Annotated in this window: 54 protein-coding genes (1 of these 54 cut by a window edge); 20 read left to right on the forward strand and 34 right to left on the reverse strand. The window is 71.7% G+C overall.

All coding sequences use genetic code 11. The features are described from left to right. Positions 1-90: 90 nt before the first annotated feature. Positions 91-855 (reverse strand): DoxX family protein, encoded by a 765-nt coding sequence (locus ABTX18_RS06140; protein ID WP_352121536.1) that lies wholly within the window; start codon positions 853-855, stop codon positions 91-93. A gap of 330 nt (positions 856-1185) precedes the next feature. Here ABTX18_RS06140 and ABTX18_RS06145 point away from each other — a divergent pair, with 330 nt between their 5' ends. Both ABTX18_RS06145 and ABTX18_RS06150 read left to right on the forward strand, forming a co-directional pair. Beyond that, positions 1186-1875: a TetR family transcriptional regulator gene (locus ABTX18_RS06145; RefSeq protein ID WP_352121537.1), complete on the forward strand. Its 690-nt coding sequence runs from the start codon at positions 1186-1188 to the stop codon at positions 1873-1875. 67 nt (positions 1876-1942) lie between these two features. Beyond that, positions 1943-3214: an MFS transporter gene (locus ABTX18_RS06150; RefSeq protein WP_352121538.1), complete on the forward strand. Its 1272-nt coding sequence runs from the start codon at positions 1943-1945 to the stop codon at positions 3212-3214. 22 nt (positions 3215-3236) lie between these two features. Here the strand turns inward: ABTX18_RS06150 and ABTX18_RS06155 are convergent, their stop codons facing one another. From ABTX18_RS06155 to ABTX18_RS06170, 4 genes are all read right to left on the reverse strand, one after another. Next, entirely contained in the window at positions 3237-4034 is a 798-nt protein-coding gene (locus tag ABTX18_RS06155; protein WP_352121539.1) for a VOC family protein, read from the reverse strand. 243 nt (positions 4035-4277) lie between these two features. Beyond that, a complete protein-coding gene (locus ABTX18_RS06160; protein WP_352121540.1) occupies positions 4278-5627 on the reverse strand; it encodes a carboxyl transferase domain-containing protein in 1350 nt (449 codons plus the stop codon). Next, positions 5620-7080, reverse strand: coding sequence for an acyl-CoA synthetase (locus tag ABTX18_RS06165; protein WP_352121858.1), 1461 nt, complete (start codon positions 7078-7080; stop codon positions 5620-5622). Before ABTX18_RS06165 ends, ABTX18_RS06160 begins: the two co-directional genes overlap by 8 nt. A 44-nt stretch (positions 7081-7124) precedes the next feature. Then, a complete protein-coding gene (locus ABTX18_RS06170; protein WP_352121541.1) occupies positions 7125-8339 on the reverse strand; it encodes an MFS transporter in 1215 nt (404 codons plus the stop codon). 143 nt (positions 8340-8482) lie between these two features. On the opposite strand from ABTX18_RS06170, the gene ABTX18_RS06175 reads away from it, so the two are divergent. After that, a complete protein-coding gene (locus tag ABTX18_RS06175) occupies positions 8483-8914 on the forward strand; it encodes an Lrp/AsnC family transcriptional regulator (protein ID WP_352121542.1) in 432 nt (143 codons plus the stop codon). Positions 8915-8926: 12 nt separating this feature from the next. Here the strand turns inward: ABTX18_RS06175 and ABTX18_RS06180 are convergent, their stop codons facing one another. The 4 genes from ABTX18_RS06180 to ABTX18_RS06195 all read right to left on the reverse strand — a co-directional run bounded on the left by ABTX18_RS06180 (position 8927) and on the right by ABTX18_RS06195 (position 12749). After that, entirely contained in the window at positions 8927-10510 is a 1584-nt protein-coding gene (locus tag ABTX18_RS06180; protein WP_352121543.1) for a GAF domain-containing protein, read from the reverse strand. Positions 10511-10528: 18 nt separating this feature from the next. Beyond that, positions 10529-11566: a rod shape-determining protein gene (locus ABTX18_RS06185; protein WP_352121544.1), complete on the reverse strand. Its 1038-nt coding sequence runs from the start codon at positions 11564-11566 to the stop codon at positions 10529-10531. 155 nt (positions 11567-11721) lie between these two features. Next, a complete protein-coding gene (locus tag ABTX18_RS06190; protein ID WP_352121545.1) occupies positions 11722-12300 on the reverse strand; it encodes a hypothetical protein in 579 nt (192 codons plus the stop codon). After that, positions 12297-12749 (reverse strand): MarR family winged helix-turn-helix transcriptional regulator, encoded by a 453-nt coding sequence (locus ABTX18_RS06195; protein WP_352121546.1) that lies wholly within the window; start codon positions 12747-12749, stop codon positions 12297-12299. The genes ABTX18_RS06190 and ABTX18_RS06195 overlap by 4 nt, the downstream gene beginning before the upstream one ends. 143 nt (positions 12750-12892) lie before the next feature. On the opposite strand from ABTX18_RS06195, the gene ABTX18_RS06200 reads away from it, so the two are divergent. The 7 genes from ABTX18_RS06200 to ABTX18_RS06230 all read left to right on the forward strand — a co-directional run bounded on the left by ABTX18_RS06200 (position 12893) and on the right by ABTX18_RS06230 (position 20225). Further along, positions 12893-13912, forward strand: a complete 1020-nt coding sequence (locus ABTX18_RS06200) for an NADP-dependent oxidoreductase (protein ID WP_351399097.1) — start codon at positions 12893-12895, stop codon at positions 13910-13912. A gap of 89 nt (positions 13913-14001) precedes the next feature. Beyond that, complete coding sequence (locus ABTX18_RS06205) at positions 14002-14430, forward strand: organic hydroperoxide resistance protein (RefSeq protein ID WP_352121547.1); 429 nt, start codon at positions 14002-14004, stop codon at positions 14428-14430. Positions 14431-14653: 223 nt separating this feature from the next. After that, positions 14654-16012, forward strand: a complete 1359-nt coding sequence (locus ABTX18_RS06210) for an extracellular solute-binding protein (RefSeq protein ID WP_352121548.1) — start codon at positions 14654-14656, stop codon at positions 16010-16012. Then, the gene (locus ABTX18_RS06215; RefSeq protein WP_352121549.1) at positions 16009-16950 is read left to right on the forward strand and encodes a carbohydrate ABC transporter permease; all 942 of its coding nucleotides are present in this window, start codon (positions 16009-16011) and stop codon (positions 16948-16950) included. Before ABTX18_RS06210 ends, ABTX18_RS06215 begins: the two co-directional genes overlap by 4 nt. Beyond that, positions 16947-17837 (forward strand): carbohydrate ABC transporter permease, encoded by an 891-nt coding sequence (locus tag ABTX18_RS06220; RefSeq protein ID WP_352121550.1) that lies wholly within the window; start codon positions 16947-16949, stop codon positions 17835-17837. The genes ABTX18_RS06215 and ABTX18_RS06220 overlap by 4 nt, the downstream gene beginning before the upstream one ends. A gap of 38 nt (positions 17838-17875) precedes the next feature. Continuing rightward, positions 17876-19393, forward strand: a complete 1518-nt coding sequence (gene arfA / locus ABTX18_RS06225; protein WP_352121551.1) for an arabinosylfuranosidase ArfA — start codon at positions 17876-17878, stop codon at positions 19391-19393. 61 nt (positions 19394-19454) lie between these two features. Continuing rightward, positions 19455-20225 (forward strand): EI24 domain-containing protein, encoded by a 771-nt coding sequence (locus ABTX18_RS06230; protein ID WP_352121552.1) that lies wholly within the window; start codon positions 19455-19457, stop codon positions 20223-20225. Here ABTX18_RS06230 and lgoX read toward each other — a convergent pair whose 3' ends face one another. The 3 genes from lgoX to ABTX18_RS06245 form a co-directional block, all read right to left on the reverse strand. Then, a complete protein-coding gene (lgoX, locus tag ABTX18_RS06235) occupies positions 20226-22154 on the reverse strand; it encodes an L-glutamate oxidase LgoX (RefSeq protein ID WP_352121553.1) in 1929 nt (642 codons plus the stop codon). It abuts the gene before it with no gap. A gap of 175 nt (positions 22155-22329) precedes the next feature. Next, complete coding sequence (locus tag ABTX18_RS06240) at positions 22330-23328, reverse strand: aldose epimerase family protein (RefSeq protein ID WP_352121554.1); 999 nt, start codon at positions 23326-23328, stop codon at positions 22330-22332. 61 nt (positions 23329-23389) lie between these two features. After that, a complete protein-coding gene (locus ABTX18_RS06245) occupies positions 23390-24304 on the reverse strand; it encodes an SGNH/GDSL hydrolase family protein (protein WP_352121555.1) in 915 nt (304 codons plus the stop codon). 354 nt (positions 24305-24658) lie between these two features. Between ABTX18_RS06245 and ABTX18_RS06250 the strand changes: the two genes are divergently transcribed. Continuing rightward, positions 24659-25153, forward strand: coding sequence for a DUF3145 domain-containing protein (locus ABTX18_RS06250; protein ID WP_352121556.1), 495 nt, complete (start codon positions 24659-24661; stop codon positions 25151-25153). A gap of 28 nt (positions 25154-25181) precedes the next feature. Here ABTX18_RS06250 and ABTX18_RS06255 read toward each other — a convergent pair whose 3' ends face one another. Beyond that, entirely contained in the window at positions 25182-25748 is a 567-nt protein-coding gene (locus ABTX18_RS06255; protein WP_352121557.1) for a TetR/AcrR family transcriptional regulator, read from the reverse strand. 116 nt (positions 25749-25864) lie between these two features. Between ABTX18_RS06255 and ABTX18_RS06260 the strand changes: the two genes are divergently transcribed. Next, a complete protein-coding gene (locus ABTX18_RS06260; protein ID WP_352121558.1) occupies positions 25865-27322 on the forward strand; it encodes an MFS transporter in 1458 nt (485 codons plus the stop codon). A 98-nt stretch (positions 27323-27420) separates the two neighbouring features. On the opposite strand, the gene fabF is transcribed toward ABTX18_RS06260, so the two are convergent. From fabF to ABTX18_RS06285, 5 genes are all read right to left on the reverse strand, one after another. Continuing rightward, positions 27421-28683, reverse strand: a complete 1263-nt coding sequence (gene fabF / locus ABTX18_RS06265) for a beta-ketoacyl-ACP synthase II (protein ID WP_352121559.1) — start codon at positions 28681-28683, stop codon at positions 27421-27423. A gap of 75 nt (positions 28684-28758) precedes the next feature. Beyond that, on the reverse strand, positions 28759-29007 hold the full coding sequence (locus ABTX18_RS06270; protein WP_352121560.1) for an acyl carrier protein: 249 nt from the start codon (positions 29005-29007) through the stop codon (positions 28759-28761). A 63-nt stretch (positions 29008-29070) separates the two neighbouring features. Next, complete coding sequence (locus tag ABTX18_RS06275) at positions 29071-30072, reverse strand: ketoacyl-ACP synthase III (protein ID WP_352121561.1); 1002 nt, start codon at positions 30070-30072, stop codon at positions 29071-29073. Positions 30073-30085: 13 nt separating this feature from the next. Beyond that, positions 30086-31000 (reverse strand): ACP S-malonyltransferase, encoded by a 915-nt coding sequence (locus tag ABTX18_RS06280; RefSeq protein ID WP_352121859.1) that lies wholly within the window; start codon positions 30998-31000, stop codon positions 30086-30088. An 89-nt stretch (positions 31001-31089) separates the two neighbouring features. After that, positions 31090-32289 carry a PucR family transcriptional regulator gene (locus tag ABTX18_RS06285; RefSeq protein WP_352121562.1) on the reverse strand — a complete coding sequence of 400 codons (1200 nt, stop codon included), beginning with the start codon at positions 32287-32289 and terminating at the stop codon, positions 31090-31092. 101 nt (positions 32290-32390) lie between these two features. Between ABTX18_RS06285 and ABTX18_RS06290 the strand changes: the two genes are divergently transcribed. Beyond that, on the forward strand, positions 32391-33047 hold the full coding sequence (locus ABTX18_RS06290) for a pirin family protein (protein ID WP_352121563.1): 657 nt from the start codon (positions 32391-32393) through the stop codon (positions 33045-33047). 20 nt (positions 33048-33067) lie between these two features. Here the strand turns inward: ABTX18_RS06290 and ABTX18_RS06295 are convergent, their stop codons facing one another. Further along, entirely contained in the window at positions 33068-34087 is a 1020-nt protein-coding gene (locus tag ABTX18_RS06295) for a DUF389 domain-containing protein (protein WP_352121564.1), read from the reverse strand. A 139-nt stretch (positions 34088-34226) separates the two neighbouring features. Next, positions 34227-34817 (reverse strand): GNAT family N-acetyltransferase, encoded by a 591-nt coding sequence (locus ABTX18_RS06300; protein WP_352121565.1) that lies wholly within the window; start codon positions 34815-34817, stop codon positions 34227-34229. 243 nt (positions 34818-35060) lie between these two features. On the opposite strand from ABTX18_RS06300, the gene ABTX18_RS06305 reads away from it, so the two are divergent. From ABTX18_RS06305 to ABTX18_RS06315, 3 genes are all read left to right on the forward strand, one after another. Then, positions 35061-37169, forward strand: coding sequence for an alkaline phosphatase family protein (locus ABTX18_RS06305; protein ID WP_352121566.1), 2109 nt, complete (start codon positions 35061-35063; stop codon positions 37167-37169). A 234-nt stretch (positions 37170-37403) separates the two neighbouring features. After that, entirely contained in the window at positions 37404-37877 is a 474-nt protein-coding gene (locus ABTX18_RS06310; RefSeq protein WP_352121567.1) for a hypothetical protein, read from the forward strand. Positions 37878-38143: 266 nt separating this feature from the next. Further along, positions 38144-40807, forward strand: a complete 2664-nt coding sequence (locus ABTX18_RS06315; RefSeq protein WP_352121568.1) for an NACHT domain-containing protein — start codon at positions 38144-38146, stop codon at positions 40805-40807. A gap of 119 nt (positions 40808-40926) precedes the next feature. Here the strand turns inward: ABTX18_RS06315 and ABTX18_RS06320 are convergent, their stop codons facing one another. The 4 genes from ABTX18_RS06320 to ABTX18_RS06335 form a co-directional block, all read right to left on the reverse strand. Continuing rightward, entirely contained in the window at positions 40927-41751 is an 825-nt protein-coding gene (locus tag ABTX18_RS06320; protein WP_352121569.1) for a hypothetical protein, read from the reverse strand. Positions 41752-41828: 77 nt separating this feature from the next. Further along, a complete protein-coding gene (locus ABTX18_RS06325) occupies positions 41829-42476 on the reverse strand; it encodes an RNA polymerase sigma factor (protein WP_352121570.1) in 648 nt (215 codons plus the stop codon). A 95-nt stretch (positions 42477-42571) separates the two neighbouring features. Continuing rightward, positions 42572-42847, reverse strand: a complete 276-nt coding sequence (locus tag ABTX18_RS06330; protein ID WP_352121571.1) for a DUF397 domain-containing protein — start codon at positions 42845-42847, stop codon at positions 42572-42574. Beyond that, positions 42807-43655 carry a helix-turn-helix domain-containing protein gene (locus tag ABTX18_RS06335; protein ID WP_352121572.1) on the reverse strand — a complete coding sequence of 283 codons (849 nt, stop codon included), beginning with the start codon at positions 43653-43655 and terminating at the stop codon, positions 42807-42809. The genes ABTX18_RS06330 and ABTX18_RS06335 overlap by 41 nt, the downstream gene beginning before the upstream one ends. An 83-nt stretch (positions 43656-43738) precedes the next feature. Here ABTX18_RS06335 and ABTX18_RS06340 point away from each other — a divergent pair, with 83 nt between their 5' ends. Then, positions 43739-44203, forward strand: a complete 465-nt coding sequence (locus ABTX18_RS06340) for an ATP-binding protein (protein WP_352121573.1) — start codon at positions 43739-43741, stop codon at positions 44201-44203. Here the strand turns inward: ABTX18_RS06340 and ABTX18_RS06345 are convergent. The 3 genes from ABTX18_RS06345 to ABTX18_RS06355 are packed head-to-tail and all read right to left on the reverse strand — an operon-like array spanning position 44169 to position 46799. Further along, a complete protein-coding gene (locus ABTX18_RS06345) occupies positions 44169-44984 on the reverse strand; it encodes a serine hydrolase domain-containing protein (protein ID WP_352121574.1) in 816 nt (271 codons plus the stop codon). The genes ABTX18_RS06340 and ABTX18_RS06345 overlap by 35 nt on opposite strands. 34 nt (positions 44985-45018) lie before the next feature. Beyond that, entirely contained in the window at positions 45019-46236 is a 1218-nt protein-coding gene (locus tag ABTX18_RS06350) for an MFS transporter (RefSeq protein WP_352121860.1), read from the reverse strand. A gap of 20 nt (positions 46237-46256) precedes the next feature. Continuing rightward, a complete protein-coding gene (locus ABTX18_RS06355; RefSeq protein ID WP_352121575.1) occupies positions 46257-46799 on the reverse strand; it encodes an ArsR/SmtB family transcription factor in 543 nt (180 codons plus the stop codon). A gap of 131 nt (positions 46800-46930) precedes the next feature. Here ABTX18_RS06355 and ABTX18_RS06360 point away from each other — a divergent pair, with 131 nt between their 5' ends. Next, positions 46931-47401 carry a MerR family transcriptional regulator gene (locus tag ABTX18_RS06360; RefSeq protein ID WP_503061108.1) on the forward strand — a complete coding sequence of 157 codons (471 nt, stop codon included), beginning with the start codon at positions 46931-46933 and terminating at the stop codon, positions 47399-47401. After that, on the forward strand, positions 47401-48417 hold the full coding sequence (locus tag ABTX18_RS06365; RefSeq protein ID WP_352121577.1) for an aldo/keto reductase: 1017 nt from the start codon (positions 47401-47403) through the stop codon (positions 48415-48417). Before ABTX18_RS06360 ends, ABTX18_RS06365 begins: the two co-directional genes overlap by 1 nt. Before the next feature lie 59 nt (positions 48418-48476). Here ABTX18_RS06365 and ABTX18_RS06370 read toward each other — a convergent pair whose 3' ends face one another. The 7 genes from ABTX18_RS06370 to ABTX18_RS06400 all read right to left on the reverse strand — a co-directional run bounded on the left by ABTX18_RS06370 (position 48477) and on the right by ABTX18_RS06400 (position 56420). Beyond that, positions 48477-49685 (reverse strand): acyltransferase family protein, encoded by a 1209-nt coding sequence (locus tag ABTX18_RS06370; RefSeq protein WP_352121578.1) that lies wholly within the window; start codon positions 49683-49685, stop codon positions 48477-48479. Further along, on the reverse strand, positions 49685-50728 hold the full coding sequence (locus tag ABTX18_RS06375) for an alpha/beta hydrolase (protein WP_352121579.1): 1044 nt from the start codon (positions 50726-50728) through the stop codon (positions 49685-49687). Before ABTX18_RS06375 ends, ABTX18_RS06370 begins: the two co-directional genes overlap by 1 nt. Positions 50729-51037: 309 nt before the next feature. Further along, on the reverse strand, positions 51038-51721 hold the full coding sequence (locus tag ABTX18_RS06380; protein WP_352121580.1) for a response regulator: 684 nt from the start codon (positions 51719-51721) through the stop codon (positions 51038-51040). Further along, positions 51718-53112, reverse strand: coding sequence for a sensor histidine kinase (locus tag ABTX18_RS06385; protein WP_352121581.1), 1395 nt, complete (start codon positions 53110-53112; stop codon positions 51718-51720). Before ABTX18_RS06385 ends, ABTX18_RS06380 begins: the two co-directional genes overlap by 4 nt. A gap of 126 nt (positions 53113-53238) precedes the next feature. Continuing rightward, entirely contained in the window at positions 53239-54195 is a 957-nt protein-coding gene (locus ABTX18_RS06390) for a DUF4429 domain-containing protein (protein ID WP_352121582.1), read from the reverse strand. A 115-nt stretch (positions 54196-54310) separates the two neighbouring features. Continuing rightward, positions 54311-55522 (reverse strand): alpha/beta hydrolase, encoded by a 1212-nt coding sequence (locus ABTX18_RS06395; RefSeq protein WP_352121583.1) that lies wholly within the window; start codon positions 55520-55522, stop codon positions 54311-54313. A 217-nt stretch (positions 55523-55739) separates the two neighbouring features. Further along, on the reverse strand, positions 55740-56420 hold the full coding sequence (locus tag ABTX18_RS06400; protein ID WP_352121584.1) for a TetR family transcriptional regulator: 681 nt from the start codon (positions 56418-56420) through the stop codon (positions 55740-55742). Between the two features lie 117 nt (positions 56421-56537). Here ABTX18_RS06400 and ABTX18_RS06405 point away from each other — a divergent pair, with 117 nt between their 5' ends. After that, positions 56538-56607 carry the start of an MFS transporter gene (locus ABTX18_RS06405; RefSeq protein WP_352121585.1) on the forward strand. Its footprint extends 1541 nt past the window's final position, so 70 of the gene's 1611 nt are visible here — the first part of the coding sequence; its start codon is at positions 56538-56540; its stop codon lies beyond the right edge, outside the window.

The raw sequence follows: 56607 nt of genomic DNA on the forward strand, positions 1-56607 counted from the left end.
GAGTACGGGCCTGCCACCGACGCATAGCGGCCCACTCCACCAGGCGCAGTGGGAACGCAACCCCTGCCGGCCGTGACGGCCCGGGTCCGCCTACGGCGAGACGGCGTCGGCCGGGCCGCCGTGCTTGCGCCGGTACGCGAGCAGGCCGAGGAATCCGGCCAGGAAGCCGCTGACCAGGCCGGAAATGGCATGGTTGCCCGCATTGGCGCCGGCGCTCGCGGGCATGCCGACGGCCCCGTAGTTGACCAGGGCGCTCATTACGGCCCCGAGCGCGCCGCCGATGATCCCGCTGATCAGCGACGCCCGTACCGCCGAGGGCGGAGCCGAGGAGCGGGCCGCCTCCGCGGGCCTCGGGGCCGGCGACGCGGTCGCCGATTCGACGGGGCGCCGTTCGAGCCCGGTGACGTGGTCGAGAGCCAGCGGACCCGGCCCGGCCAGCAGGACGACGACGAACCCGGCGATGAGCATCAGCGGGAACTCCGCTCCGGCGCCCGTCGCCGGGCCCTGCTGCGGCGTCATGAATCCCGTATTTGAGTTCGCCAGCACGATGGCGGCGATCAGATGCAGGGACAGCAGGGCCGACACGAGGCGGGAAAGAAGACCGACGACGAGCAGGGCCCCTCCCACGGTCTCGCCCAGCGCCACGGCCCAGCCCGTCACGGTCGGCGCGGGTACTCCCAGAACACCGAGGTAGGCGGCGAAACCCGTCGGCCCGTCGATGAGCTTGTCCAGCCCGTGGACGGCCAGGACCGCCCCGCCGGCCACGCGTACGACACAGGGTGCCGCCGCCCGGAAGCGGTGCGCCGGAGTGACGCCGAGCACGTGGCGGAGCACCGTTGACATCGAGGCAGGCATGGCTGAGTCCTCTCGGATGTGACAGGGGAACGCCTCGGCCCGGGGGCCGGCGTGTGCGGGCACGCGGGGGCGGAGCCCTCGTGGACACCGTCACGTGCCTTCGCCGGCGCGTCGGGGTGGCGTAGCCGCAACTGTGCTGGTCACCGGGGTGCGGGGGGAATCCCCTGCGCCATCGCATCTTCGGATGCCGTTCATCCGCCGCACGGATGGGCGCCGGCCCTGCCCGGTCGCGCCCCGGCAGAGGCTGGACCGGGCGGGCCCGCGCGGGGCCGGGACGCCGGAGAGGACCGCAGGACGAAGGCGCGCACCGGCCTGCCATAAGGTGACCGGATGGCTGCCTCACCCGCGTCCCGCGCCACGTCGCCCCGCGGCCCGCGCGGGCCCTATGCCGCCGCCGACGAACAGCGCGCCCGGATCATCGAGGCGACCGTGGCCCACTTCGCGCAGCACGGCTTCCACGCCTCGTCGCTCTCGCGGATCGCGAGCGAGGCGGGCATCACCAAGAGCGGTCTCGTGCACCATTTCCGGACGAAGCAGGGCCTGCTCGTGGCGGTCCTGGAACGCATCGACGAGCGGGACAGCGAGAGCGTCTTCCTCTCCCAGGACACCGACCTCACCACGCACTTCCTGCGCCTGGTGGAACTGGCCAGGCTCAATGGCGAACGCCCGTACCGCACCCGCATGTTCAACATGCTGCTCGCCGAGGCGGGCGACCCGGCTCACCCCGCCCACGCCTACTTCCAGCGGCGCTACCGACGCTCGCTGGACGACTACTCGGCCTCCCAGATCCAGCAGGCGCAGGCGCGCGGCGAACTCCACCCCGGCACGGACGCACTCGGGACGGCCCGTGAGATCGCCGCCGTCATGGACGGATTCCAGTACCAATGGGCCCTGGATCCCGACCACTTCGACATGCCCGCACGGCTCCACACCTATCTGGACCGGCTGCTGCGCGCCCTGCGCACCGACCGCCAGGGCCTGCCCCCGTACGAGCCCTCGGCCCGACCCCGCAGCGGCTGACCGGCTCCCCAGGGGGCCGCCCGGCCGACCGGCGACCGTGCCCCGGCCCGGGCCGTTACGATGCTCCGTGACCGAAACGACCGAACCCGATGTATCCCGCACCCGAATACTCGCCGACCTGACCCCGCTGCGGACCTCCCCCGACTACCGGCGGCTCTGGTTCGGGAACACGGTTTCCTGGGTCGGGCAGGGCATGACCTCGCTCGCCGTGTCGCTCCAGGTGTACGACCTCACCGGCTCGGCCTTCTCCGTCGGACTCATCGGATTCTGCTCGCTCGTGCCCCTGGTCGTCTTCGGGCTGTACGGCGGAGCCATCGCCGACACCATCGACCGGCGCAAGCTGGGGCTGGTCAGCGCCTTCGGGTCGTTCCTGCTGTCGGTGGCCCTGGTGGCGGTCACGGTGGCCGGGGTGGAGCAGGTCGGGCTGCTGTACGGGGTCGTGGCGCTCCAGGCCGTCTGCTTCGCGCTGAACTCTCCCGCCCGCAGCTCGATGATCGCCCGGCTGCTGCCGGCCGGGCAACTGCCCGCCGCCAACGCCCTGAACTCCATCACCGCCACCACGGGCATGCTCGTCGGACCGATGCTCGGCGGGCTCATCGTCGGCTGGTGGGGCTACCGCGCCGCGTACGGCGTCGACGCGGTCACCTTCACGGCCTCGCTGTACGCGATGTGGCGGCTGCCCCCGATGCTGCCGGAACGGGGCGAGGAGAAGGCCGGCGGCACGAAACGCGCCTCCGTCATGGACGGGCTGAGGTTCCTCGGGACCCGGCCCCATCTGCGGATGACCTTCCTCACGGACATGTGCGCCATGGTGTTCGCCCACCCCCGCGCGCTGTTCCCCGTAGTCGCCGTGCTCTGGTACGGAGGCGACGCGAAGACCACCGGGCTGCTGGTCGCCGCACCCGCCCTCGGGGCGCTGCTGGGCGGGGTGTTCTCCGGCTGGCTCGGACGGATCAGGCGGCACGGTCTCGCCGTGCTGCTCGCCGTCGCGAGCTGGGGCACCGCCATCGCCGTCTTCGGGCTGACCCGACAGCTCTGGCTCGGGCTGATCTTCCTCGCGCTCGCCGGCGCCGCCGACACCACGAGCATGGTCTTCCGCAACACCATGCTCCAGGCCGCCGTGCCCGACGAGATGCGGGGACGGCTCCAGGGTGTGTTCATCGTGGTCGTGGCGGGCGGCCCGCGGCTCGGGGACTTCCTGGCCGGGTCCGTCGCCGACCTGGCGTCCCCGGGCCTCGCGGTGACCGGCGGCGGGATCGCGTGCGTGGTCGCGGTCGCGCTGCTCGCGCTGAGGTGGCCCGGGTTCGCGCGCTACGACGCGCGCGCACCCGAGGCCTGATCCGGCGGGGCGGGACGACCGCTCAGGAAAGGTCCTTGAGCTTGGGCTTCTCGCCCTCCGTCGTCGTGCCGTCGATCAGCGAGAACGCGGCGCCCTGCGGGTCGGTCAGCGCGGCGAACCGGCCGAACGGCATCGTCATCGGGCCGAACTTCAGCTCCGCGCCCAGCGACTTCGCCTTCTCCACCGCGGCGTCGCAGTCCGCGACGGTGAAGTACACGTTCACGTGCGGCGGCACCTCGGCAGGGAAGTCGTCGGTCATCTTCATCCGGCCGAGGAGGGGGTCGGCGCCCAGGTCGTACAGCGCGAAGTCGACCGCGTCGTCGTCCATGCGCTTCGCGCCGTACCCGAAGACCGCCGGGAAGAAGGCGTCCGCCTTCTCCGGCTCCCGGGTGACGATCTCGGCCCAGGCATAGGCGCCCGGCACCGCCCGCGCCTCGAATCCCTCGTGGGTGCCCGCCTGCCACACCCCGAACGCCGCCCCGCCCGGATCGCTGGCCAGCACCATCGTGCCGAATTCACCGACCTGCATCGGCTCCACCAGGACCTTGCCGCCGTTCTCCCGGACCTTCGCGGCCGTGGCCGCCGCATCCGGCGAGGCGAAGTACAGACACCACGCCGCGGGAACCTCCTGGCCCGGCACGGGCGGCATCAGGGCGGCGACCGCCTTGCCGTCCACGTGGGCCTGCGTGTAGTTGCCGAACTCGGGCAGCGACTCGCCGTACGTCCAGCCCAGCACCTCACCGTAGAAGCGCTTCGCTCCTTCGAGGTCGCCGAACGTCGCGTCTGCCCAGCACGGAGTGCCCTCCGGTTCTGCGGCCATGACCGGTCATCTCCTCAGGTGTGAATGGCCCCTTGGACACGCGAGGGGCTGTCCCGCAATACGTGGCGGGCGCACGACGACAGCTACGGCACCTCGCCGCGTTGTCGGAACGCCCGAATACATCCAGTATGCGGGCATTCCTCCGCCTGGCGATGCACCGCATCTGACGCCGCGCGCCGGTCCACCACGTATTGCGGGACAGCCCCTCGCCACCCCTCGCCCGTCCCGCCCGCCGGACACGGCTCACTGCCCCGCCGGGTCCGCCCGGACGACGGAGCGGGCGACACCGAGGTCCACCAGGTCCTGCGGGCGCAGCCGCAGCTGGCCGGCCGTCGCCCGGACCTGGTCCGGAGCGCGCTTCAGGATCGCCGCGGCGAGCTCCGGGGCGATGACGGAGAAGTAGCTGTCCGCGGTGACGTGGGTGTTGCCCGGCGCCGCCAGGGCCAGTGCCCCGCCCGAGCCGCCCTCGCCGATCACCAGGGTCGTGACGGGGACCCGGGCGGCCGCGATCGCCGCGAAGGCGTCGGCGATGGCGGCGCCCGCGCCCGCCCGTTCCGCCTCCGCGTCGTTGGCCGCGCCCGGGGTGTCGACCAGGGTGAGGACCGGGACCCCGAGCCGGTCGGCCAGCCTGATCACCCGCGCCGCGGTGCGGTACCCGGCCGGCCGCGTCGCGGTGCCGCGCTGCGCCACGTAGGCCACCGGCTGCCCCTCGTGCAGCCCGAAGCCGCACAGCAGCCCCGGGTCCGTGCCGCCGCAGCGGTCCCCGCTCAGGGGGAGCCGCAGGGTGAGGTAGGCGTCCAGATATGCCTCGGCGTGCGGCCGGGACGCGGACCGGGCCCGCAGCACCGCGTCCCACCCGGTCGTGGGCAGCCCGGCCGGCGAGAGCGCGCCAGGCACCGGGGCGCGGACGGCCGGGGTGTCGCGGGGGGCGAGCACCCGGAGCCAGCGGCCCACCGTGGCCGGAAGCTCGCCGGGCGGGACGACCGCGTCGATCTGGCCCGCCGCCAGCTGGCCCTCGGCGGTGTACGCGTCAGGGTCCGCGTCCGCCGGCCGCACCCGGGAACCGGCGAACCCGATCTGCGCCCCCGGCAGCGCCAGGATCACATCGGCGCCCGCTCCCAGGGTGGCCCAGCCGCCGCCGGTCGTCGGGTCGCGCAGGACCGCGAGCTGCGCCGGACCGGCCGCGCGCAGCCGGGCCGAGGCCCGGGCCACCCGGTGCAGCTGGGTGAGCGCGATCATGCCCTCCTGCATCCGGCTGCCGCCCGTCGCGATGAGCGAGACGAGGGGGAGCCGCCGGGCCGTGGCCTCCTCGTACGCCGCCTCCAGCCGGTCGCCCGTGCGCTGTCCGAGTGAGCCGCCGAGGAAGCCGAACTCGAAGGAGAGCAGGACGCAGGGCAGGCCGCCGATCACGGCGGTGCCGTGGACGACGGACTCCTGCTCGCCGGTGCGGGCGGCGGCGCGGGCGCGGGAGTCGGCGTAGCCGGACCAGTCGAGCGGTCCGTCCGCCGCGGTGTCCCCGGCGGGTGCGGCGGACTCGGTGAAGTCGGCGGTGAGGGCGGCGATCGCCTCCCTGGCCGACAGGCGGTCAGCCACGGAGGGACCGCTTCATGATCTTGCCCAGGTCGTTGCGCGGCAGTGCGTCCAGGTAGTGCACGGTGCGCGGGCGCTTGTGCGGGGAGAGCTGGGCGGCGACATGGTCCGCCAGTGCGGCGGCCGGGGGAGGGGACGCGGGATCGGCCGGCACCACCCAGGCGACGACCCGCTCGCCCAGGTCCGGGTCCGGCTCACCGGTGACGGCGGCCTCGCGGACGCCGGGATGGTCCAGGAGCGCGTTCTCGATCTCGCCCGCGCCGATCTTGTAACCGCCGCTCTTGATCAGGTCGGTGGCCTTGCGGCCGACGATGCGTACGTACCCGTCGGGGTCGAGCGTGGCCATGTCGCCGGTACGGAACCAGCCGTCGGCGGTCAGCGCGGCGGCCGTGGCGTCGGGGCGGTTCAGGTACTCGGTGAACAGGTTCGGGCCGCGCACCTGGATCTCGCCGATGGAGGCGGGGTCCGCGAGCGGGGTGCCGTCCTCCTCCACCAGGCGGAGCCCGACGCCGCGCAGGGGCGGGCCGACGGTGCCGGGGCGCGGCTCGCCGTCGGCCCGTACGCCCGTGTTCATCAGGGTCTCCGTCATGCCGTACCGCTCGATGACGCGGCGGCCGGTCGCGGCCGCGATCCGTTCGTGGTCGTGGACGGGGAGCGCGGCCGAACCGGAGACCAGCAGCCGGGCCCCGGCCAGGGCCTTCGCGAGGCCGTCCGGGGCGGACGGGTCCGCCAGCGCGTCCGCCAGCCGGTGGTACATCGTCGGCACGCCGAACAGCATCGTGCCGCCCGAGCCCAGCTCCCGGGCCACGCCCTCGGTGGAGAACCGGCCGAGATGGCGGACCGAGCCGCCGCGGCGCAGCGGGCCGAGAACGCCGAGGATCAGGCCGTGCACGTGGAACAGCGGCAGGGCGTGGACGAGGACGTCGTCCCCGGTCCACTGCCAGGCGTCCTCCAGGGCGTCCAGCGAGGCGGCGATCGCCCGGCGCGGCAGGACGGCGCCCTTGGGTGGGCCGGTGGTGCCGGAGGTGTACACGACCAGGGCGGGGGACTCGGGGGACGGCTCGGGAAAACCGGAGCCGCCGGGCGCCGGGGCCCCGTCCGTGGTCACGTCGAGCCGTTCCAGTGCCGCCAGGGCCGGCGGCAGCACGTCGGACGTCGAGGCGAGCACCGCGGCCGGTGTGCTGTCGGCGACGATGTGCGCCAGTTCCCGTTCGCCCGTCTTCGGGTTCAGCGGTACGGCGGGCACGCCCGCCCGCAGCGCGGCCACCACCGCGACCACGGTCTGCGCGGTGGGCGTGGCCCACACCGCGACCCGGCCGGCCCCGGCGATCCGCGCCGCGAGTGAATCCGCCGCGGCGGCCAACTGCGCGTACGAGAGGGAGACTTCGTCGAACCGGACGGCTTCGCGGGCGGCCGCCGGGGCGGTCGCGTCCTGGAGTGCGGGCAGAAGTGGCATCACTCTGCGAACCCTAAGGCCGAACGGCATGCGGAGGGGGAGCCTCAGGCGTCCCGCTGGATGGTCCGCATCCGCCCGTACGCGTACACGCAGCCCGCCAGCGCCAGGTCGGACAGCAGCATGAAGCCGATCGAGTACGAGTCCTTCGCGCTGTAGATCGCCCCCATCGCCAGCGGGGGCACGAAGCCGCCGAGCCCGCCCATCGCGCCGACGATGCCGGTGACGCTGCCCACCTTCGCCTGCGGAGTCACCTGCGAGACAAGCGCGAAGACGCTGCCGCTCGCGGTGCCGAGTCCGGCCGCCATGCAGAGCAGGGCGATCGTGCCGCCCGGCACCAGTTCCGGGTCGAAGGCCTGCACGATCGCCGTCAGCGCGGCGAAACCGAGGGCGGCGGAGGTGACGAGCGCCGGGTGCACCCGGTCCGAGAGCCAGCCGCCGATCGGCCGGAAGACGACCGTGACCAGGGCGAACCCGGCGGCCTTGGTGCCGGCGTCGGTCGGCGACAGCTCGTACCAGGTCTTCAGGTACGTCGGCAGGTAGACGCCGAACGCGACGATGCCGCCGAAGCCGATCGCGTACAGCGCGGACAGCTCCCAGGTGACCCGGAGCCGGCCCGCCGCCCCCAGCCGCTGGGCCAGCGAATCGGTCGGCACCTGGCGGCCCGGGCGGTCGTTGAGCTGCACCGCCGCGAGCGCCGCGTACACCACGAGTGCGCCCGCGACCACGAGGAACGGCAGGTTGTCGCCGTGCTTGGCGATCCGCGGGGTGAAGTAGCCGGACAGGGCGACGCCCCCCATGCCCATGCCGAACACCCCGAGCGCCAGGCCGCGATCGGCGGGCCGGAACCAGGAGTTGACCAGGGGGACGCCGATCGCGAACGTCGTTCCGCCCAGCCCCAGGAGAAAGCCCACGGCCAGCATCGCGCCGTAGGAGTCCTTCGCCGGGATCAGCAGCAGTACCGGCACGACGGTGAGCGCCGAGGTCAGCGGGAACATGAGGCGGGCACCGTACTTGTCGGTGAGCGCGCCCACCGGGATGCGGCCCAGCGAGCCGACGAGCACGGGCACGGCGACCAGCAGCGACTGCTGGAACGAACTCAGACCGAGCCGGTCCTTGTAGTCCGCGGACATGGGCGCGATCAGGTTCCACGCCCAGAAGGTGAGCGCGAAACCGATGGTGGCCATCACGAGGTTGCGGTAGGCGCCGGATGGCTCCTTCGCATCGGCCCGGGCGGGTGACTGCTTCACTGCTGTGTCCACACCGCCAGTCAAGGGCGGATACGGATCGCGAGCCCGTCGGGATACTCCGAACGAGCCGCCCCGAACCGCCCCCGAACGCGGCCCGCAGCCGGTGTCCGCCGACTCCGCAGTCGCGATCGGCCGGAAGCTGGGACAATCGCGGTATGGACCGTCTGGACAGGGAAATCCTCGGCGTCCTCCAGGAGGACGCGCGGATCTCGTACCGCGACCTGGGCGCACGGGTCGGACTCAGCGCCAACGCGGCGGCCGACCGGGTGCGCCGGCTCCGCCGGGACGGCGTCATCCGCGGCTTCACCGTGATCATCGACCCCGCCGCCGACACCCGGACCGGGCTCGTCGTCTTCATCGACGTGACCCTGCGGTCGGACACCACCCACGAGGTGTTCGAGCGAGCGGTGCTGACCCTGCCCGGCATCACCGAAGTGGTGCATGTGACGGGCGGGCACGACTATCTCGTACGGGCCACGGCGGCCGACACCGCGGCCCTGGACGGGCTGCTGCGCCGGCTCAAGCGGGAGGCGGGCGTCGCCCACTCCAGCACCAGAGTCGCGCTGAGAGCGGCGCCCGCGAGGTGACGGCGGCCGCCGTCACAGAGGCGCCTGCCAGACGACCGTCGGGGCGCGCGAGCCGTCCGGCTCACGTCCGTCGTCGGCGACCGCCAGCCGTACCGACGCACGACCGTCGGGCAGCGGGGCCGTCGCGTCCACCTCCACCTCGATCGCCGACACCCCCTCCCGCCGGTGCGCGGCCGCCAGCGCGCCGCGCAGCGCGGCGAGCAGCTGCTGGTCCACCGGGCCCCGCACGAGCGCGTCCACCGCACCGGTGAAATGCACCGAGGGCTGGAACCCGAGCACCACGGCCGCCCCACTGGTCTCCCGCAGCACCCGGCCGCGGAAGGTGGCGGGCGCGTCGGCGGGCGGCTGCTGAAGGGCGAAGATGGTCGTCCGCACCTCCTGGATGGTGGAGTCCAGCTCGTCGACGGCCCGGCCGAGCAGCTCGTCCGTCTCCCCGGCCCCGGCCCGGCGGCGCGTCGACTCCAGCATCATCTCGGTGGCGAACAGCCGCTGCACGACGAGATCGTGCAGATCGCGGGCGATCCGGTCCCGGTCCTCGTACACCGCGAGCTGCTCCCGGTCGTGCTGGGAGTCCGCCAGGACCAGGGCGAGCGCGGCCTGCGAGGCGAACTGGGAGGCCAGCAGCCGGTCCATATCGGTGTACGGACGCGCGCCGCGCCTCCGGGGGAGGGCCAGGGTGCCGATGAGCCGCCCGCCGCTCTGCAGCGGCAGCATCATGCTGGGGCCGAAGCGGGCCCGTACCGGCGTGGTCATCCGCGGATCGGTCGCCGAGTCGTCGATGAAGACCGCCTCGCCGCCCAGGAGCTGGGCGAGGACGGGGGAGCCGGGCGCGATCGCCGTGCCCACGAGACCGGCCGGGTCCTCCAGCGTCGACGCGACGACGATCTCCATGCCGCCCTCCGCGTCGGGCTGGAGGATCACCCCGGCCGCCGCGTCGCTGAGCATCCTGGCCCGTTCGGCCACGGTCATCAGCGCGTCCGAGGCGTTCTCGCCGGTCAGCAGGGTGTTGGTCACCGCTGCCGCACCCTCGATCCAGCGCTCCCGCTGCCGGGCGCTCTCGTAGAGCCGGGCGTTGCCGATCGCGATGCCGGCCTGGGCGGCGAGGACCCGGAGCAGCTTCATGTCGGTGTCGCTGAAGTGGCCGGTGTGCTTCTCGGCGAGGTAGATGTTCCCGAACACCTTGCGGTGGACCCGGATCGGGGCGCCGAGGAACGAGCGCATCGGGGGGTGGCCGGGCGGCACACCGCAGGAGCGGGGATCGGTGGTCAGGTCGTCGGAGCGCAGCGGCTCCGGCTGTTCGACGAGGGCGCCGAGCAGGCCGGTGTGCCCGTCGGGGAAGTGGCCGATGGCGGCCTTGTCGCTCTCGTTCATCCCGGTGACGAACAGCTCGCTGATGGTGCCGCTCCCGGGGTCCAGGACCCCGAGCGCGCCGTAGCGGGCATCGGTGAGCGCGGTGGCGGTGTCGATGATCTGCTGGAGGGTGGTGCGCAGTTCGAGGTCGGTCCCGACGCGCAGCACCGCCTCCAGCAGCATCGGCAGCCGCGGCGACCGGGGAATGCCGCGGCGGGGCGTCTCCTCGCCCGGTTCGTCGGTCATCCGCCGTGCCCGCGGGACTCAGCCGGCGAGCGGGTCGAGGACCATGGGGCTGATCCTGCCGTCCAGCATGGCGCCCAGCCCGAGGACGGAGCAGACGTCGGGCCGCTCGGCGATCCGCACCGGCATGCCCGTCGCCTCGCGCAGCATCTGGTCGAGCCCGGGGAGCAGCGCGCTGCCGCCGACCATCATGATCCCGCAGTCGGCGAGGTCGGCGACGAGATCGGGCGGGCAGTCCCGCAGGATCCGGCCCAGGCCGTCGAGGACCGCGGTGAGCGGGGTGTGGATCGCCTCCCGCACGGCGGCGGTGTCGACCTGCACGGAGCGGGCCATGCCGGTCGCCACGTCGCGGCCGTGGATCTCGGTCACCGAGGGCCCGGACGGCGTCAGTCCGTTGCCGCTGAGCGCCAGCTGGAGCGGGCGCACGGACTGGCTGGGCAGCACCAGCTGGTGGTGCTGGCGCAGATGCTGGATCACCGCGTGGTCGATGGCGTCGCCGCCGACCGGGATGCGTACCGCGGTCACGATCGAGCCGAGCGAGAGCACGGCGATCTGGGTGGTCGCGGCGCCGCACACCATGATCATGGTGGCGGTCGGCTGCTCGACCGGCAGCCCGCAGCCGACGGCCGCGGCGATCAGGGTGTCGACGAGTTCGACCCGCCGGGCCCCGAGGCCGACCAGGGTCTCCACGGTGGCGCGCCGGGCGAGCGGATCGCTGTCGTGCGGGGTGCAGGCGGCGGCGCGCAGCCAGGGCTTGCGGCGCAGTTGGCGGCGGAGCTTCTCGCCGAGCAGATGGCGCAGCATGCGCTGGGCCATCTCGATGTCGACGACGGTTCCGCCGGAGACCGGGCGGGCCACCCGGATGTAGTCGGGGGTGCGGCCCGTCATCTGTTCGGCGAGCGCCCCGACGGCGATGAGCGAGCCCGTACGGGTGTTCACGGCGGCGACGCTCGGCTCGTCGACGACGAGACCGGGCCCCTTGACGTACACCCGGGTCCGGGCGGCCCCGAGGTCGACGGCGACATGGCAACGGCGCAACTGCTCAAGGCTGACGGTCACGGCAGGTTCTCCCGAGAGCTCTGAGGGGGGACCGACGGGCAGCCGGCTCTCTTCGCATCGTGCGCCGTTCGGGGGCGTCCTGCGCGTTGGGATACGCCGGGGGAGCGCTTCGGACCGGCCGTCACATGGGGGGCGTCCCGCGGGACGGCCCGGGCTCAGCCGCCCGGCGACACCGGGAGCACCCGCTGGAACAGCCCCCAGGTGAACTCGGCGACGTACGGGGTGCCGGTGGCCGCGTCGGTGATCGCGAGCGCCCAGCGGGTCGGCGCACTGCCCTCCATCGGACGGGCCGGCGCGAAGGCCCGGGCGACCTCGTTCACGGTGCACGACCAGGGGCGCAGGTCCGCGGCCGGGCCGAGCGCGGGGGCGGCCGCGCCCGGGGCCCGGACCAGCCACTCGTTCCACACCGCCCCGCCCGGCGCCACCATCACCTCGAACCGCAGGTCCGGCCAGAGCGGCACCGGCCAGAACAGCGCGTCGCACTCCAGGTCGCCGACCGTGCGGCGCAGCGACACCTCGGGCTCGCCGAGCACCGAACGGTAGCGGCGCAGCGCCCCGCGCCCCCGGGGCGCCCGTGTCATCGCCTGCCACCGGCGGTTGGCCTCCCGCATCTCGGCGAGCGTCGCGCTCAGCTCGTGCCGGGCGTCCTCCACGAGGCCGGGCTGGTGGTCGGCCATCCGGCGCAGCAGGACGAGCTGGAACTCACGGGGTCCGAAGGGGGCGGGAGTGGTCATGGGGTCAATGGTTCCACCGACGGCTCCACGCCCAGCATCCGGCGCAGCAGGTCCCGCAGCACCGCGCGGTCCGTGTCCGAGAGGCCGGCCAGGGGTTCGCGGGCGAAGTCCAGGGAGTCGCGGAGCTCCCGGGCCGTCCGGGCACCCTTCTCCGTGGGCGCGGCCAGTTTCACCCGCCGGTCGGCCGGGTCGGGCCGGCGCTCCACGAGGCCACGGGCCTCCAGCCGGTCGACTATGCCCGTCACGTTCGACGGCTCGCACTTCAGCTTCTGGGCGATCCGGCGCATCGGCAGCGGATCGAGGGACAGCAGCCCGAGGACCCTGGCCTGGGCGCCGGTGAGGCTGTGGGCGGCGGCGGCCTGCTCGTACTCCTCGTAGTAGCGCGCCACGACCGCGCCGATCAGCTCGACGACTTCGAGGGTCAGCGGGTCCGTACGAGTGGTGGCCATGACACCCAGGATAGCCGGTTACTTGACAACCTGAAATATCCAGGAGCATGGTTGTTTCACATCATGAAGCATCCTTGCCCCGACGGAGCTTCCTGCCCCGGCAGCTCCCGCACCTCCCTAGACATCGAGGAGACACCGAGCCCATGTCTGCAGCTCTTCCCACGTCCAGCCGTGAATGGCACCTCGTAGCCCGTCCGCACGGCTGGCCGAAGGCCGAGGACTTCGCACTGCGTGAGGCTCCGGTCAGCGCCCCGGCCGAGGGCCGCGTCCTCGTCCGCAACCTGCACTTCTCGGTCGACCCGTACATGCGGGGCCGGATGAACGACGTGAAGTCGTACACCCCGCCGTTCAAGCTCGACCACCCGATGGAGGGGGGCGCGGTCGGCGAGGTCGTCGCGTCCAACGCCGAGGGCTTCGCGGTCGGTGACCACGTCCTGCACGGTCTCGGCTGGCGCGAGTACGCCGACGTCCCCGCCAAGCACGCGGTGAAGGTCGACGCCTCCCTCGCCCCGCTCTCCGCCTACCTCGGCGTGCTGGGCATGACCGGGCTCACCGCCTACGCGGGCCTGTTCGACGTGGCCTCCTTCAAGGAGGGCGACGCGGTCTTCGTCTCCGGTGCCGCGGGTGCGGTCGGCAGCCAGGTCGGCCAGATGGCCAAGCTCAAGGGCGCCTCGCGCGTCATCGGCTCCGCCGGCTCCGACGAGAAGGTCAAGCTGCTCGTCGAGGAGTACGGCTTCGACGCCGCGTTCAACTACAAGAACGGGCCCGTGGCCCAGCAGTTGCGCGAGGCGGCTCCGGACGGGATCGACGTCTACTTCGACAACGTCGGCGGCGAGCACCTGGAAGCCGCGATCTCCTCGTTCAACGTGCACGGCCGCGCGACCATCTGCGGCATGATCGCCCAGTACAACGCGACCGAGCCCACGCCCGCCCCGCGCAACCTCGCGCTCGTCATCGGCAAGCGGCTGCGCCTGCAGGGCATGCTCGTCGGCGATCACGCCGACCTCCAGGGGCAGTTCGTCCAGGAGGTGGCCGGCTGGCTGTCCTCGGGCGAGCTGAAGTACCGCGAGACGGTCGTCGAGGGCATCGAGAACGGCTTCGAGGCCTTCCTCGGCCTGCTCCGCGGCGAGAACACCGGAAAGATGATCGTCTCCCTCGGCTGAACCGACGCTCCGGGCACCCGTTAGGCTCGTCCCAGGCCGTCGCGATCGTGGGCGCGAGTCGCGGCGCATCAGCAGGAGGAATCCTCAGCATGAGCATTCAGGACATAGCCGTCGCGTACACCGCCGTGGCCACCGCGGAGAACGGTCGTGACGGCCGGGTCTCCTCGGACGACGGCAAGCTCGACGTGGTCGTCAACCCGCCGAAGGAAATGGGCGGGAGCGGCGCGGGCACCAACCCGGAGCAGCTCTTCGCGGCCGGATACAGCGCGTGCTTCCAGGGCGCGCTGGGCGTCGTCGCCCGCCAGGAGAAGGCCGACATCTCCGGCTCCACGGTCACGGCCGCGGTCTCCATCGGCAAGACCGAGGCGGGTGGCTTCGGCCTGGAGGTCGCGATCACCGCGACCATCCCGAACGTCGACGCGGCGAGTGCGCAGGCGCTCGTCGAGAAGGCGCACCAGGTGTGCCCGTACTCGAACGCCACGCGCGGCAACATCAAGGTGGCGCTCTCGGTCGTCTGACCGCCCGCACCAAGTCCGTACGAGGCCGAGGGCCGCACCCCGCGAGGGTGCGGCCCTCGGCTTTGACGTCCCGTACGGAGCCCGGCTCCGGCCTCCTCGCATGTTCGATATCCCGGACATTGTTCGGAATTCTCGCGCGACCCATTGACGGGTAAGCGCTTGCCCTCTACGGTCCGTTCGAACTTGCGGGCAGTATTCGATATGTCGAACAGTGAGGGCGGGCATGGGACGACCTGGCCTGAATCGCAGGCAACTGATCACGGGGCTGGGCGGGGCGGCCGTCGCCGGCAGCTTCGGCTTCGCGGCGCTGGGAAGCGGTGCGGACGCCCTCGCGTCGAGCGCCGCCACCCGGGTCCGCTACTGGAACCTCTTCAGCGGCGGCGACGGCTACAACATGATCGCGATGCTGGACGCCTTCCGCCGGGCCAACCCCGGTACAGACGTGAAGGATTCGACCCTCCAGTGGGGCAGCCCCTTCTACACCAAGCTCGCCATGGCGGCGGCGGGCAACCGCGCACCGGACCTCGGTGTCATGCACCTGGGCCGCGTCACCGGGTTCTCGCCCGGCCGACTCCTGGACCCCTGGGACGTCGGCCTGCTCGCCAAGTACGGCGTGAAGGAGGCCGACTTCAGCCCCGCGCTCTGGAAGCGCGCCGTCATCGACGGCAAGCTCTACGCACTCCCGCTCGACATCCACGTCCAGCTCTGCTTCTACCGCAAGGACGTGCTGAAGAAGGCCGGCCTCCTCGGCGACGACGGGCGGATCGTGCCCGTCACCTCCACCGACGAGTGGTTCGACGTACTGAAGAAGGCCAAGAAGGCCACGAAGACGGGCCTGCAGACCATCGGCCTGTGGGCCAACGACCAGAACTTCCAGTGGTGGTTCTTCGTCGCCTTCTACACCCAGCTCGGCGGCACCTGGTTCAACGCCGCCAACACCGACGTCACCTTCGACCCCGACAAGGCCACCGAGGTCCTGGAGTTCATGCGCCGGCACATCACCGACGGGTACTCCAATCCCAGCTACGCGGGTGGCGCCGGTGCCGAACAGTTCATCAACGGCTCCCCGTTCTGCTGGGAGGGCAACTGGTCGGTGCCGGTGTTCTCCGGGGCGAAGATCGAATACGGCGCGACGCCGCTGCCCCCCGTCTTCGGCAAGCAGGCCACCCACGCCGAGTCGCACTCCTTCGTCCTGCCGCACCAGTCCGGCCGGGGCGGCGACACCAACGACGCCGCCCACCGGCTCGCCGCCTACGTCGTCAAGCACGCGCAGCAGTGGGCCGCCGGCGGGCACATCCCCGCCTACACGCCGACGCTGTCGACGGCCGCGTACCAGAATCTCGAACCGCAGAACGAGTACGCCGGGGCGATGGACCACCAGGCCACCGAGCCCAAGGTGTGGTTCGCGGGCTCCACCGGCATCCTCGCCCAGCGCGTCGGGCCGATCGCCGCGTCCTCCATGCTGGGCTCCATCAAGCCGGAGGCGGCCGCCCACCGCATGAAGAGCACGCTCACCGAACTCCTCGCCATGAAGAACCCCATGGACGGCAGGACCGCAGCGCAGGGAGGTGCGGCCGCATGACGACGACCACTCCACAGACCATCCTCGCGCCCGCCCGCGCGAGGACCGCCGCCGACAGCGCCACGGTCCGCCGCAAGCAGGGCTTCCAGCACGGCGGCTGGTTCGTCGCCCCGTTCCTCGCCCTGTTCGCGCTCTTCGTGATCTGGCCGCTCCTGAAGGGCGTCTACCTCAGCTTCACGGACGCCAACATCTCCGGCGACGGCGCCGGCTTCATCGGCCTCGACAACTACCGCGAGGCCCTGCACGACCAGTTGATGTGGGACGCGCTGGGACACAGCGCCTACTTCACGCTGCTCGTCGTGCCGTGCATCACGGTGCTCGCCTTCCTCCTCGCCATGCTCGCCCACCACATCGAGCGCGGGCAGTGGCTGTGGCGGCTGTGCTTCTTCATCCCGTTCCTGCTGCCGTCGACCGTCGCGGGCAACCTGTGGCAGTGGCTGTTCAACCCCGGCACGGGCATGGTCAATTACGTCTTCGGCCTGGAGACGCCGTGGCTGACCGACACCTCGTACGCCATGCTCGCCATCGTCATCACCACCCTGTGGTGGACGGTCGGATTCAGCTTCCTGCTCTACCTCGCAGCGCTCCAGGGCATCCCCGCGCATCTCTACGAGGCCGCCGAACTGGACGGTGCGAACGCCTGGCACCGCATGATCCACATCACCCTGCCCATGCTGCGCAACATCACGGGCCTCGTCGTCGCGCTGCAGATCCTCGCCTCGCTCCAGATCTTCGACCAGGCGGTCGTGATGCAGGACTTCGGACCGGGACCCGAGGGATCGACCCGCACCTTCGTGCAGTACACGCTCGAACAGGGCTTCACCAGCTACCGCGTGGGCTACGCCTCGGCCATCTCCATCATCTTCTTCGTGATCATCGCTGCCGTCGCCCTCGCGCGGATGTGGCTGCTGCGCAACCGTGAGGAGGGCGGCCGATGACCACCGACGCCGCACAGACAGGTATCAAGTCCCCTGCCCGCACGCTCAAGTCCTCGGCCCGCAAGCCCTGGACGCCTAGCCAGATCGTGCTCACCGCCGTCGGCACCGTCGTCGCCGCCATCTTCCTGGCGCCGCTCGCCTGGGCGCTGTTCACATCCCTCAAGTCGGAGACCGAAGCCGTCGAGGTGCCGACGCACTGGCTGCCGAAGGACTGGACGGGCCAGGCGTGGCAGGCACTCTTCGAGTCCGGCAACATCACCAACTGGTTCGTGAACTCGCTCGTCGTCTCGATCTGTGTCACCACGGTAGTGCTGCTGGTGAGCGCACTCGCCGGATACGGCTTCGCCCGCACCGAGTTCAGGGGCAAGGCGTTCCTGATGGGCGTGGTGATGGCGGGCCTGATGGTCTCGCCCGCCGTACTCGGCGTCCCGCTGTTCACCACCGTCCAGTCGATGGGCATGGTCGACACCTACTGGGGCATGATCCTTCCGCAGTGCGCACCCGCCGCGATGGTCTACATCCTCTACAAGTTCTTCCAGGGCATCCCGAGAGAGCTGGAGGAGGCCGCGTACATCGACGGCGCCGGCCGCTGGCGGGTCTTCTTCACGATCATCGTGCCGCTGTCCCGCCCCTCCCTGTCCGCCGTCGGCATCTTCACCTTCATCGCGTCCTGGAACAACTTCCTGTGGCCGTACATGGTGACCAACAACCCCGACCTGATGACCATGCCGAACGGCATCGCGACCGTCATGAACTCCTACGGCATCCAGTGGGCCCAGCTCATGGCCGGTGGACTGATGGCCGGGCTGCCGCTGATCATCGTGTTCGTCTTCTTCCAGCGCCAGATCGTCAGCGGCGTCGCCCACACGGGCCTGGCCGGACAGTGACCCGCGGCGACATCCGTACCCACACCCAGAAGGAAGTCATGACCCGCACCGCCCGCTTCACCCTCGACCCCGCGTTCACGGTCGGCGATGTCGACCCCCGCCTGTTCGGTTCGTTCGTCGAACACCTCGGTCGCTGCGTCTACGACGGCATCTACGAGCCCGGCCACCCCTCCGCCGACGAAGCGGGACTCCGTACGGACGTCCTGGAACTGATCCGCGAGCTCGGCGTCACGGCCATCCGCTACCCCGGCGGCAACTTCGTCTCCGGCTACCGCTGGGAGGACAGCGTCGGCCCCGCCGACGAGCGGCCGCGCCGCCTCGACCTCGCGTGGCGCTCCACCGAGACGAACCGCTTCGGGCTCTCCGAATTCATCGCCTTCTGCAAGAAGATCGGCCCCCGGGCCGAGCCCATGATGGCCGTCAACCTCGGCACCCGGGGCGTCCAGGAGGCCATCGAACTCCAGGAGTACGCCAACCACCCGGCCGGCACCGAACTCTCCGACCGCCGCATCGCGCACGGCGACAAGGACCCCTTCGGCATCAAGCTGTGGTGCCTGGGCAACGAGATGGACGGCCCCTGGCAGACCGGCCACAAGACCGCCGAGGAGTACGGCCGGATCGCCGCCGAGACGGCCCGCGCGATGCGGCAGATCGACCCGTCCGTCGAGCTCGTCGCCTGCGGCTCCTCCGGCCGGTCCATGTCCACGTTCGCCGCCTGGGAGGCGACGGTCCTCGCCGAGACCTACGACCTCGTCGACTACGTCTCGCTGCACGCCTACTACGAGGAACTCGAAGGCGACCGCGACTCGTTCCTGGCCTCCGCCGTGGACATGGAGTCCTTCATCGAGGACGTCGTCGCCACCTGCGACCACGTCGGGGCGCGGCTGAAGTCCACGAAGAAGATCAACCTGTCCTTCGACGAGTGGAACGTCTGGTATCTGTCCCGCAGCCAGCAGGAGGCCGAGGAGAACCCCCTCGACTGGCCCGAGGCGCCGCGCCTGCTGGAGGACAACTACTCCGTCACCGACGCCGTCGTCTTCGGCACCCTGCTCATCGCCCTGCTGCGCCACGCCGACAGGGTGACCGTGGCCTGCCTGGCCCAGCTGGTCAACGTGATCGCCCCGATCATGACCGAGCCCGGCGGGCCGGCCTGGCGGCAGACCACGTTCTACCCGTTCGCCCAGGCCGCCCGGCACGGGCTCGGCCAGGTCCTGGACGTGCGCGTGGACTCGCCCACGTACGGGACGGCCAAGTACGGCGAGACGGACCTGCTGCACGCCACCGCCGTCCGCGACCCGGAGACCGGCGCCGTCACCGTCTTCGCGGTCAACCGCGGCCAGTCCGCCACCCTGCCGCTCGAAGTCGCCCTGCGCGGCTTCGGACTGACGGAGATCGCCGAGCACCAGGTCCTCGCCGACGCGGACCCGGACGCCCGCAACACCCTCACCGAGCCCGAGCGGGTCGCCCCGCACCCGGCCCGGGGCACGGTGCTCGACGGTGGAGTGCTGCGCGCCACGCTGGAGCCGATGTCCTGGAACATGATCCGCCTGGTCTGATTGCGCCGATCTGCACAGATCTCCGCGCGGGAGCCCGCCCCGGTCCCGTTACGCTGACGCCATGCGTGATCTCGGGGCGGGCTTCGGCTATCTGATCAAGGGCCAGCGCTGGGTCACCGGGCACGGCAGATGGTTCGGCCTCGGGCTGCTGCCCGGCCTGATCACCCTTCTCCTGTACGCGGGCGCCCTCGTCGGCCTCGGCTACGGGGCCGACGACCTGGCGCAGTGGGCGACCCCGTTCGCCGACGGCTGGTCCTCGCCCTGGCTCGGGCTGCTCCGCACCACCCTGACCGTGCTGGTCTTCGCCTTCGGCCTCTTCCTCGCCGTCATCACGTTCACCGCCGTGACCCTGCTCGTCGGGCAGCCCTTCTACGAGTCGCTCTCCGAGGAGGTGGACCGGGCCGAGGGCGGCAAGGTCCCCGAGTCCGGGCTGCCGCTCTGGCGGGAGCTGTGGATCTCCGCCCGCGACAGCGTGCGCGTTCTGCTGCGCGTCGCGCTGTACGCGGTCCTGCTCTTCGCCCTCGGATTCGTGCCCGTAGCCGGCCAGACCGTCGTCCCGCTCCTCGGCTTCTGCGTCACGGGGTACTTCCTCGCCGAGGAGCTCACCTCCGTCGCGCTCCAGCGCCGCGGCATTGCCCTGAAGGACCGGCTCGTCCTGCTGCGCGGCCGCCGGCTGCTGGTCCTCGGCTTCGGCGTGCCGCTGGGGCTCGCCTTCCTGGTCCCGCTGGTCGCCGTCTTCCTGATGCCGGGGGCCGTCGCGGGGGCGACGCTGCTGGCGCGCCGCCTGGTGGGCGAGGAGGGCGCGGGGACAGTGCTGCCCCCGCGCGCCTAGTCAACTGGCGTGCACCTCGAGCGCCGTGCGGACCGCCGACTCCAACGCGCCTTCGATCCAGGCGGGCTTGACGGACGTGTGGCAGCCCGCGAAGTGCAACGGGCCCTCGACCGACCGCACGTCGGCGAGCAGTTCGGTGTGCTGGCCGGGCAGCAGGACGGCCGCCTCGCCGTACGCGTACGGGTCGCGCATCCACGACTGGGTGGCGCCGGCCCCCGTGTAGAAGACCTCGATGCGCTGCCCGTAGACGTCCTGGACCCCGCCCAGGGCGTGCGGGTAGCGCTCGTCGTCGTCCAGCGAGTCCCACTTCAGGGCGTCGTCGGCCCAGCTGTACGAGGCGAGCAGGACCCCGCCCTTGCTGCCCTCGACCGGGTGGGAGGGCTGGTACATGAAGCGGTTGGCGTTGTCGGTGACCGATCCGCCGCCGATGACATGGGCCGCCTCGGGCTGGTTGCGCGCGGTCGCGCGGTACGCGGCGTAGTGCACGCGCTGGTTGGGCGGAATGTGCCCGGACGGTACGGAGGGGTGGGCGCCCAGCAGTGAACCGTCGGCCGGTGCCTTGCCGAGCCGGTACGCGTCGTACAGACCGGGCCTGACCTTCTCCAGCTCCGTCTTCCAGTCCTTCTCCTCGAACTCCCACCAGCGGCGGCTGAATTCGAGCAGCACCTTGGTCGCCGAGTCGTAGTGGACCTCGGTGATCGCGCGCCGCTTGCCGTACGAGAGCGCGGGGGCGACCGGCACGTGCCGCAGACCGGAGAACGGCACGGTGACGATCGCGCGGTCACCGGTGAACGTCTCCCGGACGACCTTGCCGTCGCGGCCCTCCGACACCGTCTCGACGCGGACGCCGTCCTTGGTGTGGCTGATCCTGGCGGCCCGGCGGTCCAGCCGCACCAGGCCCTTGACCCGTGCGTACATGGCGTCGGCCAGCGTCGCCGTCCCGTCGGGCAGCTCGTAGAACGCGGTGTCCGGGCTGATCAGGGAGGCCCCGATGAAGCTGTGGACGAAGGCCAGGGGGAGGCGCGAGGTGAGGTTCTCGACTGTGCCGATGAGGTCGATGGTGCGCTCGTCGAGCTTGGCCGCCTCGGTCAGGAAGCGGAACATCGACCAGTGGCCGTACCGCTGGATGACCCGGGCCCAGCCCTCGACGAGTTCCGTGCCGTCCTTGCCCTCGAACTCCGCGCGCACCGGGGCGAAGGCCTCCCGGACGATGACCGAAGCGGGCTTGTCCTCGAACGCGGCGGGGACCCCGAAGGACCGGTTGACCGCCTGCGGCCTCTGCGCGTAGTCGGCCTTGCGGACCCGGATGCCGTTGACGTGGATCCAGGTGTGGTTGACGGGCTTTCCGGTGCTGTCGACGTCGACGAGGTGGAAGCGGCGGCGCTTCAGGCCGAGGCTGTCCATGAGCCCGGTGACGAGGGGGTGGCTGTCGGGGATGCGCATGGCCCCGGCCTCGGCGTACTGCTTCGGGTCGGCGAAGGGCGACTTCGCCTTCTCGTGGCCGCCGTTGCGGAAGGTCTTGATCCGGCCGCCGACCCGGTTGCCGTTGGCCTCGATCACGGTGACCGCGTGCCCGGCCTCGTGCAGGAGATGGGCGGCGGCGAGCCCGGCCGGGCCCGCGCCGATGATCAGGATCTTCTTGGCGGCCTTGCGGCTGCGCGGCAGCCCCTTGGTGAGCAGGACCTCACGGTAGTGCGGCACCAGCGGCTCGTCCTGCTCGTCGCGTACGAGGATGGCGCGGGCGACGGTCAGGCACGCCTCCCAGTCGGAGCCGGGGGCGGCGGTGGGGGCCGCGAGCGAGCCGGTCGCGGCGGCGTCCGCCGGGGTGACGGCCGTGGTGGCGAGGGCGGCGGCGCCTGCGGCGGCACCGGCGATCAGGGTGCGCCGGGAGGGCAGGGCGGAGGTCTGTTCGGCGGGGTTGGTAGTCATGCGGCCCACCCTGGGGGGCGCGGGAAGGGGCGCATTGCGCGAACGCGCGTAGATCATCCGCGAATCACCCGTAGGTGCCGCTTAACGATCTTGTAGTACCGCGTTCCCCCAGGTCAGCGCCCCCGCCGCGCCGCCTTCCGCAGCCCGCTTCCGTGCCCTGCCTCGGTGCCCTGCCTCAGCGCACCGAGAATCCGTACACCGTCGTCGACACGTACTCCTCGCCCGGCCGCAGCACCGTGCTCGGGAACTCCGGCCGGTTCGGCGAGTCGGGGAAGTGCTGCGTCTCCAGGGCGATCCCGGCGCACGGGCCGAACGGCCGGCCTTCGAAGTGGTCCGCCGTGTACAGCTGCATGCCCGGCTCCGTCGTCGTGACGGTCAGGACGCGCCCCGACACCTCGTCGTACAACTCGGCGACCGGGCCCGTCACACCCTCGTCCAGCACGAAGTTGTGGTCGTACTCCTTCGAGACGGGCTGCGGCTCCCGGAAGTCGAACCGGGTCCCGTCCACCGGCAGGAACTCGCCCGTCGGCAGCGACTCCGCGTCGGCGGGAGTGATCCGGCCCGCGGCGATCCGCAGCCGCTGGCCGAGCGCGCTGCCGGAGTCGGCGCCCGCCAGGTTCCAGTACGTGTGGTTGGTCAGGTTCAGCACGGTCGGCGCGTCCGTCGTCGCCCGGTAGGCGATGCGCAGCGCCCCGTCCTCGTCCAGCGTGTAGGCCACCGAGAGCTCCATGCGCCCGGGGAAGCCCTCCTCGCCGTCCGCCGAGACGAGGGAGAGCTCCACCCCGTCCGCGATCTCGCGGGCGTCCCACACGTGCTTGTCGAAGCCGACGGCCCCGCCGTGCACATGGTTGCGGCCCTCGTTGCGCGTGACGTGGTGGGTCGTCCCGTCGAGTACGAAACTGGCCCCGCCGATCCGGTTGGCGTACCGCCCGACCAGCGCGCCGAAGTAGGGCCCGGTGTACCGGACGTACGAGGCGAGGTCGGGCAGTCCGAGCGCCACCTCGCCGCGTGTGCCGTCGCGGTCCGGCACCTCGACCGACTGCACGGTGGCCCCGTACGTCAGCACCCGCACCCGCGTGCCCTCGCGTTCCAGCGTCCACCGGTCCACGGCAGAGCCGTTCCCGAGGGTGCCGAAGTGTTCCGTACGTATCACCGTGTTCGAACCCGCGTCCATGATCGGCAACCTTAGCCCGCCCGGCGCATGGGGGGCGGGCGGGCTCAGCCCGCTGCCCGGGTTATGCGGGCGGCCGCGCCGCCGTGACATTGCGGTAGGCGATCTCGGCCAGCCGGGCCTGCCCGTTGAGCCCCGGGTGGAACCAGTCCCACTGGCTGAGCTGTTTGCCGGTGAAGCGGTAGTCGAACACGGCCCCGCCGTCGTAACGGCAGCGCTGATCCTTCGCGCACACCTCGCGCAGCACCTCGTTGTACGCGACGACGCGGTCCTGCACCGCCGCACGCCGGGCCACCGCCGAGGCGCCCATGTTGTCCGCGTCACCGAGCATCGACTTGCAGATGCCCAGCTTCCAGATCTGCTTGCCCAGCTGGTTGGCCCGGCCCGTCGACCAGAGGCGCTTGAGGTCCGGCACGCTCGACACGTACACCTGTGCCTTCGGAGCCGTACTGCGCAGCCGGCGCATCGACGCCTCGAACGACGCCCGGAAGTCCGCCACCGGTGTCATGACCCGCACCGAGTCCCGGCAGGCGTCGTTGGCGCCGATCATCACCGTCACCAGCGCCGGGTCCTCCTGCGCGGCCAGTGCCATCTGCTCCGGCAACTGGGCGATCCGGGCGCCCGTCTCGGCGTGGTTCCAGCTGCGGGCGGCCGCGCCCGAGGGGCCGAGGAGGCGTACCGCCAGGCTGCGCACCGTGCTGTTCGTACCGGTCGACCAGGAGGCCTCGGGGCAGTCGGCCAGCACCGAACAGGCGTCGAAGCCGCGGGTGATGGAGTCCCCGACGGCGGCGACCGACTCGGGACTGCGGTCCCACAGCGGCGCGGCCGCGGGCCGCCGGTCCGTGTCGGCCGTCGCGCCCTTGGTCGTCCCGTCGGAGCCCGCGTCACAGCCCGTCAGGACGGCCGTGCCGAGGCACGTCACGGCGGCCAGCGCGGCCAGCGCGGTGCGCGAGCGGTGCCGTACGGAACCATCCGGCATGTCCTCGTCCCCTCCTGTCCCTTGCCTCCGGCACACCCTCGTGGCACCGGTCGGCGGGGCCGAGCGCCCTGCCGGGTGAATGCGGAGCGAATCATGGGCCCAGGACCGACGGTACGTCACACCTCGGACGCCGCCGCACGGTAGCTTTTCCACGTCGAACCAGTGGCCCTTCCGGCCGCCCGGCTCCACTCGGGTGGCTCTCGAACTTCACATCACGTCACATACCCTCCCTTCTCCGGACATTAACTCCCGATGCTGTTTACTGATGACAGCCTCGGGAACCCGGCCGGTAAGAGCTGGTACGGGCGAGAGGCCGCTGGGGAAGGCGCACCTCGTCCCACACTGGAGGTCCCGGTGACGACACGTGGAGTCCTGTACGTCCACTCAGCCCCGCGCGCGCTCTGCCCCCACGTCGAATGGGCGGTGGGGGGCGTACTCGGCGTGCGGGTCCAGCTCGACTGGATCAGGCAGCCGGCCGCGCCCGGCACCTGGCGTTCCGAATTCTCCTGGCAGGCCCGCCCGGGCACGGCGTCGAAGCTGGCCTCCGCGCTGCGCGGCTGGGACCTGCTCCGCTTCGAGGTGACGGCGGAACCGACGCCGGCCGCGGAGGGCGAGCGCTACAGCTCCACGCCCGGACTCGGCATCTTCCACGCCGTCACCGGCATGCACGGCGACATCCTGGTCCCCGAGGACCGGCTGCGGGCCGCGCTGGCGCGTTCGCTGAGCGGGGAGACGGACCTGGAGGCGGAGATCGCCAAGCTCCTGGGCAAGCCGTGGGACGACGAACTGGAACCCTTCCGCCACGCGGGCGAGGGCGCGCCGGTGCGGTGGCTGCACCAGGTGGTGTAGCCGGCCGGCGGCGGGGCAAGGTCCTGGTTCAGAGCAAACGGTCGACCAGCCCGTCGACGTAGTCCGGGGTGAGCGGCACCATGCCGAACAGGACGCGGATGTACATCGGGGCCAGGATGTGGTCCAGCACGTCGAGCGCGTCGGGTGCGGGCTCACCGCGGTCGCGGGCGCGGTCGAGCATGGACTGCAACTGCCGGGTGCGTTCGTCCCGGAGGGCGGCACCCGCCCGCTGGCCCTGCCGGCCGCTGCTCGACAGGGCGAAGGCCAGGTGCAGTACCGCCGGACCATCGGGTCCGGTGATCTCGCGCGCCACTTGGGCCGCGTACGTACGCAGGTCACCGGCCAGGCTGCCGGTGTCGGGCATCGGCGACTGCGCGTTGAGCCGGGTGAGCACCACGTCGGTGAGCAGGGACTCCAGGCTGCCCCACCGGCGGTAGATGCTGCTGTCCGCCACGCCCGCGCGGGCCGCCACCTCGCCGACCGTGAAGTTGCCGTAGCCGCGCTCGCCGATCAGGTCGGTGACGGCCTGGTGCACCTGCGCGCCGACGCGGGCGCTGCGCCCGCCCGGCCGCCGGGCTGTCTGTCGCTCGTTCATACCTCCACCCTAACGTCTTAACGCAGTGACCACTTGCGTTTGTGGGGCGACCTCCCTTACCGTCGCTTAACGCAGTCACTGACTGCTTTAGAGTGCTCCGACGGAGAGGAATCCACATGGATGCGTCGCCTGCGGCTCCAGGCAGTCGATCGAACCGGGCCGTGCTGCTCACGGTGACCTGCCTGGGCCAGTTCATGGTCCTGCTCGACAACACGATCGTCGGAGCGGCGCTGCCCGACATGCAGCACCGACTGCACACCGGGCTGACCGGGCTGCAATGGATCGTCGACGCGTATGTGCTGCTGGTAGCCATGCTGCTGCTGTCCGGCGGCATCTTCGCCGACCGGTTCGGCCGCAAGCGGGTGTACCTGAGCGGCGTGGTGGTGTTCACCGCCGCCTCGCTGGTGTGCAGCCTCGCGCCCTCGCTCGGCTGGCTGGTCGCCGGACGGGTCCTGCAGGGCATCGGGGCCGCGGCGCTGAGCCCCGCCTCGCTGGCCCTGCTCGCCGCCGCCTATCCCGTACCGCAGGAACGCATGAAGGCGATCGGGCTGTGGGCCGGACTGAGCGGAATCGGCCTGGCAGCCGGCCCCGTGGCCGGCGGCGTGCTGACAGAAGCGTTCGGCTGGCCCGCCATCTTCCTGGCCAATCTGCCGATCGGCGTGGTCCTTCTGCTGGTCGGTCTGCGCACCCTCGAGGAGACCCGCAATCCGGGCGCCCCCGCGACCGACATCCCGGGGACGGCGCTGTCCGTTCTGGGGGTGGGGGCGCTGACCTACGGCCTGATCGAGGGCGGCGCCCGCGGCTGGACCGCGCCGGTGATCCTGGGCAGCTTCGCCGCCGCGGTGATCCTCCTCGCCGCGTTCGTCGCGGTCGAAGCACGTCGTTCCGCTCCGATGCTGCCGCTGGGGCTGTTCCGGCAGCGCCTGTTCACCGTGTCCAACACCGCCATGGTCGTGGTGGGCTTCGCGCTCATGGGCTCGTCGTTCTTCTTCTCCCAGTTCTTCGTGTACGTCCAGGGCAGCTCGATCCTGCGCGCCGGCCTCCAGACCCTGCCGCTCACCCTCGCCATGGTGGTCGTCAGCCCGTACGCGGGCCGGCTCGCCGCCCGGTACGGCTTCCGCGTCGTGGTCACCGCCGGCCTGGTCCTGGCCGGACTGGGACTGCTGGCGCTCGGCATGGTGCACGCCGACACCGGCTACGGGAACGTCTGGTGGCGGCTGGCAGTCGCCGGCATCGGCTTCGCCCTGACCATGTCCCCGCTGACGGGAGCCGCCATCCAGGCGGTCAGCCCGCAGGAGGGCGGCCTCGCCTCCGGCATCAGCAGCACCACCCGGCAGATCGGCGCGGTGCTCGGCGTGGCGCTGCTCGGAGCCATCGTCCGCACCCGGCAATCCGGCGGAGCCTCGTTCGAGGCCGGCCTCAACAGCGCCTTCATCACGGCCGGCGCCCTCACCTTGGCCACCGCGGCGTTCACCGGCCTGTGGCTGGCGACGTCCAGGCCCGCGGCACCGCGACGTGCGACCGGCCCGGACGCGGTCACCACCTCGAACAAGGCAGCCTCGAGCAGCCGTTGACACCATTCACGCGGCGCCCCGAGGCGGCGCGCGAAACGCCTGAAGCCCGCCTCCCCTCATCGGGGGAAGCGGGCTTCAGGCGTACAGCCGTCGAACGATCACACGCTGCGGAACGCCAGCACCACGTTGTGGCCGCCGAAGCCGAACGAGTTGTTGATGGCCGCGATCGGGCCCTCCGGCAGCGGGCGCGGCGTGTCACGCACGATGTCCGCCTCGACCGACTCGTCGAGGTGCTCGACGTTGATGGTCGGCGGCGCCATCCGGTGGTGCAGGGCCAGCACCGTCGCCACGGTCTCGATACCGCCCGCGCCACCGAGGAGGTGGCCCGTCATCGACTTCGTCGCGGAGATCGCGACATGGTCCAGGTCGTCGCCCAGGACCTTGCGCAGGGCCTTCAGCTCCGCGATGTCGCCCTGCGGCGTGGACGTCGCGTGGGCGTTGAGGTGCACGACCTCGGACGGCTTGAGGTCCGTCTGGTCCAGCAGGTTCTGCATCGCGGCGGCGATACCGCGCCCGGTCGGCTCGGGCTGGGCGATGTGGTGGGCGTCCGCGGACAGGCCCTGGCCCAGCACCTCGCAGTAGACCCGGGCGCCACGCGCGGCGGCGTGCTCCGCGGACTCCAGGACGACGACACCGGCGCCCTCGCCGAGGACGAAGCCGTCGCGGCCCGTGTCGTACGGACGCGAGGCCTTCTCGGGCTCGTCGTTGCTCTTGGACATCGCCATCATGTTGGCGAACGCGGCGATCGGCAGCGGGTGGATCGCCGCCTCGGTGCCACCGGCGAGGACCACGTCGGCGCGGCCGGTGCGGATCATCTCGACGGCGTAGCCGATGGCCTCGGCGCCCGAGGCGCAGGCGGAGACCGGGGTGTGGACGCCCGCCTGGGCGTTCACCTCGATCCCGACGTTGGCGGCCGGGCCGTTGGGCATGAGCATGGGCACGGTATGCGGGGAGACGCGGCGTACGCCCTTCTCCTTCAGCACGTCGTACTGGTCGAGCAGGGTGATCACGCCGCCGATGCCGGAGGCGATGACCGAACCGAGCCGCTCGGGGCGGATCTTCTCGTCCTCGCCGGCGGGGCCGGTGAAGCCCGCGTCCGCCCACGCCTCACGGGACGCGATCAGCGCGAACTGCGCCGAGCGGTCCAGCTTGCGGGCGAGCGGGCGGGGCAGGACATCGCCCGGGTCGACGGCCGCGAGGGCCGCGATCCGGACAGGCAGTTCGGCGAAACGTTCGCCCTCAAGAGGCTTGACGCCGGAACGGCCGGCCATCAGACCTTCCCAGGTCGATGCGGAATCGCCACCCAGCGGAGTGGTTGCGCCGATACCGGTGACGACCACGGTGCGATTGGTCGAGTTCACTGGAAAATCTTCTCCACGTGTAGAGGGTCGTGAATCAGCGGCGCCACCGCCGGGTGGCGACACAGCGGGCTGGGATCAGCCCTGGTGCTTGAGGATGTAGTCCGCGGCGTCGCCGACCGTCTTGAGGTTCTTGACGTCCTCGTCGGGGATCTTGACGTCGAAGCGCTCCTCGGCGGCGACGACGACCTCGACCATGGACAGCGAGTCGACGTCCAGGTCGTCGGTGAAGGACTTGTCCACCTCGACGTCCTCGACCGGGATACCGGCGATCTCGTTGACGATCTCGGCGAGACCCTTGACGATCTCTTCCTGCGTGGCGGCCATGTCGGCGCTCCTTCGGTGTATATCTGCTGGGTTCGGGCGTCCGGGCGAAAACGCCCGGTGTGCCTAGGGGAGGGTAACGACCGTCGCGGCGTAGACGAGACCCGCCCCGAAGCCGATGACGAGCGCGGTGTCGCCGCTCTTCGCCTGACCGGTCGCCAGGAGCCGCTCCATTGCGAGCGGAATCGAGGCGGCGGAGGTGTTGCCGGTGGTCTCCACGTCACGGGCGACCGTGACGTGCTCCGGCAGCTTCAGGGTCTTCACCATCGAGTCGATGATCCGCATGTTGGCCTGGTGCGGGATGAAGACGTCCAGGTCTTCCGGAGCGATCCCGGCCGCGTCCAGCGCCTGCTGGGCGACCTTCGCCATCTCGAAGACGGCCCAGCGGAAGACCGCCTGGCCCTCCTGCGTGATGGCGGGGAACTTCTCCGGACGGTCGGCGTGGAAGGTGTCCCACGCCACGGTCTGCTTGATCGTCTCGGACTTGTCGCCCTCGGAGCCCCAGACCGTCGGGCCTATGGCGGGCACATTCGACGGGCCGACGACGACCGCTCCGGCGCCGTCGCCGAACAGGAACGCCGTCGCGCGGTCGCTGAGGTCGGTGAGGTCGCTCAGCCGCTCCACGCCGATGACGAGCACGTACTCGGCCGAGCCCTCGACGATCATGCCCTTGGCGAGCGTCAGGCCGTAGCCGAAGCCCGCACAGCCGGCCGAGATGTCGAAGGCGGCGGGCTTGCCCGCACCGACCTTGTGGGCGATCTCGGTCGCGATGGCCGGGGTCTGCTTGAAGTGCGAGACGGTCGAGACGATGACCGCGCCGATCTGCTCCGGCGTGATCCCGGCGTCGGCGATGGCCTTGCCGGACGCCTCGACGGACATCGCGGCCACGGTCTCCTCGTCGGAGGCCCAGTGGCGGGTGGCGATGCCGGACCGGGAGCGGATCCACTCGTCGGACGAGTCGATCGTCTCGAGGATCACCTCGTTGGGCACGACACGGGTCGGGCGGTAGCCGCCGACACCCATGATCCGTGCGTACGGGGCGCCCTGGCTGGGCTTGATCTTCGACATGCTCTCGGGCTCCTTAGGCGCCTGCGTGCTCAGCGATGAGCGCGCGGGCCGCGTCGAGGTCGTCGGGGGTCTTGAGCGCGAGGGTCTTGACGCCGGGCAGCGCGCGCTTGGCCAGACCGGTCAGCGTGCCGCCGGGGCAGGCCTCGATGAGCGCGGTGACGCCCAGCGCCTGGAACGTCTCCATGCACAGGTCCCAGCGGACCGGGTTGGCGACCTGGCCGACCAGCCGGGAGATGACCTCCGCGCCGGTGGCGACGGTCTTCCCGTCGGCGTTCGAGACATACGTCACGGCCGGGTCGGAGACCTCCAGGGCCGTGGCGGCCTCACGGAGGCGTTCGACGGCGGGAGCCATGTGATGCGTGTGGAACGCGCCGGCGACCTTGAGCGGGACCACCCGGCGCACGCCCTCGGGCTTGTCCTCGGTGAGCGCGGCGATCTGCGCGGCGGTGCCGGCGGCGACGATCTGGCCGCCTCCGTTGACGTTCGCCGGCGTCAGGCCGAGCTTCTCCAGGTGCGCCGTGGTGACGTCGGGGTCACCACCGAGCAGCGCGGCCATGCCGGTCTCGGTGACCGCCGCGGCCTCGGCCATGCCGAGCCCCCGGGTCCGTACGAAACGCAGCGCCGCCTCGTCGCCGATGACTCCGGCGAGAGCGGCTGCGGTGATTTCACCCACGCTGTGACCTGCGACGACAGCCGGTGAGGCGTCGAGCGCGGCAGCGGAGAGCAGACCGGCGGCGACCAGCAGTGGCTGAGCCACCGCGGTGTCACGGATCTCCTCCGCGTCGGCCTTGGTGCCGTAGTGGGCAAGGTCGAGCCCGATGGCGTCGGACCAGGCCGCGATGCGGTCGGAGGCACCGGGGAGGTCGAGCCAGGGAGTCAGGAAGCCGGGCGTCTGAGCGCCTTGGCCGGGAGCGACGAGTACGAGCACCCTCACACTCTCTCTTGTGAACGGTCCGGAAGGCCCGTGGGGACAGGGACGAAGAACCGTAGGGGGAATTGTTGAAGTCCGACAAAAGTCTAGGGCTGGAGATCTCTGTCGGCCAGACGCCCAAGGATCAGGGCGATCCGCAGGGTGAATGCCGAACGCACATCGGACGGCGACCAGCCGGTGACGTCTGTCACACGTCGGAGCCGGTAGCGCACGGTGTTGGGGTGGACGAAGAGCATCCTGGCGGCTCCTTCGAGGCTGCTCGCCTGTTCCAGATACACACTCAGCGTCTCCAGGAGGGCCGAACCCGCTTCTTCGAGCGGTCTGTAGATCTCCTCCACCAACTGATCCCGCGCGGCCGGGTCGCCCGCCATCGCGCGCTCCGGGAGGAGATCATCCGCGAGCACCGGCCGCGGGGCGTCCTGCCAGGCGCTGCACGCCTTCAGCCCGGCGGCCGCCGCCTGCGCGGACCGGGTGGCCGCCAGCAGGTCCGGCACCACGGGCCCGGCGACGACGGGACCCGCCGCGTACGGGCCGATCAGCGCCTTCGCGACCTGCAGGGGGTTGTCGCTGCCGCCCGCGATCACCACCAGGCGGTTGCCCAGCACCCCGGTCAGGACCTGGAGCTTCGCGTGCCGGGCGGCGCGGCGGATCGCCTCCACCGTCAGCTCACTGTCGCCGTCCGGAGCCGTACCGAGCAGCACGCACACATGCTCGGGCGAGTTCCACCCGAGCGCGGCGGCCCGGGACACGGCGCCCTCGTCGGCCTCCCCGGACAGCACCGCGTTGACCACGAGTGATTCCAGACGGGCGTCCCAGGCGCCACGGGCCTCGGCGGCCTGCGCGTACACCTGGGCGGTCGCGAACGCGATCTCCCGCGCGTAGACGAGCAGCGCCTCACGCAGCACCGACTCGTCACCGGGCGCGGCGACTTCGTCGATCGCCGCCTCCATGACCTCGATCGTCGTCCGCACCATCTCGACGGTCTGCCGCAGCGTGATCGCCCGCGTCAGCTCGCGCGGAGCCGTACCGAAGACATCGGTCGAGATGGCCTGCGGGGTCTCCGGATGCCGGAACCACTCGGTGAACGCGGCGATACCGGCCTGGGCCACCAGGCCGATCCACGACCGGTTCTCCGGTGGCATCGCCCGGTACCAGGGCAGCGACTCGTCCATGCGGGCGATCGCGTTCGCGGCCAGCCGGCCGGAGGACTGCTCCAGCCGCTTCAGGGTGGCGGCATGGAGATGGGCGGCGTTCGCAGCGGGCTGCTCAGGATCGGATCGGGGCACGGGGACAAGACTGCCCTATCCGGACGGGTGCCCGAAGGGGCGGGGCGGGTGGCGGGGCGTTCCGGGGGGATCCGGCCACGACCCGGGCTACCGTGGGACGGGTGATTTCCGTACGCCGCGAGGGCGACCGCTTCAGGGGCGGGGACGGGGCGGCCGGCATCGAGTCCCGGCACTCCTTCTCCTTCGGCACGTTCTACGACCCCGACAACCTCCGCTTCGGCCCGGTCCTGGCCTGCAACGAGGAGCGCCTCGCCCCGGGCGCGGGCTTCGAGGAGCACCCGCACAGCCACACCGAGATCGTCACCTGGGTCGTGGAGGGCGAGCTGACCCACCGGGACTCGGCCGGTCACGCCACCGTCGTACGCCCCGGGGACGTCCAGCACCTCAGCGCGGCGTCCGGCGTCCGTCACGTCGAACGCAACGACGGTGAAAGGCCGTTGGCGTTCCTTCAGATGTGGCTCGCGCCCCTGGAGCCGGGCGGCGACCCCTCGTACACCACCGTCCCCGGCATCGCCGACTCCACCCCGTACGCCCTGCCGGAAGCCGGCGCGATGCTCCATGTGCGCCGGCTCGCCGAGGGGGAGCGCACGGCGGTCCCGGACGCGCCGAAGGTGTACGTCCATGTGGTGCGGGGGGACGTGCGGCTGGGCTGCGAGGAGCTGGCGGCGGGCGACGCGGCGCGGATCGTCGGGGAGGCGGGGCTGGAACTGGTCGCGGTCGCGGCGGCCGAGGTGCTGGTCTGGGAGCTGCCGGACTGACCTCCCGACGGCGGCGGATCTCAGGCGCGCCCGCCGCTCCGTACCGTGCAGGTGTCCGTGTCCGCCGGGCACCAGTGCGTGCGCCCGCCCACGAGGTGCAGTTCGAGGTCGGCGCCCGCCATGCCGTTCCGGTCCAGGGCCGCGCGCAGCTCCGCGGGGGCGGGCTGCGGCGGCAGGCCCAGCACGCCGATGACGATGATGCCGTTGCGGGCCTCGACCGAGGCGATCTGCCACTTCCCGGTCGTCGCCCACTTCTCGGCCACGGGCTCGGCATCGGCCGCGAGTGAGCGGTCGCGTGCGACGGACAGCGTGCCGGCGGTGAGCGGAACCGCGATCAGCAGGATCACGGCGGCCACGGCGGTCAGGGTCCACCCGTGGAACCGGCCCACGTGCCGCCCCGATTCCCGGGCCGCTGCCCGGATCCCGTAGACGAGGAAGACGATGGTCCCGGTCGCCACGATGGCGGCGACATTGGTGCTGAACAGCAGGGCCGACTCGCTCGCGTCGTGGTAACGGCCGACGGTGATGAGTAGTCCCGTCACCGCGAGCGGCGGCACCAGGGAGATGGCGATCGCCACGCCCGGCAGCGTGTCGGAGATGTCGGAGCGTACGAGAGCGAACGCGCCGACCGTCCCGGTGGCCAGCGCGGCCAGCAGGTCGATCAGACGCGGGCTGACCCGGGAGGACACCTGGCTGTTGGAGCCGAAGGCGTCCGGCGGGGAGACGATCCAGCCGAGCAGCATGCCGATCGCGACGACGGCCAGTGCGCCGCCCAGGACGAGCAGCGCGCACCGCACGACCTGCGGCCGGTCGGCGAGCACGAGGGCCAGCGCGTTGCCGAGGATGGGCGTCATCAGCGGGGCGACGATCATCGCGCCGATGACCGTCGCCGTGGAGTCGCCCACCACCCCGGCGCTCGCGATGACGGAGGCCAGCACGAGCAGCCCCCAGAACCGGGTGGAGCTCGGACTGCGCAGGCCGCGCTCGATGAAGAGGGCGCTCGTCATCCGTTCCACAGTGCTCGCGTCGACTGACGGCATGTCCGCTCTCCCCATGTGTCGAAGTGCACCACCACCGCCCAGATATTATGCCGATATCAACCAATTCGTCCCTGCGTGCGGCGCGCGCCTTGCCCGACGGTGTCGCGCCGAAGGGAATCCGCCGGGCCCGCCTCCGGTGCTACCTCACCGGGTCCCGCCGCCACATCGACCACATGGGCGGCCCCGACCGGAACGCCATCTCCTCCTGCACGGCGAACCCGTGCCGTTCGTAGAACGTCAGATTGCGGCGGTTGCTCGACTCCAGGAAGACCGGCCGCCCGTCCGCGTCCGCCTGTTCCAGAAGCCCGCCCAGCACCTGCGAGCCGCGCCCCGTGCCTCGCGCGTCCGCGTGGGTGCCGATGTACTCGACGTACCAGTGCGCGGGACCGGCCGGGTGCCGGTGCTCCAGCGCGAGCAACCGCATCCCGGTCCGCGGTAGTTGGGCCCGGCCCGCCCGCAGGAGCGTGGGCGCGTTGCGCAGCAGGTAGCTCACCGGCAGCTTCCACTGCCCGGGCTCCGCCCAGACCGCCGCCACCGTGCGGTCGCGGTCCGTCCACACCCGGCCCGCCGGGACCTGCTGGCCGAGATGGGCGGTGAACAGCAGCCGCAGCCGGCGATCGCGGTCGTGCGGCATCAGCCACGACCACACGGGGTCCTCGGCGTAGGCGCTGGCGAGGACGGCGGCGAGCGCCGGGACGTCGGAGGCGGTGGCGCGGACTATGTCGGTCATGGCGGGGGAGCGTAGCGCCGCAGCCGCGCCGCGTCCGCCCTTCCGGCATTGCCGGTCAACCGGCCAACGGGGCGCGAGTTCCGGCTATCACCGTGCGGCATCTCGACCTGGGACGGGGGCCGTGGAAATCTGCCGGTGCCTCAGGAATACGTCCCTGGTTCGCCCGCCGTTCGTCCCGGCGGCCTAGCTTCGCAGGCACGCGCCGACGTCCCTCCCCCCCCGATCACGCCCCGGAGGCCCCTGATGACTCTCCAGACCCTCGAGTCCCCACGACTCGACAGTGAGAACGGCGAGTACAGCGAGAGCGGCGAGAACAGCACGAGCGTGGGCGAGAGCCGCGAGAACGCCAACGAGCACCGCATCACCCGCCGCCGGATGCTCCGGACCGCTGCCGTCACCCTCGGTGCGCTCGCTGCCGGGCCGGTCGCCGAGGCGGTCGGCGGGGCGCAGGCCAGTGCGGCCTCGTACGTCCTGCCCAAGGGCTACAAAGGCGACATCTCCGACCTGAAGCACGTGGTGATCCTGATGCAGGAGAACCGGTCCTTCGACCACTACCTCGGTCAGCTGCGCGGCGTACGCGGGCACGACGACAAGCAGGTCCTGAGATTCCAGGACGGCACCGACGTCTTCCAGCAACGGGACGCCACCGGCGCCATCGTGACGCCCGCCGTCTCGACCGCCACCTGGAGCGACAAGCACAACTTCTACGGTGCCAACGGGGGGCGTTGGGACACCTGGGTGAAGGACAAGGGCGACCACTGCATGTGGTACTACACGCCCGACTACATGCCGTGGATGTACTCACTCGCCTCGCAGTACACCGTCTGTGACATGAACTTCTGCTCGCTGCACGGGCCGACCATCCCGAACCGGTACTACCTGATGACCGGTGCGGCGGGCGGCGAGGTCACCAACGCCCGGCAGAACAACTACAGCCGCACCTGGACCACGGTCCCCGAGCAGCTCGAAGAGGCCGGCATCGACTGGCGGGTCTACTCCGACAACAGCGGCAACGGCGTCGGCGGCAGCCTGCAGAACGGCTACGTCGGGGAGTACGGCTGCAACGTCACCAACAGCTTCGCGGCCTTCGACCCGCGTACGGCGGACGCGGCCGACCTCGAACCGGGCACCGGCAAGATCTGGAAGGCCAACTCCTTCGTCTACGCGGGCGCCACCACGCCCAACGACGACTCCGAGGCGAACCTCGACGCCGTGCTCCGCGACCTGATCGCGGCCTGCGAGCCGGGGGCGGAGCACCCGCTGCCCGAGGTCTCCTGGGTGGTGATGCCCGCCGCGTGGAGCGAACACCCGGGCTTCGACACGGTGCACGGCGAGCGCTACATGAACAAGGTGCTCAAGACGCTCCAGAGCAACGAGGACATCTGGAACCACACGCTGGTGATCATCACCTACGACGAGAACGACGGAAAGTTCGACCACGTCCTGCCCCCGCGCCCGGAGGCGGGCACGCCCGGCGAGTTCTCCGGCACCACCCCGTACGGCTTCGGCCCCCGGGTGCCGATGCTGCTGGTCTCGCCGTGGACCCGGGGCGGCTACGTCGCCTCGGAGGTGTTCGACCACACCTCGACGGTGAAGTTCCTGGAGACCTGGGCCGCCCACCTGGGCAAGCCCTTCACCTGCCCGAACATCACCGACTGGCGCCGCTCCATCGCCGGCGACCTGACCAGCGCGATCGACTTCGCGCACCCGCGGCCGGGCCCGGTGGTCATCGCCGACCCGGTCACCGGAACCCCGCCGAAGCCGCCGCGCGACCGGATGAAGCCGCGCGGCCTCTCCTTCCACCCGCACGCCACCTTCACCGAGGACCGCGCCGCCGGCACGGTGACGGCGACCATGACGCTGACCGGCGGCCCGGCGGGCAAGGCGGTGAGCCTTCAGGCCTTCGCCGACCGGTACCTCCCGTTCGACAACACGCCGTACACGGTGACGGCGACGACCCCGCGCACGCACACCTGGGACACGAACGCCACCGACGGCAAGTACGCCTTCTCCGTCTACGGGCCCGACGGCTTCCTGCGCTCCTTCGCGGGTCAGGTCATCCCCGAGAGTGAGAACAGGAAGCACATCGGAATCCCGCGCGTGGAAGCGGAGTTGGCCAGGGGCAGGCGCGGGCTGGTCAGGCTGCGCCTGCACAACGACGGCCGCCGCCCCATCCGTTACACGCTCACGGCCAACGACTACGCCGGCGGCACCCGGACGGCCACCGTCCCCGGCGGCTCCTCCACCGTCGTGAACTGGCCCACCGAGCACGGCTACTACGACGTGGTGCTCACCGCCGACACCGGCACCGGCTGGACCCAGCGGTACGCGGGGCGGGTGGCGACGGTCTGAGGAGCGGGCCGGGCTCTTCGAACGGTCGGCCCCTGGGCGGTGACCCCGGGCACTCGCACCTGCTGTCGCCCAGCCGGCCGACCCGACGGATCCCGGCCCCGCCGGGGCCGGGCTTGATGCGGCTCAGCGGCGCGGACCGCGCGCCCGGTGCGTTCCTGTGGATTGCGAGATGGCGTGCTGCGCGATGTACTACCGTCTCGCATGTCGAACACGGCGACGAACGGGGACGGTTGGATGTTGGCGGAAGGGATGGCCGCGCTGGCCGCGGCCGGAGGCGCGGCGGTCGTCCAGGCGGCCGGGACCAGTGCCTGGCAAGGCGTGCAGCAGTCGGTCGCCCAGTGGTTCGCCCGAGGCGACGGGGAGCGTGAGCGCGTCGAGCTGGAACGACTCGGCCGTAGTGCGGCCGCGCTGGAATCCGCACAGGACGACGAACGGACCGGCGTGCGCAGCGGCCAGCAAGGTGCCTGGCAGGCCCGCTTCGAGCAGGCGCTGGAGAATCTGAGCAACTCCGAGCGCGAGGAGGCCGCAGGGATCCTGCGGGCCCTGTTGCAGACGCACGCCCCGGCGGACGGAGAAAAGACGCCCGGCGACGGCCCGACGATCCGCGGCCATGTGGACATCCGGGCCGATCACGGTTCCGCCGCAGCGGTGCAGATGCGTGACGTCACCGTCGGAACCCCTCCACAGCCGGGTCCGCAGCAGGGCTGAGCGGGCTCGGAGGCGGTCAGGCCCCGAACGTCACGGCAGACACGGTCATCTCGGCCACCACAGGTGGGTTAGCGGTCGGACACGCCGAGAGCATCACCTACTACGCCTCCGCGCCGGAGCCCGGGGACGGCCACCGCGCCCTGCGCACGGGCGGCCCCGATCCCCGGCTCCGCTCATACCTGCGCGCCGCCCGGTCGGCAGCCGGTCAACTTCCGCACCCCGGGCTGGCCCCGGAGCTCGACGCGCCGTCCCTGGCCGATGTCTACGTGCCGCGGCGCACCACAGCCCGGGCCGCGCGGGCTCCCGCGGCCGCCGCGGACGTCTTCGCCGGCGACGGGCCGATCCGGGTCCTGCTGGCCGGACCGGGCCACGGCAAGTCGACGCTACTGCGGCAGCACCTGCTGTCCACCTCCCGGCACCTCCTGACGAGTGAGGCGGCCGGCCCCGCCTCCTCGGCACTCGTCGTCCCGGTGCTGATCCGGGCCGGCGACCTGGTCGGTGCGCCCCTGCTGGCGCCCGCCCTGGCGCGTGCGGTGACCGAGGACTACGGTCCCTTCGGGCTGCGCGAGGCGTTGACCGAGGACTTCTTCCGCCGCCCTCCGCGTCCCGGCGCGCGGTGGCTGGTGATGGTCGACGGCCTTGACGAGGTGCCCGATCGGACGGCCCGGCTGTCCCTCCTCGACCGCCTCGCCCGCGAAGCCGGGCAGGCGGACACGCCCTACCGCTTCCTTCTCGCGACCCGCCCCCTGCCCGGCGGCGATCTCGACCGGCTGCCCCCCGCGGCCGACCGCTTCACGCTGGAGCCGTTCACGGACGACGACGTGCGCACCTACGTACACAAACGTCTCCAAGCCCTGCCCGATGCCGACCGTCACGTCCGGGCGTTCCTGCACGGTGTCCGCCGGACCCGGCTGGAGGAACTGGCCCGCATTCCGCTGATGACCGCCATGCTGTGCCATCTGTACGAGGCCGACACCGATCGCCCCCTGCCCGACGGCCGGGCCGGAGTCTTCCGGTCCTTCGTCGAACTGCTCTACGAGGAGAACGTCCACAAGGGCGTCAGTGACCTGCACGACCGTGCCATCCGCACCCTGGCCGGCCGCTATCAGATTCCGGAGGACCGCCGGACCGTCGAGAAGGCCGCGGACCGCGCCCGGGAACACCTGCCGGCGCTCATCGATCACCTGGCCCACGAAAGGCTCAGCGGGAACCGGGCTCCGGCAACCGCGATCCTCACCGCGCACCCGCACGCCCGACGACCGGACAAGGTCAAACCACCGCTGTGGGACGCGCTGCTGGCTTCGCTTCTGCGCTCCTGCGGCCTGTTGGCCGGTCAGGGCGGCGATGTCGAGTTCCTGCACCGCACGCTCCTGGAATACCACGCCGCACGTCACGCCACCCGCGATCCCCAGGCCCGCACGCTGCTCTTCGACCGGCTGTTTCCCGGCCAGCGGCTGCGCGACAGACTGCGGTGGGCGGGCCGGCGTAGGCCCGGAGCCGAGCCACTGGATCCGCTGGGCCTGGAACCGTCCTACCTGGGCTTCCTCCTCGACGCGCTGCTGGCCTCGGAGAAAGCGCTGGCCACGGCCACGCTGCGGGCCATGGAGGGCCTGTTCGGATCCGGAGAGATCACCGGCTACCACCTGCTCAAGGCCCACATCCAGCTCGGAAGCAGCCTCCCGCGGCCGACGGTCGCACAGTGGCTGACCGCGTTCGCGAACAGCCCAGCCGTGGACGACCGCAGTCGGGTGGAGGCCGCCTGGGACCTCGCCGAGCTGGAGGGTCAACTCGACGACGGCGCGCGGCTGCTGACCCGACTCGCCGGCGACCGCACGCTGCACCCGGACCACCGCACCTGGGCGGCAGAGATCCTGGCCGGGCTGGAGGGCCACGAGAGGGCCGGGGCCATGCTGCTCGTCCAGCGCATCGAGGAGGTGGCACCGGACATGGAAGGCATTGCCGGCGCCGCCCACGGGCTGGCCCGGCTCGGCCGTCACGGATCACTCGGCGTGCAGCTGCTCACCGAGTGCGCCATGGACCCCGGGACCGACGACTACCTCCGCTGCATGGCGGCCCAATGGCTCGCCGAGCTGGACGAGCACCGCGAGTCCGGTGCCGCGCTGCTGATCGAGCTCGCCCAGTACGGCTCCGTGACGGCTGCCAGGTACCTCTCCGAGATGGACCAGCCGTACCAGGAGGACGGAGTGGGCATACTCACCGTGTTCGCGGGCAACAGCGCCATGACACCGGCCGACCGGATCAGGGCTGCCGAGGCACTGGCCAGGGTGGCCGGCTACCAGGACCGCGCCGCCCGCATGCTCACCGAACTGGCCCGCGAGGCGCTGCCCGGAAGCCACTTTCACCTGACGGCCGCCGAGAGACTGTCCGAGTTGGATGCGGAAGCGGCCGCGGAACTGATCCTGCCCGTCGTGACCGGTCGTAGCGTTCATCCGGACAACCGGCTGCGTGCGCTCCAGCTCCTGGCCCGCTCCGTCACCCACCAGGAAGAGGCCGCTCGACCGCTCGCCGTCCTCGCAGCTGACACGACCACCCAGGCACACGACCGCATGAGAGCCGCTGTGGCACTGGCCGAACTGGACGAGCACCGTGAGGAAGCGGTCGTCCAGCTCCTCGCCATCGCCCGGGACGTCCGCGTCCAGGTATGGGACCGGATCGATGCGGCCTCCAGACTGGCCGATTGCGGAGAGGAACGCTCGGCCGAACTGCTATCGGCCTTCGCCGTGGAGCCCACGGCCCCCATGGACTCCCGAGCTCATGCCGCGCGCTCCCTGGCTACGCTGGACGGCCACCGCGCCGAAGGGCTGCGGCTCCTGGCAGCGTTGGCCAATGACCCCCGGTCCAGCAAGGCCGATCGTGCCAACGCCGCGAACTCGCTGACCACTCTCGACCTGTACCGGATCCGTCGATGATCCGTCGATGACAGGGGACCCGCCGAGCGCACCTCAGAATCCTCGTCGGCCGGCGCACCCCAGGCACCCCGTCGGCCGAGATCGTCACGTGCGGAACGCGAGGCCGACTCAGCGACGCCCTACCGCTCGTCGGTGAACTGCGGATCCTTCTTCTGGTTGTAGATCTCCTTGCCGGACGCGTCGTAGGCATGGACGTACGGGCTCGGGCCCGCATAGCGCGGGTCGGAGGTGTCGGCGGACAGGGCTGCCGCGTAGACGAACGCGCCGCCTGCCATGACCGCCGGGTACTGCTTCGGTTCGTCCCCGTAGCTGATCGCGACCTTGGCGACGTCGGACGCGTAGTGCCCCGCGCCCAGCATGAGGTACTGCTTGTCGCCGACGCGCGTGCCGAGGGAGTCGAAGTACGCGATCGTGCGACCGGTGCCCCACAGGCGGTTGTTGATGAAGGTGGGAGGGGAGTCCGGGCTGTTGCCCTTGTCGCCCTTCGACTCGCACTGCACGTACTGCCCGGCGGAATCGACGGCGACGACCACGCCGTCCCAGTCCTTCACCGCGACGGGAGTGCGGACCGCGATCACCGGGTGGTACCGCGATGCGTCCGGGCCCAGGCACGAGGACAGGATCTTGGTGACGGTCCTCGCGTCGATCGGGGTCGTCTTTCCGCTGGTGACGGTGAAGGCATCCGGAGCGGCCGACGCCGGGCCCGAGGACGGCGCGTCACCGGCTCCGCCCGACGTGGAGCCCTGCGTCGGGCCCGTACTCGGGGACGCGGCGGCGCCCGTCGGGTTTCCGGCGGGGTCGGCGAGCACCGGCTTGGCGTCCCCCACTCCGCTGAACGCGGCCACGGCCGCGACGCTCAACGCGGCGACGCCGGCGGCGACGCCGAGCGGCACCGCCCATCCGCGTCGCAGCGAACGGCGGTTGTCCTCCGAGTCGATCTGCATCAGTAGCTCCTCTCGGATCCGCCGATGATTCGGCAGATCACGATCGGAAGGAGCCGCAGGAATGCCCTGCGTGTCATTCATCGTGCGACCTCCTTCACGTTGACGGGGTTCCTGGAACTGAACGACCCCGGAGCCGTGGCTTTGCCGACGAGGTCCGCCCCCAGTCGCTTGCGCGCCCGGTGCAGTCTGGACTTCACCGTTCCGACCGCCACGCCCAGCGCTGCCGCGGCTGCTTGCTGATCCAGGCCCGACCACATGCAGAGCTCGACGACCTCGCGTTCGTGGCGCGGCAGCCGGGCCAGCGCCCGGTGGATCTCCGACATACGACGCTCGTCGTCGACCATGACGACGACGCGGTCGGCGTGGTCGCCCACGGCCTCGTCGTGCGAGACGAGCCGGCGCAGCAGCGCCTCCGCCCGCCTCAGCCGCCGCCTGGTGTTCGACAGCAGGCCGTCGGCGATGCCCAGCAGCCACGGCAAGGCCGAGTCGCGGTCCAGCACCGTTTCCGAGCGCCGACGCCAGGCATGCAGGAAGACCGTCGACGTGAGGTCTTCGGCCTCGGCCCAGTCGGCCGTCCGCCGGAACAGATGGTTGTAGACGGTCTTCCCGTGACGGTCGAAGATCCGGCCGAACGCCTCTCGGTCGCCGTCGACGGCCCTCGCCCACAGCGCCCGGTCGGATATGCCTCCGACCGGTGCGGAGGGATCAGCGTCGTTCAGTTCCATACCCCGTACGTGTCCGGCAACCGGCCCAAGGTTCCCGCTGAGCCCAAGTGGTCTTGAGGGCCCCGGACGTCCTCACCGGGAGAAACCCGGTCGGATCACTTCACGCGGAGACTGTCCACGAAGCCCTGCCATGCGACGGCCCCGATGACGACGACGGGGCCGTCCTGAACCTTGCTGTCGCGGACGGGCACGGAGCCGCAGGAGCCGCCGGCGGCCACCTCGACGCAGTCGCCGCCGCTCGTTCCGCTGTGCGACGACTTCCGCCAGGCGGCGCCGCCGGCCACGGTGCACTCGACGCACTCGCCGCCAGAACTTCCGCTGTAGCTGGACTTACGCCACTGCGCGTTCTTCAGGTCGGGGCCGGTCTCCATAACGCTCCTCCATCACGCGGGCGATCAGAGCCGCCGAATCCTCCACGGAGAGGGCGGCGGCCTGCAAGTGAGCGTATCGGAGCGAGCCTTCCCGGACCATGTCGGGACTGGCGGTCATATGGCCGGAGATGATGTCCTCGGTGTAGATGATGTCCGGGTCGTCCTCGAAGCGCATGGTGGTGAACGACCCCTCCATGCTGGCGTGTTCGCCTGCGGTGAAGGGCAGCACTTGGATCTGCATCCACCGGTTGTTGGCGAATTCCAACAGTCGGCGCAGTTGGGCGCGCATGATCTCGTGGCCACCGACCAAGCGGTGCAACACCGCCTCGTCCAGCACGGCCCACGCCAGCGGTGGCCGTTCGCGCTCCAGGATGCGCTGGCGCTCCATCCGGGCGGCGAGCAGGCCGTCCAGATCGTCGGGCATCCCGGTGGCCAGGACCGCCCGCGCGTAGTCCTCCGTCTGCAACAGGCCGTAGACCAACTGCGCCTGATACGTGGAGATGTACGTCGCGCGCGCCTCCATCTCCGCGTACGGCTGGAACCAGGTCGGCAGTTGGCTGCGCAGGACCAGACCCATCAGCCGCGAGAACACTCCGTCCGTGCCCAGCGCGGCGTCGACGCGTTCGGAGAAGTCGCGGGTGGGCAGCTTCCTCGTGGTCTCGATCTGGCCGATCAGCGAGCCCGTACAGAAGATGATCTCGCCCAGCTGGGCCTGGTTCAGTCCGGCGGCTTCGCGCAGGCGGCGCAGTTCCCAGCCGTAGTAGTCCAGTGGAGAGGCACTGGGATCGAGTGACTGGACGTTGGCCACGGCGGGACCTCCGGTGTGCAACACCTCGCGGCGTTCGTTTCGGTACGTAGCCGAGAGTAGTCACCTGGTCGCACGATGGTGACATGAATCACGTGATTGCTCCCCGGGCCGAGTCCGAAGAGCCCGTCTACCGCGCCGACTTCGCCGTCGGCGAGCACTCCGCCCGGCATCTGCGGCGCATCCTGCGGCTCTACCTCGCCGGGTGGGGCCTGGCAGGCGTGGCCGACGCGGCGGAGCTCGCGCTGAGCGAACTGATCGCCAACGTCGTCCGGCATGTTCCCGGCCGCCGCTGCCAGACCTTCATCTTCCGGCTTCCGGGTGGCGAGGGCGTACGCGTCGAAGTGGCGGACGACTGTCCGAGGCTGCCCCTCGTGGCCGACGGGGATCTGCTCGACGAGGAAGGACGGGGGCTGCTCCTGGTGGATGCCGTGACGGACAAGTGGGGTGTGGAGCTGCGCCAGGACGGCGGCGGCAAGGCGGTGTGGTTCGAGTGCCTGGCCGCCGGCCAGTCGGCTAAGCCCGCAGCTCCGCCAGCACCGCGTCCGTGAAGGCCGGCCACACCTCCGCCGCCCACGGCCCGAAGGCACGGTCGGTGAGCGCCACGCAGGCCGCCCCCGCCACCGGGTCGATCCACAGGAACGTGCCCGACTGGCCGAAGTGCCCGAAGGTCGCGGGGGAGGACGAAGTGCCCGTCCAGTGCGGGGACTTGTGGTCCCGGATCTCGAAGCCGAGGCCCCAGTCGTTCGGGTTCTGGTGGCCGTAGCCCGGCAGGACACCCTTCAGGCCGGGATGGACGACGCTCTGCGCCTCCAGGACCGTGCGCGGGTCGAGGAGGCGGGGCGCCTGCACCTCCGCCGCGAAGCGGACCAGGTCCTCGACGGTCGAGACGCCGTCGCGGGCGGGGGAGCCGTCCAGGGTCGTCGCCGTCATGCCCAGGGGCTCCAGCACCGCCTGGCGCAGGTACTCCGCGAACGGGATGTCGGTGGCCTTCGCGAGGTGGTCGCCGAGGACCTCGAAGCCCGCGTTGGAGTACAGCCGCCGGGTGCCGGGCTGGGCCGTAACGCGGTGCTCGTCGAACGCGAGGCCGCTGGTGTGGGCGAGCAGGTGCCGGACCGTGGAGCCTTCGGGCCCCGCCGGTTCGTCGAGTTCGACCGCCCCTTCCTCGTACGCCACCAGCGCCGCGTAGGCCGCGAGCGGCTTGGTGACGGAGGCGAGCGGGAAGCGGTGCGCGGTCGGGCCGTGCGTACCGGCGACGGTCCCGTCCGCTCGTACGACGGCCGCCGCCGCGGTGGGGACGGGCCAGTTCTCGATCATTGCCAGGCTCTGCATACGTACGAGGTTAAGACCGACAGCCAAGGGAGCGTCACGCGGCCGGGGCGGCGGCACGCAGCGCCGCTTCGACCCGGCGGTTGGAGGTCATGGTCGCCGTGACGGCGGTCATGGTGAGGAGGAGGCCGGCGGCGGCGTAGAGCGGGGTGCGCAGGTCGTACGTGGTGGCCAGCCAGCCGCCGAGGAAGGCGCCGAACGGGGCGGCGCACATCGCGAGCATGCGGGAGGTGGAGGCGACGCGGCCCATCAGGTGGGCCGGGACGATCGCCTGCCGGAGGGAGGGGCCGAGCACCATCGTGGCGCCCATGCCCGCCCCGCAGACGGCGAGCGCGAGCCCGGCCACGTACGGGTTCGGGGCGGCGGCGAGACCCAGGATGGCGAGCCCCTCGACGGCGGCCGTGCAGGTCAGCGCGGTGCCGGTGCCAAGTCGCCGGCCGAGGAAGGAGGCGATCCCCGCGCCGAGCAGACCGCCTGCGGCCTCCGCCGTGAGGAGCAGGCCGAAGCCGAAGGCGCCGATACCGAGGCGGTCGCGTGCGAAGAGGGCGAGCACGGTCTCCACGGCGAGGAAGGCGACGTTCCCGACCGCCGGACGCAGCGCGAGCCCGAGCAGCAGCCGGTCCCGGAAGACGTACGAGGCCCCGGCCCGCGCCTGTCGGAGCAGCGACTCGCGGGCCTCCGGTACGGGCAGGGGCGCGATGGGCAGCGACCGTACGAGCACGGCGGACACGGCGAACGACAGCGCGTCGGCGAGCAGCGGAACCGCCCGTCCGAGCGCGAGCAGCGCACTGCCGGCGGGCGGCCCCGCGAAGCCGGACGCGGCGGTCTGGGCGCCGCGCAGACGGGAGTTGGCGCGCTCCAGGAGGACGGGGTCGCGGCTCAGGAGGTCCGGCAGATACGCCGTGGCGGCCGTGTCGAAGAACAGTCCGCCGATGCCGAGCAGGAAGGCGACGGCGGCGAGCAGCGGAATGCTCAGCGCGTCGAGCGCGGCGGCTCCAGCGGGTATCGCGAGCAGCGCCGTACGCGCGGCGTCCGCGACCCACATCGTGCGCCGGCGGTCCCAGCGGTCCACGAGCGCGCCGCCGAGCACCCCGAAGAGCAGCCAGGGCAGCGTACCGGCGGCGGTGACGACGGCCAGCGCCATCGGGTCCCGGGTCAGCGTCAGCGCGAGCAGCGGCAGCGCGCCGTGCGTCACCCCGTCACCGAGCGAGGACACCGTCTGGGCGGTCCACAGCCGTCCGAATCCGGACGGCAGTTTCTGCTTCAGGTCCGTGGTCACTCGCTCTCACCTCCGGCCTGCTCGGCCGACGCCGGGTGGAACAGGGCGAAGACGAGTGAGGTGTCCGGCAGCGCGGGGTCGGACAGCTCCCGGTACTCGTCCGCCAGTGCCTCCAGTCGCGCCCCCAGTTCCGCGAACTGCTCGTCGGTGAGCCGCAGATGCGCCATCCGTACGTGCCGCTCGCTGTCGGCGGGCGATGCCTCCAGGTCCGCCACCGCGTGCCGCATCAGCACATCCGGTCCTCCTTCGCCCGGGTCGGGCAGCGCGATCGACCGGGCGGCCATCGCGTAGTACCGCTCGGTGACGCCGCGGACCTTCCGCGTCCGCACCACCTTCACCAGGCCCGCCCGTTCGAGCAGCCGGACGTGATAGCTGGAGCTTCCCTTGGCGAGGCCCACCCGGGCGGCGATCTGCGTGATCGTCGCCGGCTCGAAGCGGAGTACGGCCATGATCCGGTGGCGGGTGAGATTGGAGACGGCGCGCAGTTGCTCGTCCGTGGTGACGTGAAAGGTCTCGGGCAGATCATCGGCAGGTGGCATGCGCTCAATGGTCAACACTTCTTGACCATTACGCAAGGGGATTTGAGCGCACGTGTCGGTGTGGCTGAAACTCGTCTCCGGCATCGCTTGCTTAGAGTGCACTCAAGGGTTCTAGCGTGGAGTGCATGACGGTGACGGATACGGAGACCACTTCGGCAGGCACGGATGCCTGCGCAACGGCCCCAACGGCACCCCGGGCCCATCCGCGTCCCGAGGGGCAGGACCGCTACACCATCAGCGAGGTGGCCGTCTTCACGGGGCTGAGCGCCCACACGCTGCGCTGGTACGAGCGGATCGGGCTGATGTCGCACGTCGACCGTTCACACACGGGACAGCGCCGTTTCACCAACGGTGACCTGGACTGGCTCGCCTTCGTCGGCAAGCTGCGGCTCACCGGGATGCCGGTCGCCGGCATGGTCCGGTACGCGGAACTGGTGCGCGAGGGCGAGCACACCTTCGAGGAGCGCAGGGAACTGCTGGAGGCGACCCGCCGCGACGTGAGGGCGCGGATCGCGGAGCTCCACGACACCCTCGCCGTCCTCGACTACAAGATCGAGTTCTACGCAGGCGCCCCGCGGGCGCCGGAAAGGCCCAGTGCCTGATGACTGACAACAAGATCGCCACCGTGGAGCTCGGCAGCGGCGGCCCGCAGGTCGGCGTCCAGGGCCTCGGCTGCATGGGAATGAGCGAGTTCTACGGCGACACCGACGAGGTCGCGGCCCGCGAGACCCTGGAGACGGCCCTTGCCGCGGGCGTCACGCTCTTCGACACCGCCGACGTCTACGGCAGCGGCGCCAACGAGACGTTCCTCGCGCCCTTCGTCGGGGCGCACCGCGACGAGATCACCCTCGCCACGAAGTTCGCCATCGAGCGGCGCGACGACGACCCGCACTACCGGGGCGTGCGCAACGAACCGGCGTACATCCGCCAGGCGGTCGAGAACAGCCTGCGCCGGCTGAACACCGATGTCATCGACCTCTACTACATGCACCGCCGCGACCCGGCCGTCCCGCTGGCGGAGTCCGTCGGCGCGATGGCCGAGCTGGTGCGGCAGGGCAAGGTCAAGCAGCTCGGGCTGAGCGAGGTGACCGGCGCGGAGCTGCGCGAGGCGCACGCCGTGCACCCCATCGCCGCCCTCCAGTCGGAGTGGTCGCTTTTCAGCCGCGACGTCGAGCGCAGCGCCGTGCCCGCCGCCGTGGAACTGGGTGTGACCTTCGTGCCGTACTCGCCGCTCGGCCGCGGCTTCCTCACCGGGGCGTTCACGGACGCGGGCAAGGACCTGACGGCGAACGACTTCCGCAAGTTCCAGCCGCGCTTCACCGGCGACAACGCGAAGACGAACGCCGCGCTGCTGGAGCCGGTCCACAAGATCGCCGCCGCACACGGGGCGACCGCCGCCCAGGTCGCGCTCGCCTGGGTGCAGCAGCGCGCCCAGGTGCACGGGCTGACCGTGGTGCCGATCCCCGGCACGCGCAAGAGCAGCCGGCTGCTGGAGAACCTCGGCGCCACCCGGCTCACGCTGTCGGCGGAGGAGCTTGCGCTGCTGGAGCCGATCGCCGGCCAGGTGGCGGGGGACCGCTACCCGGACATGAGCAACACGGCCACGGCCCGCGAGTAGCGAGCGGCGGCGGTCATGAGCCACACTGCCCCGCCCGCGAGCAGCGGGCGGCGGCGGCCTCACGCCATCCCCAGGGCGAAGACCGCGAATCCGGCCGCGAGCACCCCCGCCACCGCGCGGCGGGCGTTCGCGGCCTGCGTGCCCGCCTTCCAAGGTGCCTCGAACCGCCGGGCGTACCGGGCGATCAGCACCAGCAGCCCCGCGAACACCGGCATCCAGGCCAGCCGGGCCACGACCCAGCCGAGCGTGTCGGGACCGGTCGTCAGTCCGGGCACCGCACCCGCGAACGACGCCGGCACGGCCGCGGCGAGCATCGCCGTCTGGTGCCAGCACAGGATCGTCATCGCCGACAGGTTGATCACGACGACCGGCGCCCACACCAGCGGCCTGCGCAGCAACCGGGCGATCCGGCCGCGCAGCAGGATCGCCGCTCCGCTCTGCGTGGCGGCCAGGGCGAGGACCAGCAGCGACGGCGGATGCGAATTGGTGCGGGCCTCGCCCGGCACCCCGACCATCGACGCCGGGTAGTGAAAGACCAGCAGCAGGACGGCGAACAGCACCCCACCGCCGACGAGCAGGAACCGGGCGCCCCGCTTCCCGATCCGGCCCTCGCCCCAGGAGACGCCGAGCTGGTACGCGAAGAGCCAGCCGGGAAGAATGTTCAGCACGCTCAGCCAGGAGGGCATCGCGTCGCCGAGCGGCCCGTAGCGCAGCACGTCGACGACGGCGACCGCGCCGAGCAGCGGGGCGGCGGCCCAGCCGCCGAGCCGCCTCGCCGCGCGCATGCAGAACGGGGTCAGCGCGGTCACCACCGCGTACACGCCGACGAACCAGAGCGGCTGGATCACCAGCGTCGATCCCGTCCGCAGCGTGTCGCTCGGCACGCCGAGCGCGTGGAGCACCGGGATCATCACCGCCCAGACGGCCGTCACCCCGAGCACCGGCCGGCCGAGACGGGCCATCCGGCCGCGCAGCCAGGCCCCCGTCGTGGACGTCCGCCGCCGGTACGAGAGCACCGAGGCGTACCCGCCGACCAGGAAGAAGACGCCCAGCATCTGGAGCACCCAGCTGAACGGGGCGAGCGCGCCGAAGGCCGAGAGCGGGCTGGCGTTGTGCAGCGCCCCGCCTCCGTCGAGCCGGAAGCCGCCGAGCAGCCAGTGCCCGGTGGGCACGGCGAGCAGGGCGAGGGCGCGCAGCCCGTCGAGGGAGCGGTCGCGGTGGGCGGGGGTACCGGCCTCGATACGGGAGGCGAGGGCGCGCACGCTCATCACAGCTCCCCCTCCGCGATTGCGGCGAAGGCCCGGAGGGACTCGGTGCCGGGGGCGAAGTAGCCGGTGTGCCCGTGGGCGTCACCTGCGGGCACCCGGCGGGCGCCGAATCCGGCGGAGGTCGGGTCGGCGCCGTGGCCCAGCCCGGCGAACTCGACGTTCGGTACGTCGTCGATCCAGTCGTCGGGGTCCTTGGCGGCCCACACCCGGGCATCGGTGTGCAGCTCGCCCACGTTGTCCGCGCGCATCCCGGGGGACCCGAGGACGACCAGGTCGCCGGCGCGCAGCCGGGGCGCGGCGAGGCCGCAGACGACGGAGCCGTAGCTGTGGCAGAACACCGTGGGCTCGGGCACGCCGGTGGCCGCGAGCCCGTCCGTGAACCGGATCAGCCGGTCGGCACCCGCCTCGGCGAGCGAGCCGGTCGCCGCGTCCACGCCGACGCCGACGGGCGTGGTGTACCCGGCCCAGGCGATCACCGCGCTGCCCGGACCGGTCTCCGCGTACAGCGACTTGGCCATGCCGGCCGGTGTCCCGTACACATCGCTCGTACGATCGAAGGTCCCGGCGTCGATGTCGGAACCCGGCACCACGACGGACACCCGCCGGGCCGTGGTCAAGTCCCCGAAGACCTCGGCCACTTGGCCGCGTCCACGGGGGTCGAACGCGAGGATCCGGCGCTGCGGGTCGGCACCGAGGCTCGCGTACCGGGGATCGTGATCGGCCTTCAGGGCCAGGGCGTTGGCCCGGTAGCGCAGTTCGACGGGTACGCCGTCGAGGTTTCCGACGACCAGCGGATGCCGGGCGATCAGGGACTGCTGGTCCCTGTCGCTCAACCCCGCGAAGAACCGCGCAACTTGGGCGGGCGTGTCCCGGGCCGGGTCGGGCAGCTCCCGGCCCAGTACGTGATCCGACCGCCAGGCGGCGGTGCCGGGCGGCGGGCCGGTCAGCGCCTGCTGGGCGTTCCCCGAGGCCCAGCCGGCCGTCCCCGACACGATGGTGGTCGCCAGGGCGACCGCGACCAAGGTCCTCGCATAGCGGCGCATCCGACCCTCCCTCTCCGGCTGAACCGGATCCCGCACGCCGTTCGGCGCGTCGGGAAGGAAGGTAGGAAGAGGGTGGGTGCGGGGGCGTCACACCGAGGGGTTGAGTGTCAGGTCATACCGGGGTAGGGGGTGTACGGGTTCTGCCCGGGGCGGGGCGGCGGGCGGCTCGCTTCGGGCGGGCGGTCCGCCGGTCCGCTTCGTCCTCAACCGCCGGGCGGGCTCAAGGATGCCCTCAATCGCCGGGCGGGCTCAAAAGATGCCCTCAATCGCCGGGCGGGCTCAAAAGATGCCCTCAATCGCCGGGCGGGCTCAAGGTGCCCCCGGTACCACCAGCCCCGCCTCGTACGCGAAGATCACCGCTTGGGCGCGGTCCCGCAGGTCCAGCTTGGCCAGCACCCGCCCGATATGGGTCTTCACCGTCTGCTCCGCCAGCACCAGCCGCCCCGCGATCTCCTGGTTCGACAGCCCCCGCGCCATCAGCTCCAGCACCTCCGTCTCGCGCGGGGTCAGCCCGTTGAGCCGAAGCGCCGGGCCGCCCCGCGTGGCTCCGGACGGCCGTTGCCGGGCGAAGTCCGCGATGAGGCGGCGCGTCACGGACGGGGCCAGCAGGGCGTCGCCCGCCGCCACCACCCGGACCGCCGAGATCAGGTCCGCCGGCGGGGCGTCCTTCAGCAGGAAGCCGGACGCGCCGGCGCGCAGCGCCTCGTACACGTAGTCGTCCACGTCGAACGTGGTCAGCATCAGCACCTTCGGCACGTGCACCACGCCCACCGGCGGGTTCAGCAGTTCGCGCGCCGCCGCGAGGCCGTCCATCTCGGGCATCCGCACATCCATCAGGACCACGTCCGGATGGGTATGGCGGCTGACGTCGACGCCCTGGCGCCCGTCCGGCGCCTCACCGACCACGTCGATGTCGGCCTGCGCCGACAGGAGCGCCGCGAACCCCGCCCGCACCATGGCCTGGTCGTCGACGATGATCACACGGATGGTCACGAGTCCTCCGGATTCAGGGGCAGCACAGAAGAGGGAGAAGGAGAAGGAGCCGGAGGGAGGGGGAGCCGTGCGGACACCCGGAAGCCGCCGTCAGCCAGGGGCCCGGTCTCCAGCGTTCCGCCGGTCAACCGTACGCGTTCGCGCATGCCGATCAGCCCGTGTCCCGTCCCCGTCGTCTCCACAGGGGTGTGCGGCGAGAGCGACGAACCCGTGTGCATCGGCGGGTCGTTGACGACCAGCACCGTCAGCTGCGCACCGTCGGAACCGATCGACACCCGGGTCCGCGCCCCCGGCGCGTGCCGGACCACATTCGCCAGGGCCTCCTGCACGATCCGGTACGCCGACAGGTCCACGGCCTGCGGGACGCCGGTCAGCCCGGCGGGCATCGACAGTTCGGCCGGCAGCCCCGCCCGTACCGTCGCCTCCACCAGCTGCTGCACCCGGTCGAGCCCCGGCTGAGGCGCCCGCTCGCCCTCCGTGCCCTCGCTGCGCAGCACCGTCAGCAGGCGCCGCATCTCCCCGAGGGACTCCCGCGCGCTCGCGGCGATCGACGCGAACTCCTCCCGCGCCTCGTCGGAGAGACCGCCGCTCAGCCGGTACGGGGCGGAGTCGGCCTGGACCGTGATCACCGACATGTGGTGCGCGACCACGTCATGGAGCTCGCGGGCGATCCTGGTCCGCTCCTCCAGCAGCGTGCGCTGCGCCCGCTCGGCCTCGCTGATGGTCTCCTGCTCGGCGAGCCGGCGCTGGGCGTCGCCCCGTTCCCGTACCGCCGCGCCGATCACCAGCACGACGGCACCGAGGATGACCAGCAGGAGCGAGTTGTCGGTGCCGCGGTGGGAGGAGACCAGATACAGGACGAGCCCCGCGGCGCCGGTCGCCAGCCAGACGCCGACGAGGGTCCGCCGGCTCTCGCGCAGGCCCAGCGCCAGGAGCAGGAAGAGATAGCCGACGAGACCCGGCGGAGTCCACGGCCAGGCGTTGTTCTGCCCGCCGTCCTGTCCGAGCAGCACCACCGCGCCCGCGATCTGCGCGGGGAAGATGATCCACCAGGCCTGAAGCGGGCGGTGCGCCAGCATCAGGAGCGGCACGGCCTGCGCGACGGCGAGCGCGGCCGCGATGCCGCCGTTCAGGCCGTACTGGTCGGCGAGGACGGTGATCGTGACCGGGACGAAGATGGCGACGAGGACGAGCACGGCGACGTACGGCAGCAGCCGCTGCCACTGCTTCGGCGCACCGGCCAGAAGCGGTGTCGGGGGATGCGAGGGATGGGACAGCGCGTGGCCGGTCTCGCGCAGATTGCGGCGGGCGGCGCTCAGCAGACCGTCCGCCGGCGGGTGCGGGGGAGCGGGCGGCGGCGATGACGGCGGGGGCGGGGAGGATGGGGGCATGGCCTGATCAGGGTAGGCAGCGAAGCCGCCCGGCGGCGTCATACCGGAGTTCCGGTTCCACCGCGGCCGTTGTCGTACGAGGGTATGACCCGCGCCCGTTCGGTAAGGGGCACACCTCCGTACGGATCACAGCTCGGCCAGCAGCTGTGCCTTCTTCGCGCTGAACTCGTCGTCCGTCACCAGACCCGCCTGGTGCAGCTCCCCGAGATGGCGGATCCGCTCGGCGATGTCCGCCGGGTCCCGGCGTCCCGCACTGACCAGAGCTGCCGCGACGGGCGCGGAGTGTCTCCTGCGGACGGACTCCAGTACGGCCGCGGCGAAGGGCAGCGACTCGTGCACCGGGCCGTAGCCGAGGCCGAAGATCACCGCTGCCGGGTCCTGGTCCGCCCGGGCCCGACGCGCCTCCATGGGCTGCGCCGGGGCGGTGCTCGTCAGGAGACCCGCACCAGGGCCGGTGGCCGCAGGGCCCGCGCCCGTGCCGGTGGCCGCGTCCGAGGACGCGGGTATGCGCGGCACCAGCCGCAGATAGCCCTCGAAGGCCTCGGGGGAACGCCATTCGACGCCGCTCAGTTCCGTGACGGGGAACGTCTGGTCGCCCGCCTTCCACTTCTCCGAGGAGGCGCCCGTCCAGAACCACCGGAAGGAGATCCGGTCCCCGTCGAAGCTGGCCCGGCCGTCGTACGCCTTGAAGCGCATCGGCGCCTCGGGGGCCGCGACCAGGAACCGGTCCGCGGGCTCGCCCGCCTCGGGGCCAAGGCGCGCGCGCAACTCGTCCGCGTAGTACTCGGCGAGCGTCTCGCGCTCGGCTGGGAGCACCAGGCGGTACGGATCGCAGCCGTCCTTCAGCTGCCCGGCAGCCGCCTCCAGCAGCGGATCGGCGCCGGGTCTGGGGACCGCACGCAGCACCACCGTGCCCCGCTTGCCCGGGGTCAGCGTCACCGACGACAGCGCCGCGTGCGGGACGCGGCGCTCACGGAGGCTCTGGAAGAGCCTCGGCGTACGGATACCCCGTTCGAAGCGGATGAGCACGGAGTCGGTGTCGAACTCCCAGGTGGCATGAATTCCGGCCAGCACATCACCCATGTGCCTCATCGTATGCGGCACTTGCCCGCGCGTCGCCCCTCGGAGACCCGGACAATTCACGGCCGGTCATGGTTTTCTACGCGCGTCGGACCGGTCCGCACCGTCTGTACGCGCGTCAGACCGACGTGTGGCCGGAAATCTGTTCGTGGCAGCCGCTGTCCGACTTCGCGCAGGTCACGGAGGCGTACGCGCCCGCGCCGATCGCGGCGAAGTTGCCGAGACTCTCGGTTCCCGGCTCGAAATAGCCGCTGTGCCCGACCGCGTCGCCGGCCGACGCGATACGGGCGCCGAAGTCGGGATCCACCGGGTCGGCCCCGTGGCCCAGGCCCCCGAACTCCAGGTTCGGCACGTCCGCGATCCAGTCGTCGTGGTCCCGCATCGCCCAGACATTGGCCCGGGTGTGCAGCTGGCCGGCGTTGTCGGCCCGCATGCCGGGGCTTCCCGCGACCGCGATGTCCGTCACCCGGCGGGGCAGTTCGTCCGCGGCGACGCCGCACAGGACGGAGCCGTAGCTGTGGCAGAACAAGGAGACGGGAGCCGTCCCCGGGAGCGCGCCGACGAGTGCGTCGAGACGGACCGCCCCGCGTTCGGCGAGGTTGCCCAGGGCCGCGTCCATGCCGATGCCGGCCGGTGCGGTGTAGTCGGCCCAGGCGATCACCGCGGTGCGGACGCCGGGATGTTCCGAGTGCTCGGCCGCGTACAAGGACTTGGCCATGCCGACGGGGGCGGCGTTCGTCTTGTCCCCGGTGCGCTCCAGCGTCAGCAGGTTCGTGTCGACGCCCGGGACGACCACCGATACGCGTTCGGCGCGTTCGAGGTCGCCGAACACCTCGGCGGCGTGGCCGCGGCCCGAGGGGTCGAACGCGAGGAAGTGCCGGCCCTCGGCGAGCATCGACCGGAAGCGCTCCACCCGGTGCTGCGCGTCGGCGCGGCCGCCGGGGGAGAGCCTCGGGTCGTCCACCCGGGTCTCCTCGGCCGTGCGCGCCTGCTCCAGCGCCAGCCGGTTGGCCTGGTAACGCAGGGTGACCGGGGCGCCGTTCAGGTTCCCCACCACCAGCGGGTAGGTGCGGGCCAGGCCGGTCTGCTGCGCGTCCGTGAGCGAGGCGAAGAAGTGCGCCAGCTTGTACGCCGGCGCGTCCGCCGCGGGAAGCGGGCGTCCCGCTATCGACCCCTTGGCCCAGGAGGCGAGGGCGACCGCGCGTGGCGCGGCGGAGTGTTGATGACGCACGGCGGTCCAACCGGTGGTCGCCAGCATCACGAACACGACCGCGATGGCGAGAAGAGCGCGCCAGGCGGTGAGCGTGGGGGAGGAGTCGAAGGAAGTCACTCCGGCACACATTAGGAGACGCGCGTAGGGCATCGGTAAGCGGGTGACGCACATCACCTGGGTGCGGGGAATGAAGCCCCGTTTTCCTCACACTGTGTACGGCCGTGGCGCACGCTCCGCCGCGCCGGGAGCCGCCGAAGGGCCTCATCGGAGCCTCGTGGCCCGCCTGTTGTGACGTCGGTCATGCCGCGCACTGAGGCGTCCGGCACACACCGCCTCAGTTGAGGTGCGCCGTCCCGGCGGGCTGCGCGCGCCAGTTCCCGGCGAGGGCCGGGCCCAACTGGTCCAGGTACGTCTCGGTCAGCGCCCGCAGCGCGTCCATGCTGCCGTCGCGGTCCCGGCCCCACAGCTGCCCGGTGACCCGCATCACTCCGGAGAACGCGGCGACGGCGACGCGGGGCCGGGGGTCCCGGGCCATGTCCAGGCCCTCGCGCTCGGCGATCAGCCCGGCGATCTGCTCCTCCAGGGCGACGCCGCGCCGCATATGGGTGGCGAGCAGGGAGGGCGTCGATTCGATCATCTGATAGGTCCGCAGGTGGAGTTCGACCGGGATGACGGCCTCGATCGCCTCTCCGATACTGTTCCACGCGCAGAGAACGGCGCGTCGCATGGCCTCGAAAGGGGCTTCGGCGGCAGGGCGTTGACGCAGTTCGAGGACGAAGTGCGACTCCACCATGTCCTGGACGGCGAAGACCACCGACTCCTTGCCCGCGAAGTAGCGGAAGAAGGTGCGCTGGGAGACCTCGACGGCGTCGGCGATCTCGTCGACGGTGGTCTCCTCGTACCCCTGGGTGGTGAAGAGGCCGAGGGCGGCACGGATCAGTTCGTCCCGGGTGCGTTGCTTCTTGCGTTCGCGCAGCCCGGCCGGCCTGGCTGTGGCTTGCTGCCCGTCGGTCACTGAACCGGTCCTCTTTTCCCTGCTTTGTCCAGCTCAGCTTACCTGTGAGCTACATGACAGTTACTGACTTGTGAATTGGTTTGTCAACTGTCAGCGGCTGACACTAATCTCCCGCGTATGACTAGTCAGACCACCGTCGAAAAGGCGCCGAAGAGCCCCCGGGACCCCCTCGGCACCGCCCCTGCCA

It is taken from the genome of Streptomyces sp. NPDC096323 (genome assembly GCF_040302845.1).
Taxonomy (GTDB): Bacteria; Actinomycetota; Actinomycetes; order Streptomycetales; family Streptomycetaceae; genus Streptomyces.

Bases quoted from the DNA above. Each gene is read 5' to 3' on its own strand.
- ABTX18_RS06245 (WP_352121555.1), bottom strand. From the start codon at position 24,304: ATGCCGGATGGTTCCGTACGGCACCGCTCGCGCACCGCGCTGGCCGCG.
- ABTX18_RS06385 (WP_352121581.1), bottom strand. From the start codon at position 53,112: ATGCCCCCATCCTCCCCGCCCCCGCCGTCATCGCCGCCGCCCGCTCCC.
- ABTX18_RS06195 (WP_352121546.1), bottom strand. From the start codon at position 12,749: ATGGCCACCACTCGTACGGACCCGCTGACCCTCGAAGTCGTCGAGCTG.
- ABTX18_RS06270 (WP_352121560.1), bottom strand. From the start codon at position 29,007: ATGGCCGCCACGCAGGAAGAGATCGTCAAGGGTCTCGCCGAGATCGTC.
- ABTX18_RS06390 (WP_352121582.1), bottom strand. From the start codon at position 54,195: ATGGGTGATGTGCTGGCCGGAATTCATGCCACCTGGGAGTTCGACACC.
- ABTX18_RS06145 (WP_352121537.1), top strand. From the start codon at position 1,186: ATGGCTGCCTCACCCGCGTCCCGCGCCACGTCGCCCCGCGGCCCGCGC.
- ABTX18_RS06260 (WP_352121558.1), top strand. From the start codon at position 25,865: ATGGATGCGTCGCCTGCGGCTCCAGGCAGTCGATCGAACCGGGCCGTG.
- ABTX18_RS06220 (WP_352121550.1), top strand. From the start codon at position 16,947: ATGACCACCGACGCCGCACAGACAGGTATCAAGTCCCCTGCCCGCACG.
- ABTX18_RS06320 (WP_352121569.1), bottom strand. From the start codon at position 41,751: ATGCAGATCGACTCGGAGGACAACCGCCGTTCGCTGCGACGCGGATGG.
- ABTX18_RS06340 (WP_352121573.1), top strand. From the start codon at position 43,739: ATGAATCACGTGATTGCTCCCCGGGCCGAGTCCGAAGAGCCCGTCTAC.
- ABTX18_RS06355 (WP_352121575.1), bottom strand. From the start codon at position 46,799: ATGCCACCTGCCGATGATCTGCCCGAGACCTTTCACGTCACCACGGAC.
- ABTX18_RS06255 (WP_352121557.1), bottom strand. From the start codon at position 25,748: ATGAACGAGCGACAGACAGCCCGGCGGCCGGGCGGGCGCAGCGCCCGC.
- ABTX18_RS06215 (WP_352121549.1), top strand. From the start codon at position 16,009: ATGACGACGACCACTCCACAGACCATCCTCGCGCCCGCCCGCGCGAGG.
- ABTX18_RS06305 (WP_352121566.1), top strand. From the start codon at position 35,061: ATGACTCTCCAGACCCTCGAGTCCCCACGACTCGACAGTGAGAACGGC.
- ABTX18_RS06155 (WP_352121539.1), bottom strand. From the start codon at position 4,034: ATGGCCGCAGAACCGGAGGGCACTCCGTGCTGGGCAGACGCGACGTTC.
- ABTX18_RS06200 (WP_351399097.1), top strand. From the start codon at position 12,893: ATGTCTGCAGCTCTTCCCACGTCCAGCCGTGAATGGCACCTCGTAGCC.
- ABTX18_RS06205 (WP_352121547.1), top strand. From the start codon at position 14,002: ATGAGCATTCAGGACATAGCCGTCGCGTACACCGCCGTGGCCACCGCG.
- ABTX18_RS06240 (WP_352121554.1), bottom strand. From the start codon at position 23,328: ATGGACGCGGGTTCGAACACGGTGATACGTACGGAACACTTCGGCACC.
- ABTX18_RS06230 (WP_352121552.1), top strand. From the start codon at position 19,455: ATGCGTGATCTCGGGGCGGGCTTCGGCTATCTGATCAAGGGCCAGCGC.
- ABTX18_RS06190 (WP_352121545.1), bottom strand. From the start codon at position 12,300: ATGACCACTCCCGCCCCCTTCGGACCCCGTGAGTTCCAGCTCGTCCTG.
- ABTX18_RS06345 (WP_352121574.1), bottom strand. From the start codon at position 44,984: ATGCAGAGCCTGGCAATGATCGAGAACTGGCCCGTCCCCACCGCGGCG.
- ABTX18_RS06295 (WP_352121564.1), bottom strand. From the start codon at position 34,087: ATGCCGTCAGTCGACGCGAGCACTGTGGAACGGATGACGAGCGCCCTC.
- ABTX18_RS06365 (WP_352121577.1), top strand. From the start codon at position 47,401: ATGACTGACAACAAGATCGCCACCGTGGAGCTCGGCAGCGGCGGCCCG.
- ABTX18_RS06375 (WP_352121579.1), bottom strand. From the start codon at position 50,728: ATGCGCCGCTATGCGAGGACCTTGGTCGCGGTCGCCCTGGCGACCACC.
- ABTX18_RS06310 (WP_352121567.1), top strand. From the start codon at position 37,404: ATGTTGGCGGAAGGGATGGCCGCGCTGGCCGCGGCCGGAGGCGCGGCG.
- ABTX18_RS06175 (WP_352121542.1), top strand. From the start codon at position 8,483: ATGGACCGTCTGGACAGGGAAATCCTCGGCGTCCTCCAGGAGGACGCG.
- ABTX18_RS06330 (WP_352121571.1), bottom strand. From the start codon at position 42,847: ATGGAGACCGGCCCCGACCTGAAGAACGCGCAGTGGCGTAAGTCCAGC.
- ABTX18_RS06275 (WP_352121561.1), bottom strand. From the start codon at position 30,072: ATGTCGAAGATCAAGCCCAGCCAGGGCGCCCCGTACGCACGGATCATG.
- lgoX (WP_352121553.1), bottom strand. From the start codon at position 22,154: ATGACTACCAACCCCGCCGAACAGACCTCCGCCCTGCCCTCCCGGCGC.
- ABTX18_RS06165 (WP_352121858.1), bottom strand. From the start codon at position 7,080: ATGCCACTTCTGCCCGCACTCCAGGACGCGACCGCCCCGGCGGCCGCC.
- ABTX18_RS06370 (WP_352121578.1), bottom strand. From the start codon at position 49,685: ATGAGCGTGCGCGCCCTCGCCTCCCGTATCGAGGCCGGTACCCCCGCC.
- arfA (WP_352121551.1), top strand. From the start codon at position 17,876: ATGACCCGCACCGCCCGCTTCACCCTCGACCCCGCGTTCACGGTCGGC.
- ABTX18_RS06325 (WP_352121570.1), bottom strand. From the start codon at position 42,476: ATGGAACTGAACGACGCTGATCCCTCCGCACCGGTCGGAGGCATATCC.
- ABTX18_RS06300 (WP_352121565.1), bottom strand. From the start codon at position 34,817: ATGACCGACATAGTCCGCGCCACCGCCTCCGACGTCCCGGCGCTCGCC.
- ABTX18_RS06140 (WP_352121536.1), bottom strand. From the start codon at position 855: ATGCCTGCCTCGATGTCAACGGTGCTCCGCCACGTGCTCGGCGTCACT.
- ABTX18_RS06180 (WP_352121543.1), bottom strand. From the start codon at position 10,510: ATGACCGACGAACCGGGCGAGGAGACGCCCCGCCGCGGCATTCCCCGG.
- ABTX18_RS06210 (WP_352121548.1), top strand. From the start codon at position 14,654: ATGGGACGACCTGGCCTGAATCGCAGGCAACTGATCACGGGGCTGGGC.